Here is a 57,671-nt window from a genome sequence, read left to right as displayed (position 1 = left end):
TCCTGCGAACGCTGCTCGACAATGCGCTGAAATACACCGTCTGTGGCGGTGTGGCGGTCAAGGCGTCGTGGCGCGCCGCTGCTGCGCACGACGCTGCGTTGCCCGGGAAGCGGCGCGACGCCGGTACGGGACAACTGACGATTCACGTCAGCGACACCGGGCCGGGTATTCCGGCGGGCATGGAAAACGCCGTGTTCGCGGCATTTGCCCGTGCCGACCGCTCGGTGCCCGGCTCCGGGCTGGGATTGTGGATCGCCCAGCAATGGGCGCGGCGCATGGGGGGCGCACTCAGCGTTGAGCCGTCGACGACCGGCGCCCGCTTTCGGTTATCGGTACCCTTCGCTACACCCGATGCCGCGCCTTCCTCCGGCGTAGCTCGCGCTGACGCGTGCGAGTCGCCCGCGTCGCCCGCGCCGCCAATGGCTTCGCCGCCCGCATCGACGCCGGCGGTGCCTGTCGCGCAAGTTGACGTGCGTCCCGGGTTGCGTGCGCTGGTGGTAGACGACCACGTCATGAATCGCAAGATCCTCGGCGATCAGTTGTCCTCGCTCGGCTGCGCTGTCGCGCGTGCGGGCGATCTGAGCGAGGCGTTGCTCCAATGGGCATCGCAAGAGGTCGATGTCGTGCTCACCGATGTGCAACTCGGCGGCGCATGCGGCCTGACGCTGGCGAAGACGCTTCGCGCGCTGGCCCCGGTGCTCGGTCGCTCATCGCCCGTGGTGTTCGCGGTGACGGGGTCGGTCGTCGGCGCGCGGGCCGCACGAGACGCCGGTATCGACGGTGTGTTGACGAAGCCGGTATCGCGCCAACGGCTGGCACAGACGCTGGCGGTGCGGTGGCCTTGCGAGGCGAGCGGGGTGAGCGAATGCGTTGCGCCGTCCGGTGCGGGCGCGCGCCCTAAGACATCACGGCCGCCGCTGCATGACGATCCTTACGCACGCCGCTTGATGCGCGAGGAAATGGCGAAGGATCTTGCGCGCTTTCGCCGCTTGATCGCCTCGCGTCGCGCCGAGGACATCGACGCGGCTCAGGCGCTGCTGCATCGCATGCGCGGGGCGTGCCGGATGTTCGGCGATCCGGCGTTGACGGCGCGATGCGACCGGCTATCCGAGAAGCTCACGGACTGCCGGATCGCGCCGGACGATCAGACGTAGCGGTAGACGGCGAGAAAGTGACAGGCCGTGCCGCCGATGGCAAATAAATGCCAAACCAGATGGCCGAATTTGATATGGCCGTCGAGCGAGTAGAAAAGGGCGCCGATGGTGTAGGCAACGCCGCCGGCGTACAGCCAGTCGGCGCCAGCGCCGGGGATGGCGGCAAGCACCGGGCCGGCGACCAGTACGGCGATCCAGCCTAGGCCAACGTAGAGCAGGGTGGAAACGAGCGGCCGGTCGAGCAGGCCGAGTCCCTTCGCGACCAGCCCGGCAATGGCCATCGCCCACACGCCGGTCAGCAGCGGCCAGCCCCACGGGTCGTGAAGGATCTTGACGGTAAAGGGGGTGTACGTCCCGGCAATGAAGAGAAAGATCGCGCAATGGTCGACGCGCATGAACAGCTGTTTCGCACGGCCATCGGGCAAGCCGTGATACAGCGCGGACGCCAGATAAACGACCACCATCGTGATGGCGAACACGCCAATGCCGATCTGCTGTCCTGTACTTGGCAACGGCGGGCGAACCGCAGTGAACAGGGCGGGCGTGGCGGCAAGGGCTGCCATGCAGGCAATGCCGTGGCTCGCGCTATTGGCGAGTTCTTCGCCGCGTGTCTGTGCGCGTCCGGTCGCTTTCATGCCGCCTCCTCCTGTGTGGATGTCGCGATCACGACGGATGCGCGTCACGCCACTTGCGAACGGCTTCCATCGTATTGGTGACGTGTTTGTCCGGATCGAGGCTCACATAGCTGTAGATCACCTTGCCGTCGGGGGCAATGACATACGAGACGCGATTGGCGTAGTCGGGTTTGAGCGAAAGCACGGCGTCGTAGGCGCGCATGATGCGCTGGTCGGTGTCGGCCGCCACGGCAAATTTGCTGCGGCACTCGGACACGGAGAACTTGTTGAGTGTTGCGATGTTGTCGTGCGAAACGCCGATGACCGTCGCGCCCATCGCCTTGAACTTGTCAGTGGCTTCTGCGAAGTCGTGCGCTTCGATCGTGCATCCTTCGGTGAACGCGGCCGGGTAGAAGTACAAGACGACGGGGCCCTTCTTCAGGGCGTCGGCCAGCGAGAACGTGAAGACCTTGCCGCCGAGCGACGCTTGGGCCGAGAAATTGGGGGCGGGCGTGCCGTTCTTCAGCGCGGCGTGAGCCGGGATGAAGCACCAGGCCGTCACGCCGACAATGGCGGCTGCGGCAACGATTCCGAACCAACGTTTCATGCAGGACTCCTGGAGTGAATGCTTAAGCATAAAGGCTCGTGACGGCGGTGTCCAACGGGGCGATGTCCTTCGCGGATGGCGCTATGCCGCAGCCATCGGGGCAGGTCAGCCCGCAGTCTACTGCGGAATTCGTGACAGGATTCGGTCACCGTAGTGTCATGAAGCGCGCGAGGCCGGGCCGGAATGCTCGCCGAGATGCCGGCCGCACTGCCTTACGGTTCTCTACGGGTTCTCCACGGCGCATTAACGATCCTCACCGCTCCTTACCCTTGCCGATCGGCAGAACTGTCGTCGACTTGATCTGCGAGAGCGCGATCATCGAGTTGACCTCCTGCACCATCGGCAATTGCGAAAGGCGTTCGAAGAAGAATCGCTCATAAGCCTCGACATCGCGTGTGACGATGCGCAGCAAAAAGTCGACATTGCCCATGAGCACGTGGCATTCGAGCACTTCCGGAAAATCCTGGATGGCCTTCGAGAACTCGGGCAGCGCGTTGCGATTGTGGCCGGCCAGTTTTACGTGAGCGAACAGCATCACGTTCAATCCGACCTTCTTGCGGTCGATGAGGGCAACGCGTCGCTCGATGATGCCTTCGGCATCGAGCCGGTCGATGCGACGCCAGCACTGCGATTGCGACAAACCGATGCGCTCGCCGATTTGTGCGGCCGAGAGCGAAGCGTCTTCCTGAAGCAGTGCGAGAATTTTCTCGTCGAATTCGTCAATTTGCATGATTAATTCTTATTGGCATTGATATTTGAATGAATCATGTGAAATCAATGGCGTTTTGTCAACGATACGCGAAGCATTTGCTGGCCGATCCCGGTAAGCTGGGTTCTCATTGGGCCTAATGGCCGCCACAATGCCTCCCGATTCGATGGATCCCGCAGGAATACACGTACCCATGAAACTTGATCTGACGCTCCCCGCTGCCGAAACCGCGACCGGCGCCGTCGCCCAGCCTGTCGCCCCGTTGTCTGCGAAGGGGGCAGAGCTGATTGCGCGGACCTTGGTCGAGATCGGCGTGGATACCGTGTTCTGCTACCCCGGTGGCGCCAACCTCGAAATGCTCGACGCACTCTCGCGCGTGGCCATCACGCTGGTACGAACCGAGCACGAACAAGGTTCGGTCTTCGGTGCGCAAGGCTATGCGCGTGCCACGGGTAAGCTCGGCGTGTGTCTGGCGACGTCCGGCCCCGGCGCGACGAATCTCGTCACGGGCATTGCAGACGCCGCAAGCGATTCCGTGCCGATTCTCGCTATCACAGGCAATGTCGCCACGCATTGGCTCGGCAAGAACGCGTTCCAGGAAGTCGACATCGTCGCTATCACCAAGCCGGTGACAAAGCTCGCCCGGCAGGTCCGAGAGGCGCGGGACATTCCTGCCGCGTTGCGCGAAGCGGCCGCCTGCGCCATGGCGGGGCGCCCGGGTCCCGTCTTGCTCGATTTTCCGAAGGATATTCAGCAGGCGCGTCCCGATCAGCCGACCGACAAGCGTTTCACGGCGCCGGTGCCGGCGGGCATGAGCGACGAGACCGCCCAACGGATCGCCGCCTTGCTTGCCCGAAGCGAACGCCCGGTGATCTACGCCGGGGGCGGCGTCATCGCCTCGGGGACCGGGGCGCAGCTCGTGGCACTGGCCGAAGCGCTCCACTGCCCGGTGGCGCTCACGATGATGGGTCTGGGTGCGATGCCCGACGACCATCCGTTGTTGCTCGGCCCCCTCGGCATGCATGGCGCCTACGTGGCCAACGTCGCGGTCAATGAAGCCGACCTCGTGCTGGCGCTCGGCGTGCGTTTCGACGACCGGGTGATCGGTGATCCGGCCTCGTTCGCACGGCATGCCACGATCATCCATATCGATGTCGACGCCGCCGAAATCGGTAAGAACAAGCCCGTCGCGCTCGGCGTGCACGCGGATCTGCGCGACGCCTTCGCCGGTCTGCTGGCGCACGCGTCGCGCCGCAACGTGCCGGACTGGCACGCCTACCTGCGCGATCGGTGCGAGGCGCATCCGCTGCGGGCGCCGCGCCAGGCGGCTGTTGTCGCGGACGCGGCGGATGCGGCGGATGTGCCCGACCGTGCGGGGACGCTGACGGGCATCGATGTCATCGCGGCGCTCGCGGCGCTTCTGCCGCCGCAAGCGGTCGTGACCACGGGCGTTGGACAGCATCAGATGTGGGCGATGCAGCACCTGCGACTTCGCCAGCCGCGCACGTTCCTGTCGAGCGCGGGGTTCGGCACGATGGGTTTCGGCTTGCCGGCAGCGATCGGTGCCAAAGTGGCGTTGCCGGACGTCCCGGTCATCGACATCGACGGCGACGGCAGTCTGAACATGTCTGTCAATGAACTGTCGACCTGCCGCCGCTATGGGCTGGGGGTCAAGGTGCTGGTCATCAACAACCAGTGGCTGGGCATGGTCCGCCAATGGCAGGACATGATCTACGCACGCAATCGCGTCGCGTCATCGCTTATCGACCCGAACGCGCCGGACGGCGCCAGCGACGGGCGCCCGTATCCGGACTTCGTCACGATAGCGGCGGGATATGGGGTGGCCGGCGCTCGTGTGACCCGGGCCGGCGACTTGCCCGCCGCGCTCGCCCGCATGCTCGAAGACGCGAGCGAGCCGTATCTACTGGACGTCCTCGTTGCCCGAGAGGACGACGTGTATCCGATGATCCCCGCGGGCAAGTCGTATCGCGATATGGTCTTCGGTCCCGGCCAGACGGCAGGCCCCATCGCGGCGGGGGCGTTCTGACGCATGGGCCCGGCGCGAGAGGCGCGACAGTGCGGGCGGGGACGGACGCGTCCTGACGCTACAATTCATTCTCATGCGGTGGGAATAATGTCGTGCGTCGCGAGATCGCAACGACCTAAACCGAGGCGGCGGATTTTTTCATTTCGGTGACGACGCGGAGTATCATTGCGCTCTTTCAAGAATTCTCGCCAAGGAAATCAACATGTTGACGAAGCGCCTCGTGCTGGCCGCCGCCTGTTTTCTGACGACCTTCGCCGCATTGCCGGCAGCGCAGGCCGCCGATCCCACGTACACGGTGGGCGCAGGCGGTACGTATCGCCCGTTCGAGTTCGAAACGCCGCAGAAGGAACTGGCCGGGTTCGACGTCGACATCATCAAGGCGATCGGCAAGGCCGGCGGGTTCAACGTGAAGCTGGTCAGCACGCCGTGGGAAGGCATCTTCGCCACGCTCGACCAGGGCGATCGCGACATCATCATTTCGGGCATCACCATTACCGACAAGCGTCGTGAAATGGTGGACTTCTCGGCCCCGTACTTCCCGGCCGATCAGGTCATCATCACCGCGCCGGGCGCCAAGGTCGCGGGTCTGGCCGATCTGAAGAAGCTTCAGGTGGGGGTGGTCAACTCGAGCACCGGCGACATTTCCGTGTCGGAAGAACTGGGCCGCACGAGCACCGCGATCCGCCGCTTCGACAATACGCCGCTGATGCTCGAAGAGTTGTATCGCGGGGGCGTTGACGCCGCCGTGGGCGACGTGGGCGTCATCAAGTTCTACATCAAGAGCCATCCGGAAAAGCCGTTCAAGCTGGTCTACGACAGCAAGTTCAAGCGCCAGTACTTCGGCATTGCCGTGAAGAAGGGCAATAAGGTCGCGCTCGACAAGATCAACACCGGCCTGAAGAAGATCGTGGCCGACGGCACCTACGCCAAGATCTACAAGCAGTGGTTCGATGCCGACGTGCCGTCGCTGCCGCAACAGTAAGCAACGCGTGTAAGATTCGCGCCACGCTCGCCAGAGACCTGGCCACTCGCGGCCCGTGAGCTGATCGTCGACTTCCGACGTCAACCCCCGGGCCGCGAGCGTTTTTCTGCCGGCCCGCCGGTTCGTTTCATTTTGTGAGAAAGGTGCTTCATGGGTGGGTTCCAGTGGAACATCATCAGCGAATACATGCCCCTGTTCGTCGAGGGCACGCTGATGACGCTCAAGTGCACGGTGATCTGCGTGATCGCCGGCACGTTACTTGGGCTCGTGCTGGGCGTCGGCCGACTGGCCGAAGCGCGTCACGGCTTCTATAAGTATTTTCTGCGCTACGCGGTGCAATACCCGGTGCGCTTCTACGTCAGTTTTTTCCGCGGCACGCCGCTGTTCGTGCAGATTCTGCTGATTCACTTCGCGCTGATGCCGGTGCTGATCAACCCCTCGGAAGGGTTGCTCGTGAGTGGCGACCTCGCGCGGGAAATCCGCTCGCAATACGGCGCCTTCATGTCGGCGGTGCTGGCCATCTCGCTGAACGCGGGGGCCTACGTGTCCGAAATCTTCCGCGCCGGGATTCAGTCGATCGATCGCGGTCAAGCGGAAGCGGCGCGCTCGCTGGGCATGACCTATATGCAGACGCTGCGCAAGGTCGTGCTGCCGCAGGCCTTTCGCCGCATGCTGCCGCCGCTGGGCAACAACGCCATTGCGATCGTGAAGGATTCGTCGCTGGCGTCGGCCATCGGTCTGGCGGAACTGGCGTATGCCGCGCGCACGGTGTCGGGGGCATACGCTCGCTACTGGGAGCCGTATCTGACGATTTCGCTCATCTACTGGGTGATCACGCTGGTGCTGTCGGCATTTGTTCAACATCTGGAATCGAGGTACGGCAAAGGTGATCGTCGTCAATAACCTGCAGAAGCAGTACGGCGAGGCGCACGTACTGCGCGGCATGTCGTGCCGCATCGAAGAGAGCGAAGTCGTGTGTGTGATCGGGCCGTCGGGCTCGGGCAAGAGCACGTTTCTGCGCTGCCTGAATGGCCTGGAAGACGTGAGCGGCGGTGAAGTGCTCGTCAACGGTTTTCACGTGGAAGACCCGAAGACCGACATGAACGCCATGCGCGCGAGCGTGGGCATGGTGTTTCAGCGCTTCAACCTGTTCCCCCACATGACGGTGCTCGAGAACCTGATTCTCGCGCCGATGCAGGTCAACGGCATCAAGCGTGGCGAGGCCGTGACCATTGCCGAGCAACTGCTGCGCAAGGTCGGCCTGATCGACAAGATCGATGCCTTCCCAAACCAGCTCTCCGGCGGTCAGCAGCAGCGCGTGGCGATTGCCCGCGCGCTCGCGATGCAGCCCAAGGTCATGCTCTTCGACGAGCCGACCTCGGCGCTCGATCCGGAGCTGGTGGGCGAAGTGCTCGAAGTCATGAAGTCGCTGGCCGACGAAGGCATGACGATGGTCGTTGTGACCCACGAGATGGGGTTTGCCCGTGAAGTCTCCGACCGCGTTCTGTTCATCGATCAGGGCGTGATCATGGAAGAAGGCAAGCCGGAGCAGATTTTCTCGGCCCCGAAGCACGAGCGCACCCGCGAATTCTTGCGCAAAGTCCTGTAATTCTCACGATGGCGAGGCCCGCGGAGGTATATCCGAGGGCCGCATCTGATTACAATGCGAAGGTACGCGCGCCAAGTACCATTGTCGTCCGGCTTCGGCGCGCCGCCGGCCCCCCTGAGCCCCCAGCCAGGTTCTTTTCACAGGGCAGTGACCTTTGTCCAGGCCTGCCCCGCAATCGACGATTGCACTCCGATTTCACGAGGTAGTCATGAGCCAGCCAATCGCTGTGACCCGCCAGACGTTCGACGACGTGATGGTGCCCAATTACGCTCCTGCCCAGATGGTGCCCGTGCGCGGCGAAGGCTCGCGCATGTGGGACCAGCAGGGTCGCGAGTATGTCGATTTCACCGGCGGCATCGCGGTCAATGCGCTTGGCCACGCCAACCCCGAACTGGTGAAGGTCATCGAAGCGCAGGCGCGCAAGGTCTGGCACATCGGCAACGGCTACACCAACGAGCCGGTGCTGCGTCTGGCCACGGCCCTGACCGATGCCACGTTCGCCGACAAGGCGTTCTTCTGCAATTCGGGCCTCGAAGCCAACGAAGCGGCACTCAAGCTCGCGCGCCGCTACGCTTACGACCATGCGGCCGAGCGCGGCGGCAAGGAAAAGAGCGAGATCATTTCGTTCTACAACTCGTTCCACGGCCGCTCGCTCTTTACCGTGAGCGTTGGCGGTCAGGCGAAATACACGGAAGGGTTCGGCCCGATCCCGGCCGGCATCATGCACTTGCCGTACAACGACCTGGCGACCGTCGAGGCGACCATTTCGGACGCCACGGCGGCGGTCATCGTCGAGCCGGTGCAAGGCGAGGGCGGCGTGCTGCCCGCCGATCCGGAATTCCTGCAGGGCCTGCGCGCCCTGTGCGACAAGCACAACGCCTTGCTGATTTTCGACGAAGTGCAGACGGGCGTCGGCCGCACCGGCACGCTGTACGCGTATGAGCAATACGGCGTGACGCCGGACATTCTGACCACCGCCAAGGCACTGGGCAATGGGTATCCGATTGGCGGCATGCTCACCACGAACAAGATCGCCGCGAGCTTCTCACCGGGCACGCACGGTTGCACTTACGGCGGTAATCCGCTTGCCACGGCCATTGCCGGGCGTGTGCTGGAACTGATCAACACGGCGGAGACGCTCAACGGCGTGAAGGCCCGTCACGATCATTTCATCAAAGGCATCGAGGCGATCAACGCGCGTCATGGCGTGTTCGACCACGTGCGCGGCATGGGGCTGTTGATCGGTGCGGTTCTCAAGCCGGCATTCGCTGGCCGCGCGAAGGACATCGTGGCGGAATCCGAAAAGCACGGGCTGATGGTGCTCGTGGCCGGGGGCGACGTGGTGCGCTTTGCGCCGTCGCTGAACATTCCGTTTGCCGATATCGACGCCGGTCTCGCGTCGCTGGAGAAGGCGGTCGCGGTCGTGGCCGCGACGGTGAAGGCGATCTGATCGCGCCGGCCGACGTCACGACCTGACGGTATGCAGGACTTCGGGCCGGACCGACGGATGACGTCGCTCCGGCCCTTGTTTTACTCAATTCGCCGAAGGTGCCCATGACCCGTCAATCGAAAATGGCGACGCCCCCGGCCGCCGACCCGGACTCGCCCGACGCGGCAGCGACGACCTCGCTGCGCGTCGTGCGCCTGGCGCGTCGCGGCGATCTTCCCGCGCTGTTGAAGCTGGCGGCGCAGGCCGGCCCCGGCATGACGTCGTTCAAGCCCGATGAGGCGGCGCTCGAGGCGCGTTTGGCCCGAGTTGCCGCCACGTTGGCGGGGCAAGCCCCCACGGCGGAGCAAGGGTATCTGTTCGTGATGGAAGACGTCACCACCGGCGAGATCGCCGGCGTGTGCGGCCTGGAAGCCGCAGTCGGGCTGGAGCAGCCGTTCTATACGTATCGCAAGGATACGATCGTGCATGCGAGTCGCGAGCTGAACGTCTGGTCGCGGATGCTCACGCTCTCGCTCTCGAACGACCTCACCGGTTATAGCGAACTGTGCTCGCTGCTGCTCGATCCTTCGTGGCGCGGACATGGCAATGGCGCACTGCTCTCGAAGGCGCGTTTTCTGTTCATGGCGCAGTTCCCCGAGCGTTTCGGTCCGCATGTGTGTGCCGAGCTGCGCGGTTTTTTCGACGACAACGGGCAGAGTCCGTTCTGGCAGTCGCTCGGGCAGCATTTCTTCAAGATCGATTTCGATCAGGCGGATTACCTCACCTCGATCGGCAAGAAGTCGTTTGTGGCCGAACTGATGCCGAAGTACCCCATCTACGTCGACTTTCTCTCCCCGCAGGCGCAGGCCGCCATCGGGGTCACGCATCGCGATACGCTTCCGGCGCGCCGGTTGCTGGAGCAGGAGGGCATGCGCTCCGGGGCACACGTCGACATCTTCGACAGCGGCCCGGTACTCGAAGCGCGCGTGGCCGACTTGCGTGCCGCACGCGACAGCCGTTATCTCAGCGTGACCCTCGCGGCCACGGCCGGCCAGGATGAGGGGGCGGCGCCGGCCGTCGCTAACGCGGAGCCCTACCTCGTGGCGTGCCTCGGGCTGGACGGCTTTCGCGCCACGCTCGTTACAGGGCGTCCCGAGCGACGCGCGTTCGCGCTCAGCCCGCTCGCGGCGCAGGCGCTTGGCGTGAAGCAGGGCGACCGCATTCAGGTGCTGCCGCTCAAGCCGCCACGCGCCGACGCGATCTGACCGTGCGCCGACGGCGGTTCGACGTCGCCGTCTCAGAATTGAATCGTTGCTGTCACCGTGTCCGTGTAGACGCCGGGGACCGGTGTCGATTGCGACGGCATGCGTGCGTAGATCGGAATGAACTGAACGAGGCCCGTGCCGATGCCGGTCAGTGGCGACGTGCCCGATGAGCCATCCCCCCAGATCGTGGCGTAACCCCTGTCCAAGTAGAGTTGATAGGCGACGTTGGCGCCGGTTTCGCCAGCCATCAGGCGCGACGTGACCGTGCCCAGCAGCCCGCCGGACAGGCTGACGCGATACGCGTCGTTTTGCGTGCATTGCACCATGAGCTGGCCCACACCGGTCACCGGGCGGTCGAGCGCCGTTTGCGTGGCGAACGTGATGTTCGTCGCGGCGATCGTGCAGTTGTTGATGACGCTCACGTTCACGGTGAACGGCGTGCCCGGCACGGCGGTCATGGCGCTGCCGCAGTCGGGGACGGGCGACAGCGGGCCGTAGGGCGCATAGTGCAGGCTCGTGTCGGCCGACGTAAATGTCCGCGTGTAGACCGTGTTGCCGTTGCCGGACGTCGGCACCGTGGTCTGCGCCGCTGCGATTCTCCCGTAGACATTGACGTTCTGTGTCACCGTCCCGCCCAGGAGGTTGCGGGTCATCGTGAACGCGATCGCCTGACTCGGACCGCTTCCCCATGGGTTGGCGAATGAGGGATCGCCATAGAGACCGAAACTGATGGCATCGCCCGCGTTCGTCAGCGCAAGGGGCTGACTCGCATTCAGCGCGAGGCACACCTTGACGTTGGCGCTGCCGCCGAGCAACGGCCACGTGCACGAAATGGGCACCGTGCCCGTTGCCGAGAGAGCGGCGCCGGAGATCGGACTGAAGGCCGCGAACGCGAGCGTCGGCGCCCCGACCGAACAAATCTGCGCCTGCGCGTACGCGCACAGGAATGCGACACCGACGGCGGCGATAGGGCGCCGCCGTCTCTGCAGGGTCCCGATGAGGGGTGTCATGACGGGTCCTCCTGTCCCCAGCGGACGGGGACGGGCGCGGGGCCAAAGGGCGCCGGGCGCTCATTGGCGAGCGTGCCGAATGCGACGCAGGCCAGCGGACCGATGCGGGCGATGCGGCCTTCGGCGGGCGCGGCCCATTCGAACGAGACTCGGCAGCGCTGCCCAGCGTCTCGGGACTCCAGGGTGTTGCTCGGCGCAAGGGCGCCGACAAAAACTTCCCCGTCATAGCCGATCACCGTCTCGACGCCGCTTTGCACATGGCGCACCGCCGTCCCGGGACGCAGCGGCTGCCCCGTGGCGCCTATGAGGGTGACGAGCGCCGCACGGTAGCGCCGCACCGGGAAACGCACCAGCACGCCGCTTCCCGCCTGAGGCGCAATGCGGCGCTCGGTCGTCAGCACTTCCATATCGACCGGCAACTGCATGGGGTCGATGCCGATGCGCGCGGCTTCGAAGCCATTCAGATCCGGCACGAAATAGTAGCCGCGCGAATCGGTGCGGCCGATGGGCACCGATTCGCGCAGCACCGGCACGTCGACCTGCCGATCGGCACTCACGAGGGCGAACGCATCGTAGGTGCGCCGTGTCGCGTGCACGCTGTTGTCCATGACGACCAGCGCGCCGGTCATGCCGAGGGCGGTGCCGGTACGTCGCCCCACCTGTTGCGCGAGGGCGGAGATCTGGCCGTGTCGCCCGAGATACTGCAATTCGCCTTGCACAGTGCGTTGCGAGAAGGCACGTCCGCCAATGACCTGCCAACCCCAGCCACCGCTGTAGTCCGGGGCGCGGCTGGCGCCCACCGATGCCTGCGTCTGCCCGTCTTGCTGGTTGAACGACGCGCTACCCAGCGCGCCGCCGCCGAGCAACACGCTCAGCATGGCAAACACCCCATGGGCGCGATGACGAGCGAAGTCGTGAAATCCGCCGACGGAGAACATGCCGCGCGTGCCCGCCGGCAGTGTGAGGCTGGCCGACAGCACGCGGGTGGCCGGCTGGCCCGACACGCGCTGTGAAAACCAGGCAAGCGAGGCCGTGCGGCTGCGTCCGAACGGCACGGACACACTCACACGGTCACTGGCGCGAGGTGCGGGCGCACCGTCGAGCGACGCGATATCGCGATAACGTCCGGTGGCCCGAATCAGTTGCATGTGGACGCCGATCCGTCGCGACAGGTATTGGTATCCCGCGCTCCACTGTGTGCCGGTGCCCCGGCCGCCCGAGATCGCGGCGGACGCGCTGACGACACCCATCTGGCCGAGCGCCATCAGGGCGCCTGCGCCGCCCAGCGCGAGTCGGCGGCCGGCTTGTGCCTGGGCTTCCACCGTGACGGCGTCGGTCGCGCCATAGCGCGCGGTCACCGACGCCACAGGGTGGCGTCGATACGAGAATGAGCGCACGCCGTAATCGTCGCGCGGCAGGCCCGCTTCCACTGAAAAGCTCGACAAGCCGCTGGCCAGCCGCCGAGGGTCGATGTAGAGCGGGACGGTGGTGACCCGCTCGCGTCCGAGCGCGTCGCGCGTCACGACACTCGCCTGCAGGTCGCCGGTCAGACCGGGGGCATCCTGAATGACGAACGGTCCGGGCGGCACGTGTCCGCTCATGCGGCGCACACCATCGAGATAGACGTCGACCGACGACGGCACCACGGCGCTGCCGTGCAGCGTCGGTATCGGGAAGGTCACGAGATCCGGACGCAGGCTGAAGTTGCGCCGCCATTGCAGGCCGGCAATGCGCAGCGAGCGCGTCCACGCGAGCGAGCCGGTGATGAGATCACCGGCCACCCAGGTCGTCACGCGGGCCGGGTCGTCGTGCTGCCACCATGTGTCGTAGCGGCGATAGCCATGGCGCCAGACGGAGTGTTCCACCAGCCCTGTCTGACGCACGGTGCCGCCGGGCCAGAAGCCACGAACTTCGCTCCAGACGGACGCCCGCGTGAAGCGATCCCGCTGCACATACCCGTCGTAATTGATCAGCACGCCCGTGCCGGACGTCGCGGCCATGACGACCGGGGGCGGACGGCCTAACGCATAGGGCGTGAGCCACGCGTCGCCGACCTGCAGGGCGAGCGTCTGGTGTGCGGCGTCGTACGTCGCACGCACGCCGTCGAGCGAATCGAGCGCGACTTCGGTGCCGTCGCGTGGCGGCAGTTGGGGCGAGGTCAAGCCGAGCAAGCGCAGATCGCCGGCACGCACGAACCATCGTCCCTTCCGACGCAAAAACGGCGCGATCCGGCCGGTCGACTCGCCATTGACGATGACCTCAAGCACATAAGTTCCGTCAAGGCGGGACACGCTGCCGGCGCACGGCGCAGACGGTGTGACCGTGTCAGACACCGCGGCATTGTCGAACTGCGCGGTGCCTGCGACGTCCGGGGCAGAGGTTGCGGCCGTTCCATCCTCCGACATCGTCGCGGCAGCGGCTGCGTGTGCATCGCCGGCCTTGCCGAAGGCGGCCGCGCCGAGCGCCATCGACGTGGCGAGCGCCGTGGCCACCGCTCCGGACGTGGCGCCGCTCCATCCCTGCGCCCCGGACGTTCGCGAGTGGCCGACCCGGGGAGTCGAGATGGTAGCGGCACGGCCCCGGCGGACACGCTTAGCGCTTGCCATCCGACGCGGTGCCCGCGGCAAAGCGCATCGGTACGGCGTCGACGCGCGACTCGACCGTGAACGGCGCAACTGGCGGGGCGCCAGCGGGCCAACGCACGGCGAAGCGGCGCGTCTGCCCCGCGAGGACATAACCGAGCAGGCCGCGCGTCAACTGGACGCTGCGCCCGGAGGCGTCCAGCACGCGCGTGGCGCCGAGTTGCGCATGCCGTTCGCCATCGTTGTGTACCTCCAGTTCGCCTTGCGAGAGGCGCACGTCGAAGCGCAACGACGGCGCTCGCGCATCGCTTGCCTGCACGAAAACCGGCAAGGAGTAACGCAGGCGGATCGAGATACCCTCGACCGGCGTGGCACCGGTGGAGGGCAGTTCGTCGACGAGTAGCCGGTAGCTCTGCTCTTGCGGCTCGGCGACCTGCGCCATGCGCACGAGCCGCACGATCTGACGCTCGCCGGGTTCGATGCGCAGGATCGGCGGGCTGGCGACGAGCGCGTCGCTCGGGGTGAGCACATTGTCGCCATGGCGCTGCGTCCACGCAAACAGCCGGAGCTGACCGTGAATCGGCACGTCGCCGGAGTTGCCCAGCGTCAGCGTGGTTGCGGGCTGCGTGGGCAGGAAATTGACGATGACCGGCGAGACTTGCAGCGTGGCACCGTTACCGTCGGTCACGTACAGCGTCAACAGCGCGACGAACGCGCCGCCGCAGGCGTAGGCCGTTGGGCGGCGAACGGCGGGGCGCATGGGGCTTCTTGGGCGCATGATCGATCCCGTCTCTCAGAAGTACACCGTGGCGGTGACCGTCGACGAATAGACGTCCGGGGCCGGCATCGTGGCCGAGAGCGTCGCTTGTCCGTAGACCGTATGCACCTTCACCGCGCCGGTGCCCGAATCGCTCAAGGTATTCGCCCCCTGCGTGTTGCCCCACGGCGTCGCGTAGCCGGCGTCCTGATAGAGACCGAACGGAATGGTGGTGGTATTGCCGGAGAGAGTGCCCGCCAGCAGACGATCCACCTCCGTCGAGTTCGGCACCGTACCGGCATTCAGCCCGATGTTGTACCCCGTCGTCGCCGTGCAGGTCACGCTCAGCGACGACGTACTTGCCACCGGTCCGGTCGCGGATCCCTGCACCGCGTTGAACGTCATCGGTGTGGCGGCAATGGTGCAGCCAGGGAGAATCGTCAATTGCACGCGCATTTGCGCCGTCGCCGACCCGTTGGTATAGACGGCGGCGCGTGCCGGCGCGCCGTGCGCCAGCAGGTAGACGATTCCTGAAAGGGCCAGGCACAGTAGAGATCGATGCATCGTCATTCTCCTTTGGAGTCCTACGGGAGGTTGCGGAAGTGAGACTCGGGAACTACGCAAATCGCGTCTGTTCTAACGTCCTTCGTGGCCGCTTTTTACGTAGTCTATGAAGGTATTTGCCTGATTTCGGCGTTGACGAAAGGCTTTCGGAATCATCCCATCGTCGCGGCGGGACGCCGCACATCACGTATCGACCGAATACGCGCAAAGCGCATGTTTCGGCATGACGCAGTGCGCACGGCGCTGTCCCCGTCGACATCGTCTGGGGGAACGCAATGGCGCAAGTTTCATCACATGGATGAGCGGTTGCCTCGTTGCTGGCGGGGTTGGCAAGGCGAAATTCCCGCGGAGGCGAGTGCTGGCGCGACGAGAAAATGGCGGCGCGATGATGTCAATCAAAGCGCGTGAGGATGGCACTCGACGACGCGCATATTTCACTTGATCTCGAAAGTAAGCAGTCTCTAGAATGACTTGGTGCTATGCATCGGACATCTTTTGCGCGAACGGTGTGATATAGGCCATCGCGCTGCGGCCCATGTGCTTGTAGGTGTCGTCGGTGATGGCAGGCTTCACGTTGCGGGGCGTCACGCACGGCGCGTCGCAATCCCGCTCGGACATCGGCTGACGTGGTCACGCCGAGGTGCCGAGTCTTGCGCGGTTCCCTTCGTCCGCATGGGGTGGTCTGCGACGCCCCAATGCCGACGCCTTTCCCGGCAGCCCCCGGGCTGCCAGTCGTCAGGAGTGTGAAATGGCTCTGAATCATACGCGTAACACCCTCGGTGAAAAGATTCGTATCGAATCGGTCAACCTGCTAAGTCGCGGACTGGTCAACGGCATTGACGTGCAGCGGCAGGCCAAGCAGGCGCACTGGAACGTGCACGGTCCGGGCTTCATCGAGCTGCACTTGCTGTTCGACGATGTCTACAACGCGGCCCTCGAATGGGCCGACCTGTGTGCGGAACGCCTGGTCGCCCTTGGCGGTGTGGCCGACGGGCGCGTGAAGACCGTCGCCGAGAAAACCGAGCTGCCGGTCTACAAGAACGAGTTCAAACGCGGACTCGATCACGCGGCCGCGCTGGCCGAAGCGCTGGCGGCCTACGGCGAGATCGTTCGCGGCCTGATCGACGCCTCGGCAGCGATCGGCGATGCCACGACGTCGGACGTCTTCACGGAAATCTCGCGTGGGGTGGACGACCACCTCTGGAAGGTCGAAGCGCATCTGCGCGGCGATTGAGGGAGATGTCGACGGGCGCCCTTGCGGGAGCCCGGTCGCAGCCCCCGCTAGACCGCCCGCCAGCGAAGTGACAACGAACGCGCGCCCCGGCCATGCCCGGTGCGCGCGTTCGCATGCGTTCCTCTCGATCCACCCGGAGTCCCTATGACCACTCGTAATCTGAGCCAGATGTTTGCGCCGAAGTCGGTTGCCGTGATCGGTGCGTCGCTGCGCGAGCGGCGCGTGGGCACGACGGTGCTGAAAAACGTCATCGACGGAGGCTTCAGGGGCGACATCTATCCGGTCAATCCCAAGTACTCGACGCTCGCGAATCTCAAGTGCTATCGCGACATCGGCGAATTGCCGCAAGCCCCGGATCTGGCGGTGATCTGTACGCCACCGGCGACGGTGCCCGATCTGATTCGCGAACTCGGCGATCGCGGCACGCGCGCCGTTGTGGTGCTGACATCGGGGCTCGCGCGCGACCGCGATCGCCATGGTGTGACACTGCAGGAGCGCATGCTCAAGCACGCGAAGCCGCACCTGCTGCGCATCCTTGGACCCAACTGCATCGGGCTGCTCAGTCCAGGCATCGGGCTCAACGCCAGCTTCTCGCACATGGGCGCGCGCGAGGGCAAGCTCGCCTTCCTGTCGCAATCGGGCGCGCTCACCACGGCGGTGCTCGACTGGGCCGATGCGCGCGAGATCGGCTTCTCGCATTTCGTCTCGCTGGGCGACAGTGCCGATGTGGACTTCGGCGACATGCTCGACTATCTGGCGAGCGATCCCGGCACGGACGCCATCCTGATGTACATGGAATCGATTCGGCACGCGCGCAAGTTCATGTCCGCCGCACGTGCCGCGGCCCGCAACAAGCCGGTGGTCGTCATCAAGTCGGGGCGGGTGCCGGAAGGGGCGCAAGCTGCGGCGTCGCACACGGGGGCGCTGGCGGGCTCGGACGATGTCTACGACGCGGCGATCCGGCGGGCGGGCATGTTGCGCGTCGACACGACCGACGACCTGTTTGCGGCGGTGGAAACGCTGGCGCGACTGCGTCCGTTCTACGGAGACAAGCTGTCGATCATGACCAACGGCGGTGGCGCCGGGGTGATGGCCACCGACGCCCTCGTGCTCGATGGCGGCAAGCTGGCGCATCTGACCGACAAGACGCGCGCCGCCCTCGACGCCGTGCTGCCGACAACGCTCGGCCGTGTGAATCCGGTGGACATCGGCGGCGATGCCGATCTGGCGCGCTATACGGCCACCTTGGAAGCGTTGTGCGAAGACTCCGACACGGCGGCCGTGCTGTTTATTCAGGCACCCACGGCGGTCATGCCGAGCCTAGACGTGGCGAACGGCCTTGCCGCGCTGCCGAAGCCGTCGAAGAACGTGTTCACGTGCTGGCTAGGCGGCGAGACGGCCGAGCGTGCGCGGCGCATTTGCCGCGAAGCCGGATGGCCGACGTACGACACGCCGGAGAACGCCGCCCGCGCGTTTCTGGAATCCGTCAACTATCGCCGCAACCAGTCGCTGTTGATGGAAACGCCGCCGTCGATCCCGCCGGGTTTCGCGCCCGACGTGGCCCGCGTGCGCGCAATGGTGGAGCGCGCCATGGGCGAGGGCCGGGCATTGCTCACCGAGCCCGAAGCGAAGGACGTGTTGGCCGCGTACGGCATTCCGGTTGTGGAGACGCTCGTCGCCACGACCCCCGAGCAAGCGGGCGAACTGGCGCGAGGGATCGGTTTCCCGGTCGCGGTCAAACTGATTTCGCCGGACATCACGCACAAGTCGGACGTTGGCGGCGTGGTGCTCAATATCGAATCGGCCGAGCAGGCACGCGAGGCGGCGTGCCAGGTTCGCAAGCGCGCGCTCGCGGCCAAGCCGGAGGCGCGCGTAACGGGCTATTCCGTGCAACGCATGGCCAACGGCGCGGAGGCGTTCGAATTGATCGTCGGGGTGGCGACCGACAACGTGTTCGGGCCGGTGCTGCTCTTCGGGCAGGGCGGCACGGCGGTGGAAGTGATCGCCGATCGTACGATCGGTCTGCCGCCGCTCAACCTCAATCTCGCGCGCGACATGGTGGCGCGCGCGCGCGTGGCGAAGCTGCTCGCCGGCTATCGCAACCGACCGGCTGCCGATCACGAAGCCATCTACCTCACGCTCGTGAAGCTCTCGCAACTCGTGTGCGACGTGCCCGAGATCGCGGAGCTCGACATCAATCCGTTGTTCGCCGACGCGCACGGCGTGCTCGCGCTCGACGCACGTATCGTGGTGCGGCCGCCCGCCTTGCCGGGGCACGGGCGCCTGGCGATCCGGCCCTATCCGCAGGAACTGGAGTCTACCGTGGATGCGGGAGGCAGGCCGGTGCGGGTGCGTCCGATCCGGCCGGAGGACGAGCCTGCCTATAAAGCGTTCTTCCACACGCTCACGCCACAGGACGTGCAGTTCCGTTACTTCGGCCTGATCAAGGAACTGTCGCATTCGCAGATGGCACGTGTGACGCAGATCGACTACGACCGTGCGATGACGTTCGTCGCCACGGAAAAGGACGAAGCGGGCACTGTGTGTCTGCTCGGCGTGGTGCAGGCGCTCGCCGATCCGGATAACACGGTGGCCGAGTTTTCCGTGACGGTGAGCCCTCAGGCGCAAGGGCGCGGACTCGGGCGGGCGCTCATGGAGCATATCGTCGACTACAGCCGCAAGCGCGGCACCGGGGAACTGATCGGCTATGTGCTCTCGGCAAATACGCGTATGCTGACCCTCGCCCGTCATCTCGGCTTTGTCGAGGACAAGGAAATGGAGGCGGGCGTCCTTCATATCCGGCTGCCGCTGCAACGCACGGCGCAGGCGCAGGACACCCGCGGGGCGTAACGGTCGAGGCCGGCCCGCTCGCGGTGTCCCGGGCTCGCGCCGGGGGCAGGGCGGTCGCCTAGACCAGGAAGACGAATGCTAGTGAATTGCGTGGCCTATGAGGATGGCCGCAAGATTGCCGATCTGCATCCCGATGAAATCTCGGACTATCTACAGCGCCCGCACTGCTTCGTGTGGGTGGCGCTCAAGGACCCCGGGCCCGGCGAATTGTCGCAGATGCAACATGAGTTCGGTCTGCACGACCTGGCCGTCGAAGACGCGCAGCACGGTCACCAGCGACCCAAAATCGAGCAGTACGGCGACTCGCTGTTCGCCGTGCTGCACGTGCTGAACAAGGATGCCGACGGGGATTTTTCGACGGGCGAGGTGGCGATTTTCGCCGGGCACAACTACGTGCTTTCGGTGCGCTCGAACGCCACGCAGGGGCTCGGCATCGTGCGGGCCCGCGCGGAGAAGGAGCCGAATCTGCTGCGTCAGGGCTCGATCTTCGTGCTCTACGCGCTCATGGATGCCATCGTCGATAGCTACTTCCCGGTACTCAACGAACTCGAGGCACGGCTCGAAGCGATCGAGGAGCAGATATTCACGCCGAATGCCCCCGCGAAGGGACGCGCGATCATCGAAGACCTGTATCAACTCAAGCGCCGGCTCATTACACTGCAGCACGCTTGCGTGCCGCTGATGGAGGCGGTCAGCAAGCTGTTCGGGGCGATGGCGCCCAAGCTCTGTGGCGGCATGCAAGAGTATTTTCGCGACGTCTTCGACCATCTTCAGCGCATCACGAAGAACATCGATCTGCTGCGCGAAATGGTCACGACCGCGCTGTCGGTCAATCTCGGCATGATCTCGCTCTCTGAGAACGAGACAACCAAGCGCTTGGGTTCATTTGCGGCGCTCTTCGCCGTGCCCACGATGATCGCGGGAATCTACGGCATGAACTTCGCCGATATCCCCGAGCTGAAGTTCCAGTACGGCTACCCCCTGTGCATTGCCGTGATGATCGCCATCGATGCGCTGCTGTTCGTCAAGTTCCGCAAGGCCGGCTGGCTGTGAACGACGAGGCCGAGCGGGCGTCGAGATGACGCTTCCTCATGCGCGGCCATGCACGGCGTCTATGTCAGGCGCGTGTTGCGAGGCCCCGCTCGGCAGCCCTGTTGCCCCGTGGCAACGCGGCTTGTTGATGTCGCATTTTCTGCCGTGACCGGCGTGGAGTAATTGCTCTAGAATGCGTCAACGCCGCGTCAGACGGTTGCCAAGGGTTGAGAACTACAAGAAACGCCAGGCAAATAGGGGTCAGATATTGAACGCACCACTCTCGGGGATCCGCGTCATCGAATTCTGTCGTGGCGCGGCCGCTGCTTACTGCGGCTTGCTGCTGGCCGACATGGGCGCAGACGTCATCTTGGTCGACGATCCGGTCGACGACAATGCCAACGACAACTCGAGTCCGCTCGGTGCATCGGCCCAGGTCGGCCTGCGGCGCAATAAGCGCTCCGTCGCACTCGATTTGCTCACGCTCGACGGCCGCAACCTTGCCCATTCCCTGGTGCGTGGGGCGGACGTCGTCATCGAATGCTTGCCGCCGGGAACGCTCGCGCGCGCCGGGCTTGGGTATGACGCGTTGTCGGCCGTACAGCCGCACCTGGTCTACGTGTCGATCTCCGCGTTTGGTCAGGACGGCCCGCGCGCCGCGCCGCAGTCTGGCGTGCCAGCGCTCGACGCGTTGCGAGGCATGCTGGGGGCATCGCCGGGTGGCCTGGAGCCGCCCCGCGACTTGCCGGTCGCCGATCTGGCCGCAGGGCTCTATGCGGCGTTCTCCGTGTCGTCGGCGCTGGTCGCCGCCAAACAGCAAGGCCGCGGTGTTCACATCGACGTGCCGATGCTCGGGACAACACTGGCTATCGCGTCACTCCATGCGGGGGAGGAAGGCGCGCTCGCCGCGCAGCGCGCCGGGTTGGTGCCGGGCGGGGTGTTCGCCGCTGCCTCCGATGTCGCGCAGGGCGCGGGAGAGTATCGGTACGGCGCGACAGCGGCCGCCGCACGCAGCAAGCGGTCGCCGCTGGCCATTGACGACGAGGCCGCGCGCTTCGGCGGGCCGTCGGCACCGTGGCCCACGTTCCGGGCCAGAGACGGCTATTTCGGCATGGATCTCGATGGACAGGCGTATTGGCGGGCGATTTGCGCGCTGATGCATCGCGTTGACCTGCTCGACGATTCGCGGTTCGTCAACGCGCGCGAGCGAGCGCGCCATCAAGCGGCACTGCGCGACGTGCTGGAAGCCGTTTTCGTGCAGGAGGATCGTAGCGAATGGCTCGCCCGGCTGGTCGCTGTGGGCGTGCCGTGTACGGAGATCAGCACCTATTCGCGTGTTCTGGCCGATCCGCAGGTGGCCCATATGGGCTGGGTGCGGCCGATGGTGCTACCCAACGGCGAGACAACTCACACCATCGTTTCGCCCGTCCGGCTCAATGGCCAGCGCCCGGTCACCTATCAGGATCCGCCTGCGCCAGGGGCACATACGGGGGATATCCTCGCCGAACTCGATGCCGCGGATGGGCCTTCGGCCCAGCGCGATGAGCCGCCGCAAGGCAGGTAACTAGGACTTTTCCGTTGTTCGCGGATTCTATATAATCCGGAGTCATAAGCATATGACTAATAGTGATTTGGGGCACCCAAGTCGCTTCCCGCTGGATTCCCTCCCATGCCCGTAGAACTCTTGAGTGCGTCCCCGATGGCTGCTTTGCTGGGGGCTGCGGTCGGCCTCGTGCTGGGTTTGACCGGTGCCGGAGGCGGCATTTTTGCCGTGCCCGCGCTGGTCTTCGGGCTGGGGTGGGGCGTGCCGCAAGCCGGGCCGGTGGCCCTGCTCGCTGTAGGCGCCAGTGCTGCCGTGGGGAGTGCCCATGGCCTGCGTGTCGGCCTCGTGCGCTATCGCGCGGCGATGCTGATGGCCGGGATCGGGGTCGCCGTGGCGCCGCTCGGCACGTGGATGGCTCACCGACTGCCGGAACGCTGGCTCGTTGGACTCTTCGCGATCGCGATGATGGTCGTGGCCGCGCGCATGTATCGCGCATCGCGCGCCGGGGCGGCAGGCACCGATAAAGGCGCCGATCAGTCGGCGTCGGCCGGCGCCGCACCGCAACCGCCATGCAGAATGGATCCGGTGACGGGACGGTTGCATTGGACGCGGCGCGTCGCCGCCACGCTCGGCCTCATCGGCGCGGTGTCGGGCTTCGCGTCGGGACTGCTGGGCGTGGGTGGCGGATTCGTGATCGTCCCCGCGTTGCGGCGCTTCACCGACATCACGGTGCATGGCGTCGTGGCCACGTCGCTTTTCGTCATTGCGCTGATTTCCGCCGGGACCGTTGCCAACGCGTGGTGGAACGGCATGCATCCGGGCCCCCAAGGGTGGATGTTCGTGGTGGGCGGCATCGTCGGTATGTTGCTCGGGCGCGCACTGACACCGCACATCGCGGCGTCGAGACTGCAGCAACTCTTCTCGGCACTGATGGCTGCGGTCGCGCTGGGCATGTTCGCCAAGGCCTTCGGCGCCTGACATGCCGCAACTGCGGTCGTGCCATCGCAGGACACACGCAGATCTTTCAAAAATCGCTACGCCTTGCGAGTGACTCGCCACGTCACTCGAATTCTCGCGCCACGCTGCGTACCCACTGTGGTTGACATCCTGGGAACGCACCGAATGAATTTTTCCATCGCCGGGTTGTCCACTGAGACGTGGTGCTTGCATGACGGGTACGTAATCCGAGTTGTTCCCGCATGGGGTCGCCGCATATTGCGTGAGGCGCGTGCCTCGCATTCGGTAATCCGCCTAATTTGGACTAGGATGTTTCCCATAAGGAGATCCAAAATGGCTGGATTTTGTAGATTTATCCTATATTTCTGCTGGTCGCAAATCAGCGCGTGACGTTGAAGTGTCACGCGGCATGTCGATTGGCTTTGCATTGATGACCACGACATACGTTGACGCTTCGGCGTCCTCCTCGTTCCGCTGTTCGAGTGCCAAGCGAGCCATGAGCCACCTGACTTTTGCAACGCTGACACGCCTGAGCGGCACCCTTCTGATGACGTGGCTCGCGGGATGCAGTGAATACCAGGCGTCGACACCGGGTGTGTCGGCGTTGGGGCAGGCGTCGGAGCGCGTCGGCACACCGCCGTCGGTGACAGCGCAACCGGCCGCGGCACCGCGTGAGGTTGAAACGCGGATGCGGCCGGTCGCCGCTGCCGTGGCGATGAGTGCCACGCCGAAGGTCGGTCAGGTGGTGAGCGGGACGTATCGATGGATGGCGGATTGGCCTGAGACCCAGAGCGTGCATCAATGGGAAGCGGCGTCGGGACCGACGCGTATTCGCGTTGTTGCACGAGCACGCGAGATGACGCCGTCGGCGAGTTTGCGCGGCGTGCGCCTTCGATACTGCGTGAAGCCTGTCATGGGCACCGGCGCAGCGCGCTTGACGGGCCACAAGACGTGCTCTGGCTGGACGACGGTCGAGGGCGCGGGCGTGGCCGGCGTTGCCGGATAGCGATGACGTTTTCGGCGCGCCGGGCCGGAGGTGGCGATGCGCCGCCGGGTCGCGGCCTGCCGGCGTCCACAGTAGTTACGCGGTCACGCCTTCGTGACCACCGAGTGTGTTGGCTCGACCCACATTCCTCTTTTGGGAAGCCATGACGCGTAGACACGGCGAAGGATCGCGCGCGCCCACGGCTGACTTCTTTTAATAGGATTCTGCAAAATGATGGTAAAAATTCTGATCGCGGATGATCATCCGATCATCGCCTCGACACTGCGTGAAATGCTGTCCCCGGATCCGGGTTTTCATGTGCTGCCGCCGGTCACCAACTCGACGGAACTCTTCAAGGCACTGGAGACGAATTCGGTCGACGTGCTGATTACCGACTACTGCATGCCCGGCGGCACCTTTGGCGACGGTCTGGTCATGATCAATCGTGTGCGTCGCAAGTATCCGGACGTCAAGATCATCGTGTTCACCTCGATCGAACAACCGGCCATCATCCACGCGCTTGACAGTTGCGGCGTGCTGGGCGTGATGACCAAGTCCGACGATCTGCGCGAAATCACGGTGTGTGTGGAGCGTTGCCGACGTGGCATGAGCTATCGTGGGGGGCGCGCCGAACAGATTCTCGACGAGCAGATGCGCCGCAAGCCGACCGCGCGCCGTCCGCTTTCGCCGAAGGAAATGGAAGTGCTGCGCATGTACCTGGACGGCCTGAACGTGTCGCAGATTGCCGATGCCCTCAAGCGTTCGGCCAAGACGATCAACAACCAGAAGCGCATGGCGATGAGCAAGTTGGGCTGCCGTACCGATATGGAGCTGTTCAAGCTGCACGTCTCGAGCCCGGTTCAGTTTTCGCGTGACGGCGAAGTCGAAACGCCGGGCGCCGTCTGAGTTTGGCTCGACATACGACATTGGCGTCCGCGTCCGCGTCCGACGCGACGATGACGCGTGACATCGCGATTGCCGGCCGCCTGCTACGTATCGGTGGCTTGCTGGCCCTGCTTTTTGGTATGTCGGTCTGGGTCGCCGTGGTGTCCTACGCGTTGTTCGGCATGGTCTGGCAAGGCGGGCAAAAGACGGCCACGTTCTTTGCGACCGTCGGCCACGAGATCCGCGACGTCGAAATTTTCAACGAGCAGGCCAGTACGATGGCGCAAGCCGCACTGGCGAGCAACGTTCGGCCGGGCGGTGTCACGCAATCACTCACCGACCGGATCCTGAACCCGCTGCTGACCATGCCGGTCGGCACGGCGAAGCGCGTTGCCGGCGTGGGGTTCGATGGCGACTTCCAGATTGTCAAGCTGGCGGAGATCCCGACTGAGCGAGCGCAGCGACTGGCGCGCCTCACCCTTCGGTTGATGATTCTCGATGCCAACTTCTGGAGTGCGCTGGGTGGGCAGGACGAAACCTTCATCATCTCGGCGGATGGCGCGTTTGCCGCTCGCCGCACGTCGTTCGACCTGCAGTCCGTCGGCGCGACGGATCTCGCGCGCGACACCAACGCGATGCTCGCCGAGATCAACAAGGTCGAGCGTTATGCCGCGCGTCGTCCCGCGAGCAACGACGGTCCGTTCTGGACCTACAACTACAAAAATGCACTTTCCGGTTTGACGGCGGTCTCGAGCTTCGTGCCGATTCGCGATCTCGATGGTCATCTGATGGCCTACGTCGGCACCAGCATGGCGCCCGACAGCATTGTGCCGCCGCGGCTGCGAACGCTGGAGCACACGGGCGAGGCCCTCCAATTGGTGTCGGCGGAAGGGTTCGTGGTGGCAAGCGCCGGCGCGTCGCTCTCGTCGTTGGGGCATCTGCGTACGCTCGCCACGTTGCCGCTCTTCGGCGATGCAAAAATGGCGGTGCGATACGACGGCGAGCGTCTGGTTTTCGAGCGTCATCTGGCGTCGTCGCCGTGGTTCGTCCGGTATGCCGTTCGTCCGATAGATTTACTGCAGCAAAATGCCACGCTGCTGATCGGCGCGACGTTGCTGTTGTGTCTCTATGCGGCGGCCGTGTACGCGGGCATGCGCTACATGCGCCAACGGATGATCGAGCCGGCGCGTCGACGTACGACGGCCCTGCTCGAACGAGACGCCTTCACGCAAACCCTGATCGAGACGGCCCCCGTCGGCATGGCGATCATCGATCCGTTCGAGCCCAGTGTGGTGATGAGCAATCCGGCGTACGCGGGCACCGTCGATTTGCTTCGACATCTGGGCGATGGCGAGTTGACGCGCATGTACCGCCAACTGCACAGCGGTGTGGTGGCGCGTCCGGTGCGGCGTTTGCTGAGCGCGATCGACGATGCCGGCGAGCGTCACTACGCCGTGAGCTTCGTCGATACCGTTTTTCGTGAACAGTCGGTGCTCATCGCCACACTGTCCGACGTGACAGAGCAACGCCGCTTCGAACTGGAGCAACGCAAGGCGCGGCTTGCCGCCGAGAGCGCCAATCGCGCCAAGGATGTCTTCCTGACGACCGTTAGCCACGAAATGCGTACGCCGTTGTACGGCACGCTCGCGTCGCTCGAACTGCTGAGCTCGCAGCGTCTGGGCGACGATCATCGCTATTACGTCGATGTGATGGAAAGTTCGACGCGCAATCTGCTCGATCTCATCAACGATCTGCTGGACTATTCCCGCATTCAGGTCGGTCGCTTCGAGCTGAATAGCCGCGATGGCTCGCTGCTCAAGGAACTCGAAGCCATCGGCTTGTCGTTCACGGGACGAGCGCGGCTGCAGGGGCTCACGCTGGACTGGATGATCGACCCGCAGCTCTCGCGTGCCGTGCATACGGATGCGCTGCGACTTGGACAGGTCGTGACGAATCTCGTCGGCAATGCCATCAAGTTCACCGAGAAAGGCTACGTCGCCTTCAGCGCCATGGTGAGGCGTACCGACCCGCAGGGCTGTGACGTGGCCTTCACGGTCAGCGACAGTGGCGTTGGTATTGCGCCTGCCGATCTGGCGGACTTGTTCCGGCCGTTCGGCAAGAGCACGTCGGAGCCTGGCATGCAGCACGGTACCGGACTGGGGCTGGCGATTTCGCATCAGTTCGTGGGTATGCTCGGCGGCGTGCTGCAGGTCGACAGTCAGGAGGGCGAGGGCACCACAATGCGCTTCACGCTGCGCCTGCCCTGGGCATCGGACAGCCAGATGTTGCCTGTCGTCGGGAGAGGCGAGACGTTTGCATATGTGAGCGGACTCGCTCGCCGCCATGCGTATCTCGACGCGTTGATCCGTCGGGCGGGTTACCTGCCGGTCAGGTATGACGACGCGGTATCGTGGTCTTCCGGCAGTGGTCGCGTTCAGGACGCGGGCCTGCTCATGTTTGCCGACGAATGGCCGGTGCGCGGCATGGCGGGCGCGGAGGTCTACCTTCTGCGTTCGACCCCCGTCGATCGTCCAGCCGGCAGCGCCCCCGCGTGGCCGCGCGACATCGCTTTGTTCCAGCAGGCCGAGCTTTGGGATGCGCTTGGCATGGTGTCGGCGCCCGGGCTTGCCGCGAGCGGTGACTTGCAGGGCGCCCCCGGCGCGCAGGCGCGTATCAAGCCGCTGGCCGGGTGGTACGTGCTTGTCGCGGACGATCATCCGATCAGTGGCATGTTGCTGTCCCGGCAGTTGGAAGGACTGGGCGCGATGGTCGATTGCTATCACGACCCGCGCGAGGCGCTTGACGCGTTCGATGCAGAATCGCACATGCTGGTGATCACCGACGCCAACATGCCGCACCTCTCCGGGCATGCGTTGGCTACGCAGATCAAGGCGCGCGCGGCGCATGTACCGGTGATCGTCGCGACGGCTGACGTCACACTGCGCACTGACCGTGATGAGACGTCCCCGTTCGACGCTGTCGTCTACAAGCCGGTGGATGCGCGGTCGTTGTTGCGCGTGATTGAACTGGTCCGGGCGCGCTATCCCTCGCTGTGCATGGACATTGCGCCGCTTCCAGCGTCATCGGATCTGATCGACAGCGCGCCGACGCCGTCGTCCGACTCGACATCGGCGAAGGACTGGCGGCCGCCGCTGTCGGACATGCTCGACACGTTTGTGAAGATTGCCGATCAGGACATTGCCAATTGCCGGGCAGCGCTGGCCAACCCGTCGCGCGACACCCTTCGTCACTCCGCACATCGGTTGCGGGGCGGTTTCATGGCATTCGGGCTGAGTTCGTTGGCGTCGCTTGCGGCGCAGGTGGAGCATCTGGCGCCCCAGGCGTCTGTCGGACAGATGGAATCGGCGTTCGACGTGCTCGACGCTGCGTGGAACGACTGGCTGCGTGCGCAGGGACATGCCATTGCCAACGACGCCTGACGGCAGCGTCAGGCGCTCGTCGTCACGACTCGGCGAAATGCTCCGAAATCAATTGGCGTAGCCACTGATTCCCGCCGTCCTGATGGTAGCGACGGTGCCAGAACACATTCGTTTGCAGCGCGGGCAGCCGGAGCGGCGGTTTGACGAAGCGCAGCCCGAACGGTGCGGCGGCACGCTCGGCAAACTTCTGCGGCACGGTGACCACGAGATCATTGACGCTCACGACGTACGGCACGGCGATGAAGTGGGGGACCCAGACATTCGCGTCGGCCCCGAAGCCGGCCTGTGCCAAGAGTTGATTCACGCGGGCATACGGATTGTCGCCCGTGGCGACGAACAGATGGCGTGCGGCCTGGAATTCTGCGAGCCCTGCATGGGGCGTGTCGAGCGCGTGCCCGATGCGAAACAGGCTCACATATTGCTGACGAAACAACCGGCGCTGGAAGAATGGCCCGGTCAGATCGTCGAATGCGCCCACCGCGAGATCGATGCGCCCCGACGCCATGGCGTCCTTCAGTTCGGGCAACGTCGTCCGGACGGTGCGCAGGTGTACCCCAGGCGCAAGCCGGGTGCATAGATCGACGAGCGTCGGCATGAAGTACACCTCCCCCACATCCGTCATTGCCAACGTAAACTCCCGCTGACTGCTCGCCGGATCGAACGCCTCCCGGTGATTGATGGCGCGCGAGATGCCGGCCAGGGCCACCGAGACCGGCTCGGCGAGCGCCTCGGCGAACGGCGTGGGTTGCATGCCCGCGCCGGTCCGCGTGAAGAGTTCATCTTCGAACGTCTGCCGCAGGCGGGCCAAGCCGTTGCTGACTGCGGGTTGAGACAGGCCCAATTCGCGTGCGGCCTGAGAGATGCTCCGATGCGTGAGTACCGCCTGAAAGACGACCAACAGGTTCAAATCGACGTCGCGTAAGGAAATCATGAGGCAGCGATATTATTCATGTTATGAATATAGTGGATTCGTCTATTTATATCGCAAAATGTCATCGCTTGTCGGACAATGTTTCCATTCGATATCAGGAGACGAGGCCACATATGCGTCAAGCAGACCAAATTCAGGGAGAACTGGGCTATCTGTCCGGCTTTGCCAACGAGTTCGCGACCGAGGCGTTGCCCGGGGCGCTGCCGATCGGGCAGAACTCGCCGCAGCGTGCGCCGTACGGCCTCTATGCGGAACAACTCTCGGGAACGGCGTTCACGGCACCGCGCGGTCATAACCGTCGCTCGTGGGTGTATCGCATTCGTCCCGCCGCGATGCACAAGCCGTTCACCGCGCTTGCGTCGTCGCGCTGGCTGAGCCGTTTCGACGATGTTCCGACGCCTCCCGACCAACTGCGTTGGGATCCGCTGCCGATGCCCGACGTGCCGACCGATTTCGTCGACGCCATGGTGACGATGGCAGGCAATGGTGGCCCGGATGCCGGGCGCGGTTGCGGCATTCATCTGTACGCAGCCAACCAGTCGATGGACGGCCGCTTCTTCTACAACGCCGACGGCGAGTTGCTGGTCGTGCCGCAGGAAGGGCGTTTGCGTATCGCGACGGAATTCGGCGTGCTCGACGTGGCCCCCTATGAAATCGCCGTGCTGCCGCGTGGCGTGCGCTTCCGTGTGACGCTGCCCGATGGGCGCGCGCGCGGCTATGTATGCGAGAACTATGGCGCGTTGTTCCGTCTGCCGGATCTCGGCCCGATCGGCTCAAACGGCCTCGCAAATCCGCGCGATTTCCTCACGCCCGTGGCGGCGTATGAGGATGTCGAAGGCGACTTCGAACTGGTGGCGAAGTTCGGTGGTGCGTTATGGCGTGCCGATATCGGGCATTCGCCGCTTGACGTTGTGGCTTGGCATGGCAACTACGCGCCATACAAGTACGACCTGCGCCACTTCAACACGATCGGTTCGATCAGCTTCGACCACCCGGATCCGTCAATCTTCCTGGTGCTGCAATCGCAAAGCAATGCACCGGGCGTGGACGACATCGACTTCGTGATCTTCCCGCCGCGCTGGCTGGCGATGGAAAATTCGTTCCGTCCGCCCTGGTTCCATCGCAACATCGCCAGCGAGTTCATGGGGCTGATCCAAGGCGTCTATGACGCCAAGGCCGAGGGATTCGTACCGGGCGGCGCCAGTCTGCACAACTGCATGACAGGCCACGGCCCCGATGCGGACACGTTTGAAAAGGCCTCTGCCGCTGACACGAGCCAGCCGCACAAGGTCGACGCGACGATGGCGTTCATGTTCGAGACGCCGGCGATCATCCGTCCCACACGTTTCGCGCTGGAGACCAAGCAGCGGCAGGACAACTACTACACCTGCTGGCAAGGGTTGAAGAAGCACTTCAACCCGAACCAGAAGTAAGCGGCCTCGCGTCGCAACGTCGCCAACCCCTGACACGGCCGGCCGCGCCCTTCGATGGTGCAGAGCCGGCCGATGCGCTATCTCAAACAAGGTATTCCCTATGTCCGCACTCCCGCAAAGCTGGGTCGCGTCCGCCAACACTGGCGTAACCGACTTCCCCCTGCAAAACCTGCCGTACGGCGTGTTCAGCACCGCGTCGCAACCGACGCCGCGCGTTGGCGTGGCCATTGGCGATCAGGTACTCGACCTGGCGGCGCTCGAAGCCGCCGGCGAGCTCAAGGTCGCCGAGGCCGGTGGCGCCACGGTCTTCTCGCAGCCCGCTATCAATACGTTCGTGGCACTGGGCAGCGCGGCGTGGCACGCCACGCGCGCGCGCCTGACGTCGCTGCTCTCCGTGGACGGCGATGCCGCCCTGCGTGAAAACGCTGCGCTGCAGGCTCAGGCACTTGTGCCGCTCGCACAGGTCACGTTGCATCTGCCGGTGCAAGTGCCCGGCTACACCGACTTCTATTCGTCGCGAGAGCACGCGACCAATGTGGGTAGCATGTTCCGCGATCCGGCCAACGCGCTGCTGCCGAACTGGTTGGAAATCCCCATCGGCTATAACGGTCGGGCCAGTTCGGTGGTCGTGAGCGGCACGCCGATTCATCGCCCGAACGGACAGATCAAGCTGCCCGATGCGCCGCGCCCGATTTTTGACGCCTGCCGCAAGCTCGACTTCGAACTCGAAACCGGCTTCATCGTTGGTCGTGACACGTCGCTGGGCGACAGCCTGAGCGTGGACGCCGCCGAAGCGGCCATCTTCGGGATGGTGTTGCTCAACGACTGGTCGGCGCGCGACCTGCAGCAATGGGAGTACGTGCCGCTCGGCCCGTTCAACGCAAAGTCGTTCGGCACGTCCATCTCGCCGTGGGTGGTGACGATGGAAGCGCTCGAACCGTTCCGCGTGGCCGGCCCCGAGCAGAATCCGCAGCCGGTCTCGTACCTGCAGCAGCAGGGCAAGCATGCCTTCGACATCGCGCTTGAAGTGCTGCTGCAAGCCGACGGCGACACGCAGGCGACGTCCATCTGCCGCACCAACTTCCGTCACATGTACTGGAGCATGGCGCAACAGTTCGCTCACCATACGGTCTCAGGCTGTAATGTGCGCGTGGGCGACCTGATGGGCTCGGGCACGATCAGCGGCCCGACGCCGGACTCGTTCGGCAGCCTGCTCGAACTGACGTGGAACGGCAAGAACCCGATCACGCTCGCCAGCGGTGCGAAACGCACGTTCATCGAAGACGGCGATACCGTGGTGATGACCGGCTGGTGCCAGGGGGATGGTTACCGCGTGGGCTTCGGCGAAGTCTCGGGCCAGATCCTGCCCGCGAAGGCGAGATAAGCGGGAGCGGCGTGATGTGCGGACGTATGCCCGGAGGTTAGCCGGGCGTATTGACGGATGCACCCGCGACGCGTCGTTCCGGTTCCCCGGGCGGCGTGTTTTTCGTTTATGGCCCTGGCGAAATCTCGCAGATGTGAGTGTGATCGAGGTGTGCCGGCGACAGTCGTTGCCACCACGGATTGATGCGGCCGACGATCAGGCTCGCACTCACGCGGCAACGCGTGGGTGTATAGGCGAGTTCGTTGCCGACCCGGCGTAACAGCGGCGGGTCGCCGAGACGGGCGCGGTGCGGCACGCGCAGCGAGCGCCGCGCGCGCGCAACGGGTAGCGGGGAGGCGGTGGCGTGTGACATTTGATATTTCCCGGAATCATGTGAAGACGGGAAATATTTAGCCACGTCGCGGCGAGCGGCGACAGGTGAAGCAATCCGAAAAATGCGTCCGATGGGCGTGACAGCCCACCGTCGCAGACAGGAGCAATCATCGACGTTTGTCGTCCGGCACTGCCGGGGGCTCGGCCGCCACCGGGCCAGTCGGCGACGCCTCCGACGCAGGTGCGGCGGACGTTGGCGCCGCCGGTGCGCCGCTCGGCGACAGTGGCGGACGGGCCAGACCCTCATTGATCCACGCGTTCAGCAGCGTATAGGTCACAGCCAGAATCACCGGCCCGACGAACAGGCCAACGATCCCGAACGTCAACATGCCCCCGAGTACCCCCGCGAGAATCAACGTCATCGGCAGATCGGCCCCCCGGCGGATCAGCATCGGTCGCATGACGTTGTCGAGCATGCCGATGAAGACCGAGAGCACCAGCAGCAGCGTGGCGAGCGTCGGACTGTCCTGCCAGTAGAGCCACGCCACGCTTGAGAGCAGCACGGGGAACGGACCGATCTGGGCGATACAAAGCACCAGCATCAGCGCCGTGAGGAAGCCCGACAGCGGCACCCCCGTCAACCACAGGCCGAGGCCACCGAGCAGCGACTGCGTCACGGCCGTGACCACGATCCCGAGCGCCACCGCGCGAATCGACATTCCGGCAAGCCGGACCGATTCTTCTCCCCGATCACCGCCGAGGCGCCGCGCCATCCGAATCAGCGCACGCGCCGCGCGCTCTCCTTGCATAAAGAGGATGCCGGAGATGATCAGCGTGAGGCCAAGGTGAACCACGAGCAAGCCGATCGACCCCAGCTTCGTGAATCCCCACGACGCTGCCTTGACCGCATAGGGTTGAATCCGCGCGACGAGACCGCCGGGGCCGGCGGCTGCAAGCGCCTGCCACTCTTCGGTGGCGCGCTGGCCGACTACGGGGATGCGGATCAGCCAGTCGGGCGGCATCGGCAGGCCACGCTGCCCGATGGAGTGCACTTGCTCGCTGATGTCGGACGCGTGCCCGATCAGCGTGCCGATCGCGGCGGACAGCGGCGCGACGACGATCACGAGCATCCCGAAGATCATGACGGTGGTGGCGAGCCACCGTTTGCCCCACAGACGGCGTTGCAGACCAACGAGCAATGGCCAGGTCGACGCGACGATCGTCACCGCCCAGATGAATGCCGGCAAAAACGGGAGCAGGACCCATAACGTACCGATCATCAGCAGGCTGAGCACGAGAATCACGAGCAGGTTACGGGCGAGTTCGCTCGGGGTGGTGGAAAGCATGGTCGCTCCGACAGGCAGGGGGGCGAACGCGCATCAACACGCGTCCGGACGTACAGGTTGCACGAGGTGTGCAGGTGAGAAGCACCATGCCATGCCTGCGCAGGCACGGCAAGTGCGCCGCGCAGCCGCCTCATAGGGGTGTTGTTTCGCGGGGCTCGTCGTCGGAGTCGTCGGATGATGCGCTGGGCCACCTTGTACGGCGCAGCGGTGGGCTCAGCGCGCCGGGCGCCGTCGTCGTGCCGTGTCGGCGTGACCCCGGCGGGCGAAGGCTCGCATGCCCGTCATCGACGTGGCGGTTGCCCGCGAAGGGCGGCGACGCGGTGTGCGATGCGAGGGGGGCGGGGAGGGCGCGGATGGCGAGCGTCGGCGTTGGGGCGTTGTTGTTGACTTCCCCGGTAACGGCGCCGTGCGGGCTGTTGGGGCGCATCGACATGGCGCTTGCCGTCGATACGCCCGAGTCGGCCATCGTGACCACCGTGATGGTGCTGATTTTCGGTCGCGGTGCACGACGTTCGTGCGCAGTGCGAATGTCCTCGCGCTGCGCGGCGCTATGGCCGATCGAGAAGATGAGGCCGATGAGACCGTAGAGCACGTCGAGCACTGCAAAGACATGCGCGTCTTCCACCAGACTAGGAGAATCGTCGCCAGGCGTGAGCTGCGTGGCGTTGAAGGCATCGGCGCCGTCGTCCCATCGCGTGGCGTTGTCGCGACCATGGCCGTGCGCCGAGCCGTCGCCCATCCAGGCAAGGTAGTAGAACGTGGCCGTGAGCGCGAACCAGATGAGCCGGGGCGGGGCAGAGCGAAGCATGCCACGGACATCGCGGACGAACGCCTGCAGGTATGCGAGCCCTTCCCGGTCGTCGGGCTCACGTCGTGCGGTCTCGAGCAGCAACTCGGCCAGATTGTCCTGCGTGAGGATTTGCAGGCTGGCGTTATGCCGACTCGTGCCCAACTGGTGGATGATAGGCAACAGCGTCAATCCTGGGATGGGCGCCAGTGGAATTTCCAGCGCCGCGTGGAGGGTGTCGCCGAATCGCCGGGTGAAAATCCCGGGACACCAGCGTGACACGCCGCGTTCGATGCCGTATCGCGCCCCATTGCGCAGCACCCCGTAACAAAACACGAAGCCGAGCACTTGTGCAAAGGCCGCCCGATAAGGGGTAGAGAGGATCGCGCTTAGCCCTTCCAGGTCAGGCGCCGGCGTCGTGCGCGCGATCCGGTTGCGATACTGCCGCTGGGTCACGTTGAAGCCCGCCATGCCGAGCAGATTGATCAGCACGATCGCCAGCGCGGCCACGGGCGGCCAGAGCGGCGCTTGGGAACCGGTGGGATCGGTCGTCTCCGTCAGCAACGAGGCGAGCGTCGACCCGACGGCGAACGGCAGCGCGTCGCGCAGGGTGCCGATGCAGAACGCGCGCCAGGAGAACACCGGTCGCTGCTCGCGCAAGAGCGCTTCCAGACGATCGCTCACATCGCCGACGTCGAACCCATGGAGGGCAAGCGTTCGGGCCTGGCGATGCAGATGCGTGTGCAAGGTCTCGTGCCATGGTTGCATCGCCATGTCGCTGGCCGCTGGCAGGTCGTCAGGCCAAGGAGGCGCAAGCGGCGTGAGTGGGGCGCGCCATCCGTTGGTGACGGCGGGCGGACCCAACGCATTCAGGGCCGGCAAGGCAACCTCCTGCCATAGCGCATCGAAGATGCGTAGCGCGCGGCTTGCGCCCGGTCCCGCGTACATGTCGATCGTGAATGTGGGGGCGTCGACTGTCGACGGCCGAGTCGGGGCGGCGGGGGCCGAGGACGTTCGGAGTACGGGGCGTGGTGCGAGTGCCGCAGGCTCTCTGAGTGTGCCTGGGCTCGGGCACGCGTACGTCAGCGCCATGGGAGCGGTCGGCGACCCGGCCGCGAGGCCGGCCTGCGCGGCAGCTTGCTGGGCGCGCGCGAAATCCTCCTCCAGCGGGGTGACGGGCTCGCGTCGCTCGGCGTCGGTCACCTCGGTGGTTGCGAGCGGGGTATCAGGCGCAAGAAGGATGGTTGGAAGGCACGAGAAGCAGTTGCGGAGCATGGCGTCGTGGGCAGGACTAGGCCGGCGGCGAGATGCCGGGCCTCAGACAGGAAGGGACGAAATGAAGCGGGCGATGCTACGCCCGTCTGCCCTTGACGGCCACGCCTGAACAGTCGTTTGAAGTCGTTCATTCGCGAAGTTGCGTAGCGGCTTCAGGCCATTCCGCGATGCGCGATCAGGCATTGACCGTGCTTTGCATCACACGTTACGCATCGGGCACGACCATGACCCCGGCACGCAGTCCGTTCGCGACATCGGGATTGGGAAACACGATGCGTTCCTCCGGATGCGAAACCGTATAGGTGGTCTCGCCGTCGCGCGCCAGCACGGTGCCGGCGACGTAGGGCGTGAAGTTCGGTGTGTCGGCCGGGACGTCGAGCACGAATGCGTCCGTGCGGCGCACGATCTCGGCGGCCACGCGAAAGCGTCGGGCGCGCGGCACCTTGCCGTCATCGCGCTTGCCCATCTGCGCGCCGGACAACCAACGGCGCAGGGCGGCGTCGATGCCGGCAAAATCGTCAAGACGGTTTTGCCCGAAAGGCGCGACTTTTCCCAGCTCGAGCGTACAGCTCTCGGCGCCGAAGTTCGCACAGGTGTAATACGAGAACGTGACGGACGGCTGCTCGGTCAACATCACCGCTTCGATATCGGCCGCGGCAAGTGTCTCGATCCAGTCGTCGCTTGCTGGACGCTGCGGCGGACTCGGCACCACCGCGAAGCGGGGGAAGAGTGACGCGCGAATCGCCGTGTGCATGTCCACGTGCCGACGCAGGCGACGTGCGTCGCGCGTCTCGGCGAAGAACTGCGCCACGATCACTTCGAGTTCACGCGCGCGCTGCACGGCGGGCGACTCCGCACGCTTGGCGTGAGCGCCCTGGAACAGCCGGTTCAGGTCGTATTCAAGATAACGCTTGCCGGCACGTACGGCGTCCGGGTTGCCAAGCACGACGAGCACACGCTCGCGCAACGTCAGGCGGCCGTCGGCAATGTCACGCAGAATGCCGTCAACGATCTCGATCGGAGCGGTTTCGTCGCCGTGAATCCCGCACGAGAGGATGGCGTCGAAGCGTTGACCGCCAGGCGCGTCGATCGTGCCGGTGACCGGGTCCGCGTCGGCGGGTGTCAGTTCGAGCATCCCTTCAGCGTGGCGTTGCCAGCGTACGCCACAAGGCTCGATACCTTCGCTGGGGACACTGTCGTGCGATTCGCGCACGTCGCTTAGCCAGTGGCGCAGGGCCGAACGATTGGCGTCGGTCATCATGAAGGATCTCCAGAAATGCAGACTCGTATTTTATGCGCGTCGTTGGCCGGTTCGGTGTATCACGTCGCCCATGCAGGGCAACGCCCTGTACATGCGGTTTTGCCGGTCTGTTCGGCGTGCGCGCATTGTTCCGGCGGTCGAATCCGTGTCATCATGATCCGCATCGCACGCCGTTCCATCGAGCGTGGCCTTGGGGATTGCCGTTCATGACCGATCTGTACGTCGAAGGTGTCTGGCGCACTGCCAACGGAGCAGAATTCCGCACGCTCGATCCCATGTCGGGCGATGTCGTTTGGCAGGGCCGTGCGGCGGACGCGGCCGATGTCGACACCGCCGTCCAGGCCGCGCGTCGTGTGCAGCGCGATTGGGCGCGTCGAAGTGTCGACGAGCGACTGGCCGTATTGCAGCGCTTCGCAGCGATCGTGACCGCGCAAACGGAAACGCTTGCCGACGCCATCGGTCGAGAGACCGGCAAGCCCCTGTGGGAAGCGCGCACCGAAGTGGCGACGATGGCCGCGAAGGTCACGCATTCGGCGAAAGCCTACCAGGAGCGCACGGGTGAGCGACGCAGTGCCGTGGCGGACGGGCAGAGCGTCGTGCGCCATCGGGCGCATGGCGTGATGGCTGTTTTCGGACCGTACAATTTCCCCGGGCATCTCCCTAACGGGCATATCGTGCCGGCGCTACTCGCGGGCAACACCGTCGTCTTCAAGCCCAGCGAACTGGCGCCCGGCGTGGCCGATAGAACGATGCAGTGCTGGATCGAAGCGGGCCTGCCGCCCGGGGTGTTGAACCTCGTGCAGGGCGGGCGCGAGACGGGGGCGGCGCTCGCCGCGCATGACGGTATCGACGGGCTGTGCTTCACCGGCAGTTCCGCCACGGGCCGCGCCCTGCATCGGCACTTCGCAGGGCGGCCCGGCACGCTCCTTGCGCTGGAGATGGGCGGCAACAATCCGCTGATCGTCGATACGCCTGCCGACATCGACGCTGCCGTCCATGTGAGCGTTCAGTCCGCTTTCCTCTCTGCAGGGCAACGTTGCACCTGTGCCCGACGCCTGCTCGTGCCGCGGGGGCCGCAGGGCGACGCGTTCATCGAACGGCTGGCGTGGGTGACGCAACGTATCGTCGTCGGACGTTACGATGCCGATCCGCAGCCATTCATGGGCGCGGTGGTGTCACTTCAGGCGGCGCGTCGCATGACGGCGGCCCAGGCCGACCTGGTGACGCTTGGCGCCCGCTTGATCCTTCCGCTCGCCCAGCCGGACGGTCGCTCGGCATTGCTCACGCCGGGGCTGATCGACGTAACGTCGCTGGCCGCGCGCGATGCGCTACCCGATGAAGAGTATTTCGGCCCGTTGCTCCAGGTGCTGCGCTACGACACGTTCGACGAGGCTCTCGCGCTGGCGAATCGCACGCGTTATGGGCTGGCGGCCGGTCTGGTGTCCGACGATCCCGCGCGTTACGAACAGTTTCTCGCCGAGATCCGCGCGGGCATCATCAACTGGAACCGGCCGACGACGGGCGCGGCCGGGGCGGCCCCGTTCGGGGGCATCGGCGAGTCCGGCAACCATCGTCCCAGTGCATGGTACGCGGCCGATTATTGTGCCTACCCGATAGCCTCGATGGAAGCCTCGCAGGTGACCCTGCCCGAGCCCCTCAGCCCTGGCCTGGACTTTGCCGCGTGCTGATCTTTCGATATCGACTTGTTTTCCGCTTTCCTAGGAATGGATATGACGCGTTTTGCCCTCGAAGCCAACTTCGATGGACTGGTTGGCCCCACGCATAATTATGCGGGGTTGTCGTTCGGCAACGTTGCCTCTGCAAACAACGCCAATCGCGTATCGAATCCGCGCGAGGCAGCGCTGCAAGGGCTGGCCAAGATGAAGGCGTTGGCCGATCTGGGCTACGCCCAGGGTGTCTTGCCGCCGCAAGAGCGTCCGTCGGTTGCCTTGTTGCGCACGCTGGGCTTCTCCGGCAACGACCGGACGGTCATACGCGAGGCGGCTCGTACTGCCCCCGAGTTGCTGGGGGCGGCGTGTTCGGCCGCGAGCATGTGGACGGCCAACGCCGCCACCGTCAGCCCCTCCGCGGACACGGCTGACGGCCGGGTGCATTTCACGGCGGCCAATCTGTGCAGCAAGTTGCACCGCGCGTTCGAGCACGAGACGACGTCACGCGTGCTGCGTACCGCGTTCCCGGACGAAGCCCGCTTCGCCCATCACGACGCCTTGCCGGGCTGGCCGTCCTTGGGCGACGAGGGCGCGGCGAACCATACGCGGCTGTGCGGGGCCTACGGGGAGCGCGGGGTCGAGTTCTTCGTCTACGGACGAGACGATCTGGCGAGCGCGCCAGTACCGCGCCGGTTCCCGGCACGCCAGACGCTGCAGGCGAGTCAGGCGGTTGCCCGTCTGCATGGGCTGGCGGCAGACGACGTGGTGTTCGCGCAGCAGCATCCCGACGCCATCGACGCCGGCGTCTTCCATAACGATGTGATCGCCGTGGGCAATGGCAACGTGTTGTTCTGCCATGCCCGCGCGTTCGTCGATCAGGCGGCGGTGCTTGCGACGCTTCGCGAGCGGCTGGCGGCCCGGGGCACCTCGCTGGAGGTGGTGGAGGTCGGCACGGACGACGTCTCGATCGAGGACACCGTCGGCAGCTATCTTTTCAACAGCCAGTTGCTTGCGCGGGCACCCGCGGCGGACGGCGGGATGTCGCTCGTGGTGCCGCAGGAGTGTCGTGAGCGCCCGGCCGTGTGGCGCTTTCTCGAATCGCTGGTGGCCAGTGGTGGTCCGATTCGCGAGTTGCATGTGTTCGACTTGCGCGAGAGCATGCGCAACGGCGGCGGGCCGGCGTGCCTGCGTCTGCGTGTGGTGTTGACCGACGACGAGCGCAAGGCGACCCACCCGGGGCTCTGGATCGACGATGCACGGTACGCCACGCTCACCGAATGGGTGAAGCGGCACTATCGTGACCGGTTGGCACTGGGTGATCTCGCCGACCCGGCCTTGCTCGACGAGAGCCGCAGTGCCCTCGACGACCTGACGCAATTGCTCGACCTGGGCAGTCTTTATTCATTTCAACGCGGCGCGTAAGCGCCATCGGGAGTCGACGCGATGACGACGATCATTGGTTTGTCCGGCAGCCTGCGCAAGGGCTCATACAACACGGCGTTGCTGGCGGCGGCGAAGGCGGTGGCGCCCGCTGGCGTCACGTTGGACATTCGCACATTGCATGGCATTCCGCTATATGACGGCGACGTGGAAGAAAGCGAGGGAATTCCAACTGCCGTCGCCACGCTGAAGGACGCCATTGCACAAGCCGATGGCTTGTTGCTCGCTACGCCGGAGTACAACAACGGCATGCCGGGCGTGTTCAAGAATGCGCTCGACTGGCTATCGCGGCCCCCTGCCGATAGTGCGCGAGTGTTCCGCGACAAGCCGGTGGCGGTCATGGGAGCGTCGCCCGGTGGCTTCGGCACGATTCTCAGCCAGAACGCGTGGATGCCGGTGCTGCGCACGCTGCAGACCACGCCCTGGTGGCAAGGGCGCCTGATGGTGTCGCGCGCGAACAAGATCATCGACGCCGACGGGAATCTCCAGGACGACGCCGTTCGTCAGCAGCTGGCGGCGTTTGTCTCGGGATTCGTCGAGTTTATCGAGCATAGAGAGGGCGAGATTGGATAATTACTGATAAAAATCAATTGGTTGCATAAAATTTCTCGTGTAATGGATGCGATAATGGGACGTGCGGAGCCTGGTCCAATCGTCAATGGCGAACCGATAAGCGATGCGACTCACGGATTGTTGGGCGATGCACTATGCTGAATGCAACGTATCGGCCGATACGTCGAACGCGTCCTTTCGTCAACCGGGGGTGCAGCCATGCAAATCGAGTTTCCGGATCACCGTCCCGTATTCAACTATGAAGATCTGACGATTGAGTTCGCGGTTGTCGTCAATGGCCGGCCGATCGACTGCGCGGTGTCGGCCGAAGCCTTGGAGGATCATTTCGGCGCCTACTCGGCGCGCGCGGACGATTTGTTGCATGCCTTCGAACACGGGCGAACGGATATTCACGCGCTCACGCGTGAATATCTGACGATGGGGCTTTCGGGCCCCGTATTGTTACGCAGCGGGCACTTTCGCTGGGTGCGCGAAGCCCGGCGGCAAGCCGCGCGGCGCTGATCGACGCACATCGTCGTTTATCAACGGCTTCCCGCCATGGGACGACTTCTCGGTGCCGAGTTGATTCGCGTCAAACCCGGGAATGTTTCGTCATACGACGCAATAGGCGAGCCGCAAGGATCGGCGTAAGCTGGCATTGCCGCTCGGGAGGTTACGTCAGCGGCACCCTCGTCGATTACGATCAGGAGCCGCTATGGGTTCGGAATTTCGCGTCGTCATCGCCTCGGTGGCGGCCTTCATGACGCTGGCCGGCGCGTTCGCCACCATTCACGGTTTGCTTTACGACCAAACGCACGTCATGAAAGGCGGCGTGGTGACGGTGCTGTTCGGCATTCTGTTCATCGTGGCGATGCTCACGCCTTGGCCGAGCGACGACGAGCGCGAACGCAAGGATACCCAGGGCAAGCCTTGAGTCGGGGTAACCGTTTGGTTCGCCGCGTTCTACACTGCTAAGTGAGGGACGCCGTCGAAGTCAGCCGAAAGTCGTGCAGCCCCGACCGGGCAAGCCCCACGTCGGATCGATTTCCCCGCATGAAACGCTTCGCAACGCGCGTGGTCTCGTTGCGAGGTGCCGTATGTGTTCCGATACCCGCGTCGTGATTGCCTCCATCGCCGCATTCGTGACGCTGGGCGGCATATTCGCCACCATTCATGGCCTGCTGTTCAACCTGCCGGAGGTGTCGCGCTACGGCGTGGCCGCGGTTTTGGCGGGGGCGACGTGCACGGCCACGATGCTTATTCCGTGGGGTTCGCGCGACGAGTCGTGACGCGACGCGCCGACAGGCGCATCCGCGCGGGCACTTTAGCCCACCGGGTTGGCGAGGCGTGCCCGCAGGCAAAGGAAGGCGGGTGCTTGCGACAGTTCGCGGTAAAGCCGTGGGTCGACGGCGGCCATCTCCGGCAACGGCAGCGGTTCGACCATGCGGTCGAGTTGCCAGCCCGCGTCTGCCGCGGCATTCAGAATGTGCGCGAGCGGGCGCCGGTATGACTCTACATAGGGCTTCGGCTCGCCGAAGCCACTCCAGTACATGCCGAATCGCGTGACGTCGAAGTAGGGGCGGTTGCGCCGGGTGCGCTCGTCGAGCCAGTCGCGCATCGGATGCCCCATCGACCAGACGAGCATCGCGCCGGGCTTGGCAACCCGGGCGAACTCACGAAACGTCGGTCCGAGGTCTTCCACGTAATCGAGCGCGAGGGCGCTGACGATGGCGTCGAAGCGGTGGTCAGCCAGCGTGGCGAACGGCGCGCTCAGGTCCTGCACGTCGAACGTTGCCGCCAGTCCTTCGCAGCGCTTTCTCGCCAGTGCGATCATCTCCGGGGTGACGTCGATGCCGTGTACCGTCGCCCCTTGCTCGGCGAGCCACGCACTGTTGATGCCCGGGCCGCAGCCGGCATCAAGGACATGCAGGCCGTGGACGCTGCCGAGCAGGTGGCGCGTGGCAGGGCGCTCGTACAAGGCGTTATGCGGTTTGCTGACGGCAATCTCGGCGTAGCGCTCGGCAAAACCTGCGTAAGCGGTACGTCCGATCGACGCGAGATCGGCTGACGACATGCGCGACTCCAGGGGGAAGCATGGACGGGGGGCGATTGTAACGCCAAAGAAAGGACGGTCTGCGGGGGCTGTGGGACAATAGTGGCCTTCGCCGCCGCGTCTGTGAGCATTTTGCGACCGTCCGACGTTGTGCGACAGCCGTGATTCCGCGACATCATTCCCAAGCATGCCCCCATCCAGCGTTTCTCTCTCGCCGTCCGACACTTCCACCCTTGCCCCCGCCGAGACGATCGACGTGGCCGTGATCGGCGCGGGGCCTGCCGGTCTGATGGTGGCCGAGGTGCTGTCGGCGGCGGGGTGGCGCGTCGATGTGTACGACGCCATGCCGTCGGTCGGGCGCAAGTTCCTCATGGCGGGCAAGGGCGGTATGAATCTCACGCACAGCGAGCCCGCAGCGCCGTTCGTGGCTCGGTATGGCAAACGTGCGGTCGCGGTGGCGCAGTGGTTGCGTCGGTTCAGCGCGGACGATGTACGCTCATGGGCGCATCGGCTGGGCATCGATACCTTCGTCGGCAGTTCCGGTCGCGTTTTCCCCGTCGATATGAAAGCGGCACCGCTGTTGCGGGCCTGGCTTACCCGTTTGCGCGCGGCGGGCGTGCGGCTGCATGTGCGGCATCGGTGGCTGGGCTGGGACGCGCGATCGCCGGCCGGTCCGGACGATTTGCGGTTCGCAACGCCCGGGGGCGAGCGCCGGGTGCGGGCGAGGGCGGTGGTGCTGACGCTGGGCGGCGCGAGTTGGCCGCAACTCGGCTCGGACGCCGCCTGGGTGACGTGGCTGCGCGATCACGGCGTGGCTGTCGCACCGTTGTTGCCGGCCAACGCGGGCTTCGAGACGGACTGGACGCCGCACATGCGCGAGCGGTTCGCGGGCCATCCGGTGAAGTCGGTCACGATGACTTTACGTGACGGCACGACGCGCAAAGGCGAGTTTGTGATCTCGGCGCACGGTATCGAAGGCAGTCTGGTGTATGCGTTGTGCGCGCCCATTCGCGATGCGATTCGTGCCGAGGGCAGCACGCAGGTCTATCTGGATCTGTTGCCGGACTGGCGTCTCGAGCGTGTCGCCGAGGAAGTGGGTCGGCCGCGAGGCTCGCGCTCGATGGCGAGCCATCTGCAGAGTCGCCTGGGGCTTGCGGGCGTGAAGGCCGCGCTGCTGCGCGAGTGCCTGCCGCGTGAGGCGTTCGACGATCCGGCGGCGTTGGCCGCCGGCATCAAGCGTTTGCCGTTGACGCTGTTGCGCACGCGCCCGATTGCCGAGGTCATCAGCAGTGCCGGGGGTGTCGCGCTGGAAGCGCTTGACGCGCGCTTGATGGTGAAGACTTTGCCCGGCGTGTTCTGCGCCGGGGAGATGCTCGATTGGGAAGCGCCCACCGGCGGCTATCTGCTCACGGCGTGCTTTGCGAGCGCGTGCGTAGCAGGCGACGGCGCCGCGGCCTATCTTCAGGCCCAGCGCTGATAACACACGACCGCCGGCGGCGAGGTGGCCGCCGGGCGTGGTCTACGTGAACCGAACGTCAATCGGGATCGCAGACCCGTCATGCCGGACGAACGCCGAGACGCCACAACGACGTCACTTCGGCGGCGCGTGCCGCATGCAGCGGATCGTTCGCGTCGCCGGCCTTGGGATGATGCGGGCGCACGTCGTGACGCGCGAGCACCACGAGACCGGCGCCGTGAATCCACGAGAGCAAGGTCTCGCGCGTGCGCAAGCCCAGATGTTCCGCCAGGTCGGACAGCACCAGCCAGCCTTCGCCGCCAGGACTCAGGTGGGCGGCGAGCCCGTTCAGGAAGCCCTTGAGCATCTGGCTGTCCGGATCGTAGATCGCATGCTCGATGGGCGCGTTTGCCTTGGCCGGCACCCACGGTGGGTTGCAGACGATCAGCGGTGCCTTGCCCTCGGGAAACAGGTCGGCATCGACGATCTTTACGGCGCGATCGAAACCAAGCCGCGAAATGTTCTCGCGCGCACACTCCAGGGCACGGGCATCGCGCTCCGTACCCACGACCTGCTGCACGCCGCGACGGGCAAGCACTGCGGCAATCACGCCGGTGCCTGTGCCAATGTCGAACGCCAACGTCTTGGCCGGCAGCGGCGCCTGGTCGATCAGTTGAAGATACTCGCCACGTATGGGCGAATACACGCCGTACCAGGGGTGAATCGACGCGGCCAACGCCGCAATCGGCACACCCTTCTTGCGCCATTCATGGGCCCCGATCAAGCCGAGGATTTCTCGCAGCGATGCCACCGAGGGGGTGGCGTCCGGCGCACCCCAAGCTTCGGTGCACGCCTCGCGAACGTCCGGCGCGCGGCGCAACGGAATGCCATAGTCAGCGTCCAGCGGTATCAGCACCATGCCAAGAATGCGAGCACGCTGCGCTTGCGCCATCCGATACTTGTGGAAGGTGTCGGCCGGGCTGACGACCACCGCCTCGCCCTTGGCCGAAGGCTTGCGACGCGGACGATGCGGCGGACGATCTACCCGCCGCGCCATCGCCTGCAGTAACTGACGCGCATTCTGGTAGTCGCCTCGGTACAGCAGCGCCGTTCCGCCACAGGCAAGATGATAGGCCTCGTCGGCCGTCACGGTGTCGTCAACGACTTCCACTCGGTGCGGCGGCGTTACGCCCGCTTCGGAACGCCAGCGTGCAGTGACGGGGCGACCGTCTTCGGTCCAGGCTAGCGTCGGGGTAGTGTTCATGCGATGTCTTCTGAATAGCGTGGCGGCGCACGGAAGCTTGGGCGGGACGCCCGCCTGTGACGGGAGCCTGCCTCGGTCGGCAGATCAACCTCTGTCGGGAAGCCTGCCCCAGACGGACCGGAGCCCCTTTCCGCCTCTCAAACATAAACCCAACTCGCTGCAGAAAGGGGCTCCGGTCCGTCTTCGTCACTTCCCTCAGGATGCGCCGGAAGCCCGCATTATGCCTGCGTTGTCTCCCCTCCGACCGGAATCAGTGCCGTCCGGTTGCCGCCAACATGCCATTCAGACCGGTTTTTCCGCTGCGCCGAACAACGCGCCAATGGCCGCGCGCAAGGCCTCGTCCAACGCCCGATCCATAGCCGCAACCGGCGCCGACGGCATCGCCGGCCCCAACCCACCATGCCGAATCGCCGCCGCCATCCGCGTTAGCACCGCTGCCCCCGGATTGACCTGAGCGTCATGCGTCCCCGCTCGGGGAACGATGTCTGTGATGGCATTGGCCACCCGCTCCAATGCCGTGAGCGCCGGCCACCAGCGCGCCGCCCGACGACTCACCATCGGCGGTTCGGACAACGCCCGCTGTAACGCAATACGCGCGTCGTCGAGCGCTTTGTATGCCACCCGCCGAGCACCAAACGCTGCATCGACATCTTGCGTGTCGGCAAGCGCCGCATATCGACCCAGCGCATCGAGCGCATTGGCAACGCGCTCGTCGAGTTGATGCCGCTCCCACTTGGCCCACGGTAAATACCCCACGAGCAACACGATCGCGCACGCCGCCACGGCATCGATGAACCGCGCAAATGCAATGCCCTGACTGCCCGGCTGCAATGCGCCCATCACCAACATCAGTATCGGTAGCAGCAAGGCGCTGAATAACCCGTAATTGCGCCGCAACGCCCACGGCAGACACGCCGCCAGCGGGACGAGCGCGGCAAGACTGACCCACCCGTTACGGTCGATGGCGACGACGGCCGCCGAGACGGCGACGCCGACGATACTGCCCAGGCCACTCTGCAACGCGCGGGCGAACACGGAGCCATAGTTCGGCTTGAAGATGACCACGACGATGAGCGGCACCCAATACGACCGCGGCAGTGCCGTGAGCGCAATGAAGATTTGCGCGGCCAGCACGCACAAGCCAATTCGCAGCAAGTACCGCCATACGTCGGGCCACGGCCACTTCGGTATCCATTGCCGTCCGGGCGCAGCGCGCGCCCGATGACGCGCCAAGGCAACCAGGGGCGCTTCAGCCGCATGCACGGTGCCCGTGAGTAACGGCTCGGCGCGATGCAACGCCGCCGCGAGCGCCGGCGCATGGTTGTCTTTCGCCATCGCCACCGTCGCCGCCATGTCGAGCTGCCCATCGCGCGCAATGCCCCGGGCAAGACCGTACAAGCCGCGTCCGAGTGGCGCGGGAAGCGGCCGCCCGCCCTGTGCAAGGCCAATGACGGCCGAGGTGATGGGCTCGGCCGCCAGAATCTGGGCGGCCCGGCGCTCAAGCACTTCCCACCCGCCAACCGTGCTCGCACGCGCGCTCAAGAGCGTGTCATAGGCCGCGGCGATGGCGTTCTCGAGCGAACGGCGCGCGAGCCTGACGCGCGGCGTGCCGCTCGCGTCGAGTACGTTGGCCAGTTGCTGATAGATGGCGGCGACGGCGTCGCGCTCGGCGGCGCCCGGGTGCCGCAGCCAGTGGACGGCCATGAGCAGCACGCTGAAAACCCCGCCCGCCGCAAGCAGCAGCGGCGCGCGCCATTCGGGCGGTGGAAGGGCCAGGCCCCAGCCGACGATCAGGTATACGGCGCCCTGCAAGGTCGCCGCCGACGCGACGTTCCCGAATGTGCCAATGAAGCTGAGCAGCAGGATCGCCGCTTGCAGCAGCCCATGCGCGGCCCACGGGTGCGACATGCCGAGGTCGTGGATGAGCATGCCGGCGTAGAAGCCCATGACGCCGGTGGCGACGGTCAGCAAAATGGAGCGCGCCCGCGTGTGATAGGGGCCGGTTCGGTCGCCGACGATGGCGGGCAGCGCGCCGAGCGCGATGAGCGAGGCGTCTGCGCCATGACCGATGGCCGCGCCGATGGCGGTGGGCACGGCAACGGAGAGCGCGGCATGCACCGCGTCCCATCGGGAGAATGCCACGGGTTCAAGTCGCACCAGCCGCGACATCCACGCAACGCGGCGGCCGGGCTCTGGCGTCGCGGGCATGTGCGGACGATCCGTCATCGTCAGGGCGCCTGCCGCGATGCGTCGGCATCGGGCAGTGGCATGAGCTTGCCCTGACCACGGATCCAGGCGTAATCGGCGCGCTCGGCCATCTCTTTGTCGCCCCGGCTGTCGCCATAGACGAACAGCACGCGCGGCGGCGACGCCGCCCACCAGGCTTCGAGACGTCGCATTTTTTCCGGTCCCCAGCAATTCGGCTCGGCAAATTGACCGGAGAAACGACCGAGTTCGTCATACGCCAGCTCTGTGCTGAGAACGGCGTCGAAACCGACCGAGGTGGCCCATAGGCGCAAGTACAAGCCGGGTGAGGCGCTGACCAGCACGATGCGGTGTCCCATCGCCCGGTGCTGTCGCAAACGCGCGAGCATCTCGGGACGAAGCAGGCGGGGCAAATGTTGCGTGATGAACCGCTTGGCATCGTACTCGAGCTGAGCCCGTGTGCGTGCACCCAGCGACGCGCGCAGGAACGCGGCCTTCGCGGTGCCCCGGTCGACCACACGCAGCGCTGCGCCGATCAGCCACGGCGAAGCGAGCAGGGCGCCAGCCACGAAGCGCGGTGTGCCGACCGTCTCGCGCACGAAGATGCGAAGACTGTCGGTGGTGGAAATGGTGCCGTCGAAATCGAAGGCGGCGACGATCGAGGTGTCTCGCATGCGAGGTCAGCTCGCGCTGGAGAGCGGCGCGGCAGTCGTCACCGCCGATGCGGCCGACAGCGTCGATGCAGCGCTGCGTGAGTCAGCGAAGGCGACCAGATGCGGCCAGCGTTCGCGCGCCTGCCGGTTGGCAACGATCGCTTGTTCGTCGCGATAGAACGGCAGCGCATCGACGCCGACGACTTCGCGCAACCGATCGATATCCGACGGATAACGATGCTCGATCATCGCGTCGGCGGTTTGCGGGTTGGGCGTGACATTTGTCATGGGCAACGTGACCTTGGCTGATGAGGGTTCGGTCTGGCGCATGCAAGGCATTGTATAGGTGCCTCGAAGGCAGGGCAATTTCGCTGCCGGCCGGTCAGCCGGTGCACCGGGCGTTCAGTGACCGAACACCAAGGTTCGCTTGATTCCGCTCACTCAGGCAGGCTGGCATGGCGCATCTACCGCTGTCAGACACACATGCTGTGCAGTTCCGCCGGACACTGGCAATCTTAGGATTGCCGGACAACGACGTGGTGAGACGTCGGGTCCTTCGAGCAAGCCGGATGTGAGCGCGGCAATAATGCAGCACAAGAACAGATGAGGCATCGCACATGCAGCTTCGAGCGTCTTGGTCGCGTTATAAAAAAATCTCTGCCATCTGTCTGCTAGTTGACACAGCGATGGACCTTGCGGGCACTCGGCTGGCGATAGCGGCACCACCGCTGCGCTCGCCCCGGCTCCGACCGGTAACCGCCTGCGCACGGTCACGTTTGCCCAGTTGGGCGAGACCGATGGCCTGCGATTGCGCATTCGAGGCACTGACGGTGTCTGGGTGGACCTCAAATCGATGGAGTGACGCGCCAACCCCGCGCGAATCCTCGCCGGATCCGCACGCGAATGCGCGTTCGGGCTCGCGCACGCGTTTTCCCGGAATCGCGCATACTGTGCGCTCTTGCCAGCGGGCGTGGCCGGCGCGGCCCGCAATCGTCGCCTGGCATGGACGCATTCGAAACTTCCGGGAGTTACTGTGCAATACACCAAATTCGGCCGCACCGGCCTGAGCGTTTCCCGCTTGTGCCTGGGCACCATGACGTTCGGTCTGCAAACCGAGGAGGCCGCCAGCCACGCGATTCTCGACCGTACTGCCGACGCGGGCGTCAACTTCATCGATATTGCCGACGTCTACCCGCTCGGCGCCGACATCTCGTTGTCCGGACGTACCGAGGAGATCGTCGGTCGTTGGCTCAAGGGGCGCCGTAGCCAGTTCATCGTCGCGACCAAAGCTTGCGGCCAGATGGGACCGTCACCGTGGGACAAGGGGGCGTCGCGCAAGCATCTGCTCGATGCCATCGATGCGTCGCTGCGCCGCCTGGGAACCGACTACGTCGACCTGTACCAACTGCATTCCGACGACACCGACACGCCCATCGACGAAACGCTCGAGGCGCTCGACACCATCGTGAAGTCGGGCAAGGCCCGCTACGTCGGCGTGTCGAATTACCTCGCCTATCGCCTCGCACGTGCCCTGGGCCGCGCGGACGTGCTGCGCGTGGCCCGCTTCGTGTCGGTGCAGCCGCGCTACAACCTGCTGTTCCGTCAGATCGAGCGCGAACTGCTGCCGCTGGCCAGTGAAGAAGGTCTGGCGGTCATCCCCTACAACCCGCTTGCCGGGGGATTGCTGACGGGCAAATACCGACACGACGCCGCCCCCAGCGAAGGTCGCTTCACCACGGCGACGGTCGGCAAAGCCGGCTCGATGTACCAGCAACGCTACTGGCACGAGCGTGAGTTCGAGACGATCGAGTCGCTCAAAGGCATTGCGAAGGACGCGGGTGAGTCGCTGACGCGTCTGTCGCTCGCCTGGGTGCTGGCGAACCCGGTCGTCACGTCGGCGATTATCGGCGCCAGCCGCGTCGAACAATTGACCGAAACACTCGGCACCGTCGACTACGCGCTCGACGCCGGCCTCAAGGCGAAGCTCGACGACGTGTCGCATGCTTATCGCTGGGGCGACGCCGCCCGATAAGCGCAACGTCCCGCCACTGGTTCTCTGCTGGACTGACGGCATACACAGGCCCGATACGTCGGGCCCGTGGCGTTTTTGCGTTGCATCAAGCAAGCGCGTCTTAAGAGGGATTCTCGAGCCCGCGAAGGTAGTCTTCCGCTACGATCGAGCGCTATAGTAGGCGCATCGTGTCACGGTTCGACAGTCGAAGCGACTCGCGCGGCGGCACGATGCCGGACACGCCGCCTGCGTGCGAGGCTTTCCTCTGACGCTCCTTGCGAGGCTGCTCATGACAAAACGCATTCTGCTGGCGACCGACGGTAGCGAATCGTCACGCCGTGCGCTGCGCGAGGCGGCCGCCTTTGCGCGCAACGGCGACATGATCCGCGTCATTCACACGGTGGAAGATCCCGTCACGCCGGTGACTTCCGCCTTCGCCAAGCTTATCGACCTGGAGCAGGTGCGTCGCGACATGCAGCGCGAGGGCGAGGAACATCTGGCGCGCGCGGTGTTGTATCTGCGCGAGGAAGGACTCGACCCACAGGCGCATTTGCTCGATCTGCGCACGACCGGCGAGACCGTGCCCGAGGCCGTCACCCGCGAGGCCAACGAGTGGGGTGCCGACATCATCATCGTCGGCACGCACGGCCGGGGCGGTGTGCGACGCGCCATGCTGGGCAGCGTGGCCGAACAGATCCTGCGCAGCGCGGAGGTGCCGGTGATGCTGGTGGCGGGCGAGGCGCGTCCGCGTTCGCCGTCGCGTGCGGGCGGACACTACGAACGGATACTCGTCGCGCTCGACGACAGCGAGACGTCGCACCGCGCCTTTGAATATGCGATTTCCCTGGCTCGCGCGCATGGGGCGTCGTTGCGCGTCGTCCATGTACTGGATATGCCGGGGCCGTTTCCCGAAGGCTTCGACTCGGCCCCGCTGCTTGGCGCGGTGCGCGCCGTGGGCGAGCAGGCGCTGAAGTGGGCGATGCGACGCCTGCACGAGGCGGGCGTGCCCGGCGACGTCGAGATGCGGGAGCTTCAGCCGGTCGGCGAGGGGGTTGCCGATCAGATTATCTGCGCAGGCAAAGAGACCGACGCCGATGTCATCGTGCTTGGCACGCACGGGCGGCGCGGGTTCCGACGCTTCACGCTGGGCAGCGTCGCGGAGGACACGGCCCGTCACGCGGGTCGGCCGGTGTTGCTGTTGCCCGCGCACGCACCGGTGGAGTGACGCGCGCGCCGTCAGGCGGCGCGTTGATCGCCGGGCGGAAGCGCCCGGCGTTTGGCACATCAGAAGAATGCGTTCGGCCTCAGGCGGCCGGGCCGAGTTCTGCGAGAAGCGTTTTGAGGGGCGTGGCAGCGTCGGCCAGACGCACCGGGTCGACCACGGCGCGGCGGCCGACGAGTTCGCGTGCCGCCAGAAACTCCTGTGCCCGATTGATGCTCACGGCCGCCACGACGGCACCTTCGCGCAGATAGAAGCGCATGAACACGGCGGCCCCTTGCGCATCCGGCAAGCGGCGCTCGATCATGGCGTCATGGCCGTCGGTCAGGCCGACCATTTGCAGCTTCGCGTTGAACTGATCCGACCAGAACCACGGCGCGGTCGCGACGGCCTTGGGCGCATCGCCATGCACCACGCTCGCGGCCACCTTGGCCATTTCGCTCGCGCTCGGCACCGATTCCAGACGAATGCGGCGGCCCAGCGCCGGGTGTTCGTGATGCGCGCAGTCGCCCACCGCCAGGATCGCCGGATCGCTCGTACGGGCAAATTCGTCGACGACGATGCCGTTCTCGACCGCCAGCCCCGCGGCCTGTGCCAGCTCTGTGTTCGGCACAAGACCAATGCCAACGACCACCACGTCAGCCGGCAGGCGCTTGTCACCGGCGACGACCGCGACGACCTGACCGGCCGCATCCTGCTCGAGGGCCGTTACGCCGACGCCCACCTGCACGTCGACGCCGTTCTCGCGATGCAGCGTCGCGAAAAATTCCGCCAGATCGGCTTCCGCCACGCGGGCCAGCAGGCGCGGGGCCGCTTCGAGCACGGTCACCGCGGAGCCCGCCTTGACGGCGGTTGCCGCCACTTCCAGCCCGATGTAGCCGCCGCCGACCACGACGACACGCTTGCCCGGTGCGAGCGCTTCGCGCAGACGCGTCGCGTCGGCGATGTTGCGCAGGTAGTAGACATTCGGGGCGTCACCGCCCGGAATGGGCAGATGGCGAACGCGGCCGCCGAGCGCCAGCACCAGATGGTCGTAGCCGAGTGTCTGGCCGTCGTCGAACGTGACGGTGCGCGCCGCGCGGTCGATGGCAGTGGCCGTCACGCCCAGACGCACGTCGATCTCGGCCTTTTCCCAGGCGTCCGCCGGACGGATCAGCAGGCTGGCTTCATCGGCCTGACCGGACAGAAACGCTTTGGAGAGCGGCGGGCGGCGATACGGCAGATGGCTTTCGCTGCCGGCGAGCACGATGCGCCCGGCATAACCCAGTTGACGCAGGGCGAGGGCGGTTTCGCCGCCGGCTTGACCGGCGCCGAGAATGACGGTGGTGGAGGTAGCTTCGGACATGAGGATGAAAGCAAAAGAAGGCGGCCGCCAGTGTAATGCATCGGCGCGCCTGTCGCGTCCCGGATACCGTCAAGATGCGTTCGTGACACCGCCGCGTCGCTTGGCGCTGACGGGCGTCAGTCTTTTGGGGCGTTGGGTTCGGCGAAGAACAGGCATTCGACCTGCTTGATCAGGGCCGGCCCGAACGCGTCGCCGCCGACCTGCGGCGCAATCAATTGCATCAGCACCGGGGAGCCGGGCGGTGGGTGCAGGGCGTGGACAAGCACGCAAAAGTACATGGCCGGATGTTCGGCACGCACGACACCCGCTTGCATGCCCTGCACGATGAGGGGCTCCATGCAGTCGTAGACGGGCGTCACCAGATGACGGTGCAAGATGGCGCCGCGCTCGCCGGTCTCCGATGCGTGCTGCGTGATGAACTGCTTGTGCTCCGGATGGTTGATGGCGTGGGCGGCGATGATCGCAATGGCTTCCTTGAGACGATCGGTCACCGGACGCGCAGTGTCGAGCGACAACGCGCGCAGCCGCTCGGTCGGACCCGCGAGCGCGCTTTCGAGCGTGTCCACGCATGCGCGCCACAGTTGCTCCTTCGAGCCGAAGTGCACGCGCACCAGGCTGGCGTCGACCTTCGCCGCCCGCGCGATGCCACGCAGGTTGGCGCCGTCATAGCCCAGTTGCGAAAAGGCGTCGATGGCGGCGGCAAGCAACGCCGCACGGCCTTCGGGCAGGTGTTTGGGGCGACGGCCCCGCGGGGTCGATATGGCAGTCATTGTCGGACAACGTCGTGCGCGGGGCGTGTAGCCTCAGCGGCCTGGGCCGTATCGGCCACCGGCGCCGGCGGCACCCCCATTGCGTAGAAGAGGAGCGCAGTATCCGACAAACGTGCGCCGGTTGCACGCACTGTCGTGAGATAGGCGTTCCAGTACTGCTGTTCGCGCCCGCGCGCCGCCGACACCGGCAGGGCGCCCAGGCGCACGCGGGCGGCCGTGTCGCGATAGATCTGCTCGGCCGCCGCGCTGGCAAGGTCCGCGTGCTGCAGCGATGTGTTGTCCGCTTCGAGCGACGCCAACGTATCGGCCACGTTTTTGAAGGCGGCGAGCACCGTCTGCTTGTATCGGTCGACCGCGGCCGCATATGCGGCGCTCGCCGCCCGACGCTGCGCGAGCAATGCGCCACCGTGGAAAATCGGCTGCGAGATCGACGCGGCTACGCTCCAGAGCGCGCCGGCACCGGAGAGCACCATCGGCCAATGGAAACCGCCTTTGCCCATCGACGCGCTGAGCGTCAGACTCGGGAACATCTGCGCCGTGGCCACGCCGACCTCGGCCGAGGCTGCCTTGAGGGCCATTTCGGCCGCCTGGATGTCGGGCCGCGATTGCAGCAACGTCGACGGCACGACGACCGGCACCCGTTCGGGGACTTTCAGCGCGCCCAGCGGCACATCGTCGGGGGCGCGATCGGGCGTGCGCCCGAGCAACACCGCCAACGCGTGGCGCGTGGACTGCCACTGCGCGCGCAGCCCGGGCAGCGACGCTGCGAGCGTCTCGGCGTTTTGAGCGGACGCCAGCGCGTCGGCGCGGGAGACGGCACCGAGCACCTCTCGCCGGGCCATCTCCGTGGCGTCGGCCTGCGCCAGTTCGACGAGCCGCTCGGTCGCTTTGACCTGTGCGCCGAGCACCGATGCCCCGATGGCGCCGGAGACGATATTCGCCGCAAGCGCCTGCCGCGCCGATTCGAGCTGGAACGCCTGCTGATCGACCTGGGCCGCCAGCGACGCATCGGCGAAGCGAGCGGCGCCGAATAAGTCGAACGTGTAGCGTGCCTGCACCTGTCCCACGAACATGTTGTAGAGCGCCGTCGGCGGTCCGAGATTCGGGATGCCGAGATTGCGCTCACGCGCTGCTTCGCCGCCAAGGTCGATCGACGGGAAGAGCGACGCGCCGATCTGCGCCTTCAACTGCTCGCGCGCGCCCTGCAAGGCATGCTCCGCCGAAGACAGCGAGGGACTGTTGCGCAGCCCTTCGTCGACGAGGGCATTGAGGGTGTCCGAGCGATAGGCATGCCACCACGCGTTCACGGGGGCCGCGCCCACGTCGAACTGCTGTGCCGTGCCTTGCGCCGAGTCGGTATGGGCGGGCAGCGCGCTGGCGCCATAGTGCGCGGGTGAGGGCATGGCAGGCGGCGTGTCGCCCGGGGTGAACGCGCAGGCGCTCAGCCACAATGGGAGGATCGGAACGAGCGGGGCGCACCAGCGCCGGGCGAGACGCGGCATCATGAGCGGTCTCCTTGCGGGTTAGCCGCGTGTGCGGGGTCGGCGGGCGAGGTACGTTCGTGGTGACGCACGCGGAATGCCGTGGCGTACAGCGCCGGCAGGAAAAACACGGTCAGAATCGTGGCGCTGGTGATGCCGCCCATCAACGCCGTAGCCATCGGGCCGAAGAAGTTGCTGCGCAGCAAAGGGATCAGCGCGAGCACGGCGGCGGCGGCCGTGAGCGTGATCGGCCGGAAGCGCCGTACCGTGGCGCTCACGATGGCGTCGAAGCGCGGGTGTCCAGCCGCGATGTCCTGTTCGATCTGGTCGACCAGGATCACCGAGTTTCGCATGATGATGCCGAACATCGCGATCACGCCGAGCATTGCCACGAAACCGAACGGCTTGCCGAACAGCAGCAACGTGGCGACCACACCGATCATGCCGAGCGGCGCCGTGAGCACCACGAGCAGGGTGCGCGCGAAGCTCTGGAGCTGGATCATCAGGAGTGTGAGCACCGCAATGATCATGATCGGCATCTGCGCCATGATCGACGACTGTCCCTTGGCGGACTCTTCGACCGATCCGCCGATCTCGATGCGATAACCCACCGGGAGGGCCTTGCGAATATCGCCGAGCGATCGGTAGACGGCGTCGGTCACGTCGATCCCCTGCTTGCCCGCGCGCACATCCGAGCGCACGGTGAGCGTCGGCTGGCGGTCGCGCTCCCAGATCACGCCATATTCCAAGTCGTTCACCACATGCCCCAGCGTGGCCAGCGGTACCGGGCCGTTCGGCGTGGGCATGGCGAGCGTGGCGAGCTTCGCCGGATCCACCCGCTCGGCCTTGGGGGCGCGCAGTGTGATCGAGATCAGCTTGTCGCGTTCGCGGTATTGGCTGATGTCGTAGCCCGTGAGCGTCATGGCGATGAAGTTCGAGATGTCCGTCGAACTCACGCCCAGTGCGCGTGCTTTCTGCTGGTCGACTTCGAAGCGCACCGAGCGTTGTGAGGGCTCGTCCCAGTCGAACTGGACATCGGCGGTGTCACCGTTCTTGCGCATGACCGCCGCCACCTGCTCGGCGATCTTGCGCACCGTGCCAATGTCATCGCCGCTCACGCGAAACTGCACGGGAAAGCCGACGGGCGGCCCGTTTTCCAGTCGCGACAACCGGGTGCGCACACCGGGCATGGCCTCGCGCAGCTTCGGCTCGAGCCATTGGGCGAGCGCCTCCCGGTCGTCCACGGACTTGGCGGTAACAACCAGTTGCGCGAAGTTCGGCGTGGGCAGTTGCTGATCGAGCGGCAGATAGAAGCGGGGCGCGCCGGTGCCGACAAAGCTGACCGTATGATCGATCTCCTTCCGACCCTTGAGCAATTTTTCCAGGCGTTGCGTCTCGCGCAGCGTCGCCTGATACGACGCCCCTTCCGGCAGACGGAGATCGACCATCAGTTCGGGCCGGTCGGAACTCGGGAAAAACTGCTGGGGCACGAGCGAGAAGCCGGCCATCGAAATCAGGAACAGCACGACGGTGATGGCAAGCACGATCAAGCGGCGCTCGATGCACCACGTCAGCCAGCCGCGCAGGCGATTGTAGAAGCGGGTGTCGTAGACCTCGTGCTCATGATCGTCGCCGTGATGGGCCTCGCGCGCTCGCTCGGGCAGCAGCTTGTAGCCGAGCAGCGGAATGAGCACGACGGCGGCCAGCCACGAGGCGAGCAGCGCAATGGCCGAGACCTCGAAGATCGAGCGCGTATATTCACCCGTGCTCGACTTCGCCAGGGCAATGGGCAGAAAGCCGGACACGGTCACGAGCGTGCCGGTCAGCATGGGGAACGCCGTGCTCGTGTAGGCGAAGGCAGCCGCACGCTTGCGATTCCAGCCTTGGGAGAGCTTCACGGCCATCATTTCGACGGCGATGATCGCATCGTCCACCAACAGCCCGAGCGCCAGGATCAACGTGCCGAGTGACACCTTGTGCAGCCCGATGTCGAAGAGGTACATGAACAGCGACGTCACGGCGAGGACAACCGGAATCGAAATGGCCACCACCATGCCGGTGCGCAAGCCAAGCGAGACGAGGCTCACGATGAGCACGATGGCGACGGCTTCGGCCACCGCTTCGAGGAAGTCGTCGACGGACTGTGACACGGACTTCGACATGCTCGCGACTTCAGTGAGCGTGAGGCCTGCGGGCAACTGAGCACGCAGCTCGCCCATCTTGCCGGCCAGCGCCTTGCCAAGGTGAACGACGTCCTGCCCCTTTTGCATGGTGATGCCAATGCCGAGCACGGGCTTGCCACCGAAGCGCATCTCCGAGACGGGCGGGTCGACATAGCCGCGCTTGATCGTGGCGATGTCGCCCAGCCGGAAGGATCGGTTGTTCACGCGGATGAGCGTGTCGGCAAGGTCATCCACGCTGCGGAACTGGCCGCTCGGGCGCACGACCAGCCGGTCGTTGGGCGTGTCGATCGTGCCCGCGGGCGAGACCGCGTTCTGCGCGCCCACGGCCTGCGCGATCTGGTTCGGCGAAATGCCGAGTCGCGTCAGTTGTGTGTTGTTGATCTCG

The 57,671-nt window shown here is 65.4% G+C and carries 47 protein-coding genes (2 of these 47 only partly in view); 26 read left to right on the top strand and 21 right to left on the bottom strand.

The genetic code is table 11. The annotated features are described in order from the left end of the window. Positions 1-1,154, top strand: partial view of an ATP-binding protein gene (locus PSO31014_RS01625; RefSeq protein WP_246176213.1) — the 3' portion only. 382 nt of this gene lie to the left of the window's left edge; 1,154 of the gene's 1,536 nt are visible here — the last part of the coding sequence; its start codon lies off the left edge, out of view; its stop codon occupies positions 1,152-1,154. Here PSO31014_RS01625 and trhA read toward each other — a convergent pair. The 3 genes from trhA to PSO31014_RS01610 all read right to left on the bottom strand — a co-directional run bounded on the left by trhA (position 1,145) and on the right by PSO31014_RS01610 (position 3,105). Then, positions 1,145-1,789 (bottom strand): PAQR family membrane homeostasis protein TrhA, encoded by a 645-nt coding sequence (gene trhA / locus PSO31014_RS01620; RefSeq protein WP_150550003.1) that lies wholly within the window; start codon positions 1,787-1,789, stop codon positions 1,145-1,147. The genes PSO31014_RS01625 and trhA overlap by 10 nt on opposite strands. 28 nt (positions 1,790-1,817) lie before the next feature. Then, on the bottom strand, positions 1,818-2,375 hold the full coding sequence (locus PSO31014_RS01615; protein WP_150550002.1) for a peroxiredoxin: 558 nt from the start codon (positions 2,373-2,375) through the stop codon (positions 1,818-1,820). A 253-nt stretch (positions 2,376-2,628) separates the two neighbouring features. Next, complete coding sequence (locus PSO31014_RS01610) at positions 2,629-3,105, bottom strand: Lrp/AsnC family transcriptional regulator (protein ID WP_150550001.1); 477 nt, start codon at positions 3,103-3,105, stop codon at positions 2,629-2,631. Between the two features lie 172 nt (positions 3,106-3,277). Here PSO31014_RS01610 and ilvB point away from each other — a divergent pair, with 172 nt between their 5' ends. The 6 genes from ilvB (at position 3,278) to astA (ending at position 10,416) form a co-directional block, all read left to right on the top strand. After that, complete coding sequence (ilvB, locus tag PSO31014_RS01605; protein WP_150550000.1) at positions 3,278-5,131, top strand: biosynthetic-type acetolactate synthase large subunit; 1,854 nt, start codon at positions 3,278-3,280, stop codon at positions 5,129-5,131. A gap of 202 nt (positions 5,132-5,333) precedes the next feature. Then, the gene (locus PSO31014_RS01600; protein WP_150549999.1) at positions 5,334-6,113 is read left to right on the top strand and encodes a basic amino acid ABC transporter substrate-binding protein; all 780 of its coding nucleotides are present in this window, start codon (positions 5,334-5,336) and stop codon (positions 6,111-6,113) included. Between the two features lie 150 nt (positions 6,114-6,263). Further along, positions 6,264-7,016 (top strand): amino acid ABC transporter permease, encoded by a 753-nt coding sequence (locus PSO31014_RS01595; protein ID WP_017234559.1) that lies wholly within the window; start codon positions 6,264-6,266, stop codon positions 7,014-7,016. After that, on the top strand, positions 7,000-7,722 hold the full coding sequence (locus PSO31014_RS01590) for an amino acid ABC transporter ATP-binding protein (RefSeq protein ID WP_150549998.1): 723 nt from the start codon (positions 7,000-7,002) through the stop codon (positions 7,720-7,722). Before PSO31014_RS01595 ends, PSO31014_RS01590 begins: the two co-directional genes overlap by 17 nt. A 208-nt stretch (positions 7,723-7,930) precedes the next feature. Further along, positions 7,931-9,172 (top strand): aspartate aminotransferase family protein, encoded by a 1,242-nt coding sequence (locus PSO31014_RS01585; RefSeq protein ID WP_150549997.1) that lies wholly within the window; start codon positions 7,931-7,933, stop codon positions 9,170-9,172. A 179-nt stretch (positions 9,173-9,351) separates the two neighbouring features. Then, positions 9,352-10,416 (top strand): arginine N-succinyltransferase, encoded by a 1,065-nt coding sequence (gene astA / locus PSO31014_RS01580; protein ID WP_174976365.1) that lies wholly within the window; start codon positions 9,352-9,354, stop codon positions 10,414-10,416. A 32-nt stretch (positions 10,417-10,448) separates the two neighbouring features. On the opposite strand, the gene PSO31014_RS01575 is transcribed toward astA, so the two are convergent. The 4 genes from PSO31014_RS01575 to PSO31014_RS01560 form a co-directional block, all read right to left on the bottom strand. Next, positions 10,449-11,426: a Csu type fimbrial protein gene (locus PSO31014_RS01575; protein WP_150549995.1), complete on the bottom strand. Its 978-nt coding sequence runs from the start codon at positions 11,424-11,426 to the stop codon at positions 10,449-10,451. After that, complete coding sequence (locus tag PSO31014_RS01570) at positions 11,423-13,918, bottom strand: fimbria/pilus outer membrane usher protein (protein ID WP_174976339.1); 2,496 nt, start codon at positions 13,916-13,918, stop codon at positions 11,423-11,425. The genes PSO31014_RS01575 and PSO31014_RS01570 overlap by 4 nt, the downstream gene beginning before the upstream one ends. A gap of 100 nt (positions 13,919-14,018) precedes the next feature. Beyond that, positions 14,019-14,768, bottom strand: coding sequence for a fimbrial biogenesis chaperone (locus PSO31014_RS01565; RefSeq protein WP_150549993.1), 750 nt, complete (start codon positions 14,766-14,768; stop codon positions 14,019-14,021). A 33-nt stretch (positions 14,769-14,801) separates the two neighbouring features. After that, positions 14,802-15,329 carry a Csu type fimbrial protein gene (locus PSO31014_RS01560; protein ID WP_150549992.1) on the bottom strand — a complete coding sequence of 176 codons (528 nt, stop codon included), beginning with the start codon at positions 15,327-15,329 and terminating at the stop codon, positions 14,802-14,804. Between the two features lie 748 nt (positions 15,330-16,077). Here PSO31014_RS01560 and dps point away from each other — a divergent pair. The 8 genes from dps to PSO31014_RS01520 all read left to right on the top strand — a co-directional run bounded on the left by dps (position 16,078) and on the right by PSO31014_RS01520 (position 28,255). Continuing rightward, positions 16,078-16,563: a DNA starvation/stationary phase protection protein Dps gene (gene dps / locus PSO31014_RS01555; RefSeq protein WP_150549991.1), complete on the top strand. Its 486-nt coding sequence runs from the start codon at positions 16,078-16,080 to the stop codon at positions 16,561-16,563. A 144-nt stretch (positions 16,564-16,707) separates the two neighbouring features. Further along, on the top strand, positions 16,708-19,413 hold the full coding sequence (locus PSO31014_RS01550; RefSeq protein WP_150549990.1) for a bifunctional acetate--CoA ligase family protein/GNAT family N-acetyltransferase: 2,706 nt from the start codon (positions 16,708-16,710) through the stop codon (positions 19,411-19,413). Positions 19,414-19,488: 75 nt separating this feature from the next. Next, positions 19,489-20,466, top strand: coding sequence for a magnesium/cobalt transporter CorA (gene corA / locus PSO31014_RS01545; RefSeq protein ID WP_150549989.1), 978 nt, complete (start codon positions 19,489-19,491; stop codon positions 20,464-20,466). A 247-nt stretch (positions 20,467-20,713) separates the two neighbouring features. Next, positions 20,714-22,009, top strand: a complete 1,296-nt coding sequence (locus PSO31014_RS01540; RefSeq protein ID WP_174976338.1) for a CaiB/BaiF CoA transferase family protein — start codon at positions 20,714-20,716, stop codon at positions 22,007-22,009. Between the two features lie 105 nt (positions 22,010-22,114). Next, entirely contained in the window at positions 22,115-22,966 is an 852-nt protein-coding gene (locus PSO31014_RS01535; protein ID WP_246176186.1) for a sulfite exporter TauE/SafE family protein, read from the top strand. A 475-nt stretch (positions 22,967-23,441) separates the two neighbouring features. Further along, complete coding sequence (locus PSO31014_RS01530) at positions 23,442-23,951, top strand: hypothetical protein (RefSeq protein WP_150549987.1); 510 nt, start codon at positions 23,442-23,444, stop codon at positions 23,949-23,951. A gap of 210 nt (positions 23,952-24,161) precedes the next feature. After that, complete coding sequence (locus PSO31014_RS01525) at positions 24,162-24,836, top strand: response regulator (RefSeq protein ID WP_150549986.1); 675 nt, start codon at positions 24,162-24,164, stop codon at positions 24,834-24,836. Between the two features lie 50 nt (positions 24,837-24,886). Continuing rightward, a complete protein-coding gene (locus PSO31014_RS01520; protein WP_150549985.1) occupies positions 24,887-28,255 on the top strand; it encodes a hybrid sensor histidine kinase/response regulator in 3,369 nt (1,122 codons plus the stop codon). A gap of 22 nt (positions 28,256-28,277) precedes the next feature. On the opposite strand, the gene PSO31014_RS01515 is transcribed toward PSO31014_RS01520, so the two are convergent. Further along, on the bottom strand, positions 28,278-29,186 hold the full coding sequence (locus PSO31014_RS01515) for a LysR family transcriptional regulator (protein WP_150549984.1): 909 nt from the start codon (positions 29,184-29,186) through the stop codon (positions 28,278-28,280). Between the two features lie 113 nt (positions 29,187-29,299). On the opposite strand from PSO31014_RS01515, the gene hmgA reads away from it, so the two are divergent. Then, entirely contained in the window at positions 29,300-30,619 is a 1,320-nt protein-coding gene (hmgA, locus tag PSO31014_RS01510) for a homogentisate 1,2-dioxygenase (protein WP_150549983.1), read from the top strand. Between the two features lie 100 nt (positions 30,620-30,719). Further along, positions 30,720-32,003, top strand: coding sequence for a fumarylacetoacetase (fahA, locus tag PSO31014_RS01505; RefSeq protein ID WP_150549982.1), 1,284 nt, complete (start codon positions 30,720-30,722; stop codon positions 32,001-32,003). Between the two features lie 106 nt (positions 32,004-32,109). Here the strand turns inward: fahA and PSO31014_RS01500 are convergent, their stop codons facing one another. The 4 genes from PSO31014_RS01500 to astE all read right to left on the bottom strand — a co-directional run bounded on the left by PSO31014_RS01500 (position 32,110) and on the right by astE (position 36,984). Further along, a complete protein-coding gene (locus PSO31014_RS01500) occupies positions 32,110-32,355 on the bottom strand; it encodes a hypothetical protein (protein WP_150549981.1) in 246 nt (81 codons plus the stop codon). A gap of 127 nt (positions 32,356-32,482) precedes the next feature. Continuing rightward, complete coding sequence (gene ydiK / locus PSO31014_RS01495) at positions 32,483-33,661, bottom strand: AI-2E family transporter YdiK (RefSeq protein ID WP_150549980.1); 1,179 nt, start codon at positions 33,659-33,661, stop codon at positions 32,483-32,485. 130 nt (positions 33,662-33,791) lie between these two features. Next, positions 33,792-35,396, bottom strand: coding sequence for a hypothetical protein (locus PSO31014_RS01490; protein WP_174976337.1), 1,605 nt, complete (start codon positions 35,394-35,396; stop codon positions 33,792-33,794). 532 nt (positions 35,397-35,928) lie between these two features. Beyond that, positions 35,929-36,984, bottom strand: coding sequence for a succinylglutamate desuccinylase (gene astE / locus PSO31014_RS01485; RefSeq protein ID WP_150549978.1), 1,056 nt, complete (start codon positions 36,982-36,984; stop codon positions 35,929-35,931). A 206-nt stretch (positions 36,985-37,190) separates the two neighbouring features. On the opposite strand from astE, the gene astD reads away from it, so the two are divergent. The 6 genes from astD to PSO31014_RS01455 all read left to right on the top strand — a co-directional run bounded on the left by astD (position 37,191) and on the right by PSO31014_RS01455 (position 41,935). Beyond that, the gene (gene astD / locus PSO31014_RS01480) at positions 37,191-38,672 is read left to right on the top strand and encodes a succinylglutamate-semialdehyde dehydrogenase (protein WP_150549977.1); all 1,482 of its coding nucleotides are present in this window, start codon (positions 37,191-37,193) and stop codon (positions 38,670-38,672) included. 42 nt (positions 38,673-38,714) lie between these two features. Then, complete coding sequence (astB, locus tag PSO31014_RS01475) at positions 38,715-40,076, top strand: N-succinylarginine dihydrolase (protein ID WP_150549976.1); 1,362 nt, start codon at positions 38,715-38,717, stop codon at positions 40,074-40,076. A gap of 21 nt (positions 40,077-40,097) precedes the next feature. After that, positions 40,098-40,667, top strand: coding sequence for an NADPH-dependent FMN reductase (locus PSO31014_RS01470; protein WP_150549975.1), 570 nt, complete (start codon positions 40,098-40,100; stop codon positions 40,665-40,667). Positions 40,668-40,865: 198 nt separating this feature from the next. Further along, on the top strand, positions 40,866-41,168 hold the full coding sequence (locus PSO31014_RS01465; protein WP_017232227.1) for a DUF1488 family protein: 303 nt from the start codon (positions 40,866-40,868) through the stop codon (positions 41,166-41,168). A 193-nt stretch (positions 41,169-41,361) separates the two neighbouring features. Further along, positions 41,362-41,580, top strand: coding sequence for a DUF2964 family protein (locus PSO31014_RS01460; RefSeq protein WP_150549974.1), 219 nt, complete (start codon positions 41,362-41,364; stop codon positions 41,578-41,580). A gap of 163 nt (positions 41,581-41,743) precedes the next feature. Next, positions 41,744-41,935 carry a DUF2964 family protein gene (locus PSO31014_RS01455; RefSeq protein ID WP_130026092.1) on the top strand — a complete coding sequence of 64 codons (192 nt, stop codon included), beginning with the start codon at positions 41,744-41,746 and terminating at the stop codon, positions 41,933-41,935. Positions 41,936-41,970: 35 nt separating this feature from the next. On the opposite strand, the gene PSO31014_RS01450 is transcribed toward PSO31014_RS01455, so the two are convergent. Continuing rightward, complete coding sequence (locus tag PSO31014_RS01450) at positions 41,971-42,720, bottom strand: class I SAM-dependent methyltransferase (RefSeq protein ID WP_150549973.1); 750 nt, start codon at positions 42,718-42,720, stop codon at positions 41,971-41,973. A gap of 166 nt (positions 42,721-42,886) precedes the next feature. Here PSO31014_RS01450 and PSO31014_RS01445 point away from each other — a divergent pair, with 166 nt between their 5' ends. Further along, positions 42,887-44,176: a TIGR03862 family flavoprotein gene (locus PSO31014_RS01445; RefSeq protein ID WP_246176185.1), complete on the top strand. Its 1,290-nt coding sequence runs from the start codon at positions 42,887-42,889 to the stop codon at positions 44,174-44,176. Between the two features lie 79 nt (positions 44,177-44,255). Here the strand turns inward: PSO31014_RS01445 and PSO31014_RS01440 are convergent, their stop codons facing one another. From PSO31014_RS01440 to PSO31014_RS01425, 4 genes are all read right to left on the bottom strand, one after another. Then, a complete protein-coding gene (locus PSO31014_RS01440) occupies positions 44,256-45,419 on the bottom strand; it encodes a methyltransferase (RefSeq protein ID WP_150549972.1) in 1,164 nt (387 codons plus the stop codon). A 282-nt stretch (positions 45,420-45,701) separates the two neighbouring features. Continuing rightward, positions 45,702-47,645 carry an FUSC family protein gene (locus PSO31014_RS01435; protein WP_150549971.1) on the bottom strand — a complete coding sequence of 648 codons (1,944 nt, stop codon included), beginning with the start codon at positions 47,643-47,645 and terminating at the stop codon, positions 45,702-45,704. A gap of 2 nt (positions 47,646-47,647) precedes the next feature. Continuing rightward, a complete protein-coding gene (locus PSO31014_RS01430) occupies positions 47,648-48,298 on the bottom strand; it encodes an HAD-IB family hydrolase (RefSeq protein ID WP_150549970.1) in 651 nt (216 codons plus the stop codon). A gap of 6 nt (positions 48,299-48,304) precedes the next feature. Next, complete coding sequence (locus PSO31014_RS01425; RefSeq protein ID WP_150549969.1) at positions 48,305-48,565, bottom strand: cellulose biosynthesis BcsR family protein; 261 nt, start codon at positions 48,563-48,565, stop codon at positions 48,305-48,307. Positions 48,566-49,310: 745 nt separating this feature from the next. Between PSO31014_RS01425 and PSO31014_RS01420 the strand changes: the two genes are divergently transcribed. Then, a complete protein-coding gene (locus tag PSO31014_RS01420) occupies positions 49,311-50,309 on the top strand; it encodes an aldo/keto reductase (RefSeq protein ID WP_150549968.1) in 999 nt (332 codons plus the stop codon). A gap of 268 nt (positions 50,310-50,577) precedes the next feature. Continuing rightward, positions 50,578-51,513, top strand: coding sequence for a universal stress protein (locus tag PSO31014_RS01415; RefSeq protein ID WP_150549967.1), 936 nt, complete (start codon positions 50,578-50,580; stop codon positions 51,511-51,513). Positions 51,514-51,592: 79 nt separating this feature from the next. Here PSO31014_RS01415 and PSO31014_RS01410 read toward each other — a convergent pair whose 3' ends face one another. The 4 genes from PSO31014_RS01410 to PSO31014_RS01395 all read right to left on the bottom strand — a co-directional run. After that, entirely contained in the window at positions 51,593-52,852 is a 1,260-nt protein-coding gene (locus PSO31014_RS01410; protein ID WP_150549966.1) for an NAD(P)/FAD-dependent oxidoreductase, read from the bottom strand. 116 nt (positions 52,853-52,968) lie between these two features. Next, positions 52,969-53,622, bottom strand: coding sequence for a TetR/AcrR family transcriptional regulator (locus tag PSO31014_RS01405; protein ID WP_150549965.1), 654 nt, complete (start codon positions 53,620-53,622; stop codon positions 52,969-52,971). After that, a complete protein-coding gene (locus tag PSO31014_RS01400) occupies positions 53,619-55,127 on the bottom strand; it encodes an efflux transporter outer membrane subunit (RefSeq protein WP_150549964.1) in 1,509 nt (502 codons plus the stop codon). The genes PSO31014_RS01405 and PSO31014_RS01400 overlap by 4 nt, the downstream gene beginning before the upstream one ends. Beyond that, positions 55,124-57,671 carry the 3' portion of an efflux RND transporter permease subunit gene (locus PSO31014_RS01395; RefSeq protein ID WP_246176184.1) on the bottom strand. The gene runs 653 nt beyond the window's last position, so only the last 2,548 of its 3,201 coding nucleotides appear in the window; its start codon lies beyond the right edge, outside the window; its stop codon occupies positions 55,124-55,126. The genes PSO31014_RS01400 and PSO31014_RS01395 overlap by 4 nt, the downstream gene beginning before the upstream one ends.

It is taken from the genome of Pandoraea soli (assembly GCF_902459595.1).
Taxonomy (GTDB): Bacteria; Pseudomonadota; Gammaproteobacteria; order Burkholderiales; family Burkholderiaceae; genus Pandoraea; species Pandoraea cepalis.
The sequence above is the reverse complement of the archived record's forward strand: the minus strand, read 5'-3'. Positions and strand labels throughout refer to the sequence as shown.

Coding starts and splice junctions, on each gene's coding strand:
- trhA (WP_150550003.1), bottom strand. CDS start 1,789: ATGAAAGCGACCGGACGCGCACAGACACGCGGCGAAGAACTCGCCAAT.
- PSO31014_RS01615 (WP_150550002.1), bottom strand. CDS start 2,375: ATGAAACGTTGGTTCGGAATCGTTGCCGCAGCCGCCATTGTCGGCGTG.
- PSO31014_RS01610 (WP_150550001.1), bottom strand. CDS start 3,105: ATGCAAATTGACGAATTCGACGAGAAAATTCTCGCACTGCTTCAGGAA.
- ilvB (WP_150550000.1), top strand. CDS start 3,278: ATGAAACTTGATCTGACGCTCCCCGCTGCCGAAACCGCGACCGGCGCC.
- PSO31014_RS01600 (WP_150549999.1), top strand. CDS start 5,334: ATGTTGACGAAGCGCCTCGTGCTGGCCGCCGCCTGTTTTCTGACGACC.
- PSO31014_RS01595 (WP_017234559.1), top strand. CDS start 6,264: ATGGGTGGGTTCCAGTGGAACATCATCAGCGAATACATGCCCCTGTTC.
- PSO31014_RS01585 (WP_150549997.1), top strand. CDS start 7,931: ATGAGCCAGCCAATCGCTGTGACCCGCCAGACGTTCGACGACGTGATG.
- PSO31014_RS01575 (WP_150549995.1), bottom strand. CDS start 11,426: ATGACACCCCTCATCGGGACCCTGCAGAGACGGCGGCGCCCTATCGCC.
- PSO31014_RS01565 (WP_150549993.1), bottom strand. CDS start 14,768: ATGCGCCCCGCCGTTCGCCGCCCAACGGCCTACGCCTGCGGCGGCGCG.
- PSO31014_RS01560 (WP_150549992.1), bottom strand. CDS start 15,329: ATGCATCGATCTCTACTGTGCCTGGCCCTTTCAGGAATCGTCTACCTG.
- dps (WP_150549991.1), top strand. CDS start 16,078: ATGGCTCTGAATCATACGCGTAACACCCTCGGTGAAAAGATTCGTATC.
- PSO31014_RS01550 (WP_150549990.1), top strand. CDS start 16,708: ATGACCACTCGTAATCTGAGCCAGATGTTTGCGCCGAAGTCGGTTGCC.
- corA (WP_150549989.1), top strand. CDS start 19,489: ATGCTAGTGAATTGCGTGGCCTATGAGGATGGCCGCAAGATTGCCGAT.
- PSO31014_RS01535 (WP_246176186.1), top strand. CDS start 22,115: ATGCCCGTAGAACTCTTGAGTGCGTCCCCGATGGCTGCTTTGCTGGGG.
- PSO31014_RS01530 (WP_150549987.1), top strand. CDS start 23,442: ATGAGCCACCTGACTTTTGCAACGCTGACACGCCTGAGCGGCACCCTT.
- PSO31014_RS01525 (WP_150549986.1), top strand. CDS start 24,162: ATGATGGTAAAAATTCTGATCGCGGATGATCATCCGATCATCGCCTCG.
- PSO31014_RS01520 (WP_150549985.1), top strand. CDS start 24,887: ATGACGCGTGACATCGCGATTGCCGGCCGCCTGCTACGTATCGGTGGC.
- PSO31014_RS01515 (WP_150549984.1), bottom strand. CDS start 29,186: ATGATTTCCTTACGCGACGTCGATTTGAACCTGTTGGTCGTCTTTCAG.
- hmgA (WP_150549983.1), top strand. CDS start 29,300: ATGCGTCAAGCAGACCAAATTCAGGGAGAACTGGGCTATCTGTCCGGC.
- fahA (WP_150549982.1), top strand. CDS start 30,720: ATGTCCGCACTCCCGCAAAGCTGGGTCGCGTCCGCCAACACTGGCGTA.
- PSO31014_RS01500 (WP_150549981.1), bottom strand. CDS start 32,355: ATGTCACACGCCACCGCCTCCCCGCTACCCGTTGCGCGCGCGCGGCGC.
- ydiK (WP_150549980.1), bottom strand. CDS start 33,661: ATGCTTTCCACCACCCCGAGCGAACTCGCCCGTAACCTGCTCGTGATT.
- PSO31014_RS01490 (WP_174976337.1), bottom strand. CDS start 35,396: ATGTACGCGGGACCGGGCGCAAGCCGCGCGCTACGCATCTTCGATGCG.
- astE (WP_150549978.1), bottom strand. CDS start 36,984: ATGATGACCGACGCCAATCGTTCGGCCCTGCGCCACTGGCTAAGCGAC.
- astD (WP_150549977.1), top strand. CDS start 37,191: ATGACCGATCTGTACGTCGAAGGTGTCTGGCGCACTGCCAACGGAGCA.
- astB (WP_150549976.1), top strand. CDS start 38,715: ATGACGCGTTTTGCCCTCGAAGCCAACTTCGATGGACTGGTTGGCCCC.
- PSO31014_RS01470 (WP_150549975.1), top strand. CDS start 40,098: ATGACGACGATCATTGGTTTGTCCGGCAGCCTGCGCAAGGGCTCATAC.
- PSO31014_RS01465 (WP_017232227.1), top strand. CDS start 40,866: ATGCAAATCGAGTTTCCGGATCACCGTCCCGTATTCAACTATGAAGAT.
- PSO31014_RS01460 (WP_150549974.1), top strand. CDS start 41,362: ATGGGTTCGGAATTTCGCGTCGTCATCGCCTCGGTGGCGGCCTTCATG.
- PSO31014_RS01455 (WP_130026092.1), top strand. CDS start 41,744: ATGTGTTCCGATACCCGCGTCGTGATTGCCTCCATCGCCGCATTCGTG.
- PSO31014_RS01450 (WP_150549973.1), bottom strand. CDS start 42,720: ATGTCGTCAGCCGATCTCGCGTCGATCGGACGTACCGCTTACGCAGGT.
- PSO31014_RS01445 (WP_246176185.1), top strand. CDS start 42,887: ATGCCCCCATCCAGCGTTTCTCTCTCGCCGTCCGACACTTCCACCCTT.
- PSO31014_RS01440 (WP_150549972.1), bottom strand. CDS start 45,419: ATGAACACTACCCCGACGCTAGCCTGGACCGAAGACGGTCGCCCCGTC.
- PSO31014_RS01435 (WP_150549971.1), bottom strand. CDS start 47,645: ATGACGGATCGTCCGCACATGCCCGCGACGCCAGAGCCCGGCCGCCGC.
- PSO31014_RS01430 (WP_150549970.1), bottom strand. CDS start 48,298: ATGCGAGACACCTCGATCGTCGCCGCCTTCGATTTCGACGGCACCATT.
- PSO31014_RS01425 (WP_150549969.1), bottom strand. CDS start 48,565: ATGACAAATGTCACGCCCAACCCGCAAACCGCCGACGCGATGATCGAG.
- PSO31014_RS01415 (WP_150549967.1), top strand. CDS start 50,578: ATGACAAAACGCATTCTGCTGGCGACCGACGGTAGCGAATCGTCACGC.
- PSO31014_RS01410 (WP_150549966.1), bottom strand. CDS start 52,852: ATGTCCGAAGCTACCTCCACCACCGTCATTCTCGGCGCCGGTCAAGCC.
- PSO31014_RS01405 (WP_150549965.1), bottom strand. CDS start 53,622: ATGACTGCCATATCGACCCCGCGGGGCCGTCGCCCCAAACACCTGCCC.
- PSO31014_RS01400 (WP_150549964.1), bottom strand. CDS start 55,127: ATGATGCCGCGTCTCGCCCGGCGCTGGTGCGCCCCGCTCGTTCCGATC.